Source organism: Granulicatella sp. zg-84 (genome assembly GCF_010892375.1).
In the GTDB taxonomy this organism is placed as follows: domain Bacteria; phylum Bacillota; class Bacilli; order Lactobacillales; family Aerococcaceae; genus WM01.
The window spans coordinates 1-57671 of the sequence record NZ_WNJX01000002.1 but is presented as its reverse complement, the minus strand read 5'-3'; the positions used below and the strand labels follow the sequence as shown (position 1 = coordinate 57671).

The 57671-nt window shown below is 34.0% G+C and carries 50 protein-coding genes, 1 pseudogene and 2 other annotated features (1 of these 53 running past the window's edge); of the genes and pseudogenes, 8 read left to right on the top strand and 43 right to left on the bottom strand.

Annotated features, from left to right (window positions below; all coding sequences use genetic code 11):
* The 15 genes from mfd to rplJ all read right to left on the bottom strand — a co-directional run.
* Nucleotides 1-2444: the 5' portion of a transcription-repair coupling factor gene (gene mfd, locus GMA06_RS00840; RefSeq protein WP_163561383.1), read on the bottom strand. Its footprint begins 1012 nt before the window's first position; only the first 2444 of its 3456 coding nucleotides appear in the window; it begins with the start codon at nucleotides 2442-2444; its stop codon lies beyond the left edge, outside the window.
* 11 nt (nucleotides 2445-2455) lie between these two features.
* Nucleotides 2456-3019: an aminoacyl-tRNA hydrolase gene (gene pth, locus GMA06_RS00835; RefSeq protein ID WP_163561382.1), complete on the bottom strand. Its 564-nt coding sequence runs from the start codon at nucleotides 3017-3019 to the stop codon at nucleotides 2456-2458.
* A 103-nt stretch (nucleotides 3020-3122) separates the two neighbouring features.
* A complete protein-coding gene (ung, locus tag GMA06_RS00830; protein WP_163561381.1) occupies nucleotides 3123-3779 on the bottom strand; it encodes a uracil-DNA glycosylase in 657 nt (218 codons plus the stop codon).
* Nucleotides 3780-3877: 98 nt separating this feature from the next.
* A complete protein-coding gene (gene rfbB / locus GMA06_RS00825; protein ID WP_163561380.1) occupies nucleotides 3878-4906 on the bottom strand; it encodes a dTDP-glucose 4,6-dehydratase in 1029 nt (342 codons plus the stop codon).
* A gap of 16 nt (nucleotides 4907-4922) precedes the next feature.
* Nucleotides 4923-5489: a dTDP-4-dehydrorhamnose 3,5-epimerase gene (gene rfbC, locus GMA06_RS00820; RefSeq protein WP_163561379.1), complete on the bottom strand. Its 567-nt coding sequence runs from the start codon at nucleotides 5487-5489 to the stop codon at nucleotides 4923-4925.
* Nucleotides 5490-5500: 11 nt separating this feature from the next.
* A complete protein-coding gene (gene rfbA / locus GMA06_RS00815; protein ID WP_163561378.1) occupies nucleotides 5501-6370 on the bottom strand; it encodes a glucose-1-phosphate thymidylyltransferase RfbA in 870 nt (289 codons plus the stop codon).
* A gap of 3 nt (nucleotides 6371-6373) precedes the next feature.
* A complete protein-coding gene (locus GMA06_RS00810) occupies nucleotides 6374-7333 on the bottom strand; it encodes a glycosyltransferase (RefSeq protein WP_163561377.1) in 960 nt (319 codons plus the stop codon).
* The gene (locus tag GMA06_RS00805; RefSeq protein WP_163561376.1) at nucleotides 7330-8454 is read right to left on the bottom strand and encodes a glycosyltransferase family 4 protein; all 1125 of its coding nucleotides are present in this window, start codon (nucleotides 8452-8454) and stop codon (nucleotides 7330-7332) included. Before GMA06_RS00805 ends, GMA06_RS00810 begins: the two co-directional genes overlap by 4 nt.
* Nucleotides 8455-8964: 510 nt before the next feature.
* Nucleotides 8965-9942: a glycosyltransferase family 2 protein gene (locus tag GMA06_RS00800; protein WP_163546147.1), complete on the bottom strand. Its 978-nt coding sequence runs from the start codon at nucleotides 9940-9942 to the stop codon at nucleotides 8965-8967.
* A gap of 490 nt (nucleotides 9943-10432) precedes the next feature.
* A complete protein-coding gene (gene rseP, locus GMA06_RS00795) occupies nucleotides 10433-11683 on the bottom strand; it encodes an RIP metalloprotease RseP (RefSeq protein WP_163561375.1) in 1251 nt (416 codons plus the stop codon).
* 18 nt (nucleotides 11684-11701) lie between these two features.
* On the bottom strand, nucleotides 11702-12499 hold the full coding sequence (locus GMA06_RS00790; protein ID WP_163561374.1) for a phosphatidate cytidylyltransferase: 798 nt from the start codon (nucleotides 12497-12499) through the stop codon (nucleotides 11702-11704).
* Nucleotides 12500-12510: 11 nt separating this feature from the next.
* Nucleotides 12511-13266: an isoprenyl transferase gene (locus tag GMA06_RS00785; protein WP_163546139.1), complete on the bottom strand. Its 756-nt coding sequence runs from the start codon at nucleotides 13264-13266 to the stop codon at nucleotides 12511-12513.
* Between the two features lie 100 nt (nucleotides 13267-13366).
* Complete coding sequence (locus GMA06_RS00780; RefSeq protein ID WP_163546775.1) at nucleotides 13367-14206, bottom strand: HAD family hydrolase; 840 nt, start codon at nucleotides 14204-14206, stop codon at nucleotides 13367-13369.
* A 222-nt stretch (nucleotides 14207-14428) separates the two neighbouring features.
* Complete coding sequence (gene rplL, locus GMA06_RS00775) at nucleotides 14429-14794, bottom strand: 50S ribosomal protein L7/L12 (protein WP_163545707.1); 366 nt, start codon at nucleotides 14792-14794, stop codon at nucleotides 14429-14431.
* Nucleotides 14795-14865: 71 nt separating this feature from the next.
* Nucleotides 14866-15366, bottom strand: a complete 501-nt coding sequence (gene rplJ / locus GMA06_RS00770; RefSeq protein WP_163561373.1) for a 50S ribosomal protein L10 — start codon at nucleotides 15364-15366, stop codon at nucleotides 14866-14868.
* A gap of 32 nt (nucleotides 15367-15398) precedes the next feature.
* Nucleotides 15399-15530: a sequence feature (ribosomal protein L10 leader region), on the bottom strand.
* A 144-nt stretch (nucleotides 15531-15674) separates the two neighbouring features.
* Between rplJ and GMA06_RS00765 the strand changes: the two are divergent.
* The 3 genes and pseudogenes from GMA06_RS00765 to rnhC all read left to right on the top strand — a co-directional run bounded on the left by GMA06_RS00765 (nucleotide 15675) and on the right by rnhC (nucleotide 18634).
* A pseudogene (locus tag GMA06_RS00765) lies at nucleotides 15675-16635 on the top strand (IS30 family transposase).
* 105 nt (nucleotides 16636-16740) lie between these two features.
* Nucleotides 16741-17679: a mevalonate kinase gene (mvk, locus tag GMA06_RS00760; RefSeq protein WP_163561372.1), complete on the top strand. Its 939-nt coding sequence runs from the start codon at nucleotides 16741-16743 to the stop codon at nucleotides 17677-17679.
* Nucleotides 17680-17740: 61 nt separating this feature from the next.
* Nucleotides 17741-18634, top strand: coding sequence for a ribonuclease HIII (gene rnhC, locus GMA06_RS00755; RefSeq protein ID WP_205426140.1), 894 nt, complete (start codon nucleotides 17741-17743; stop codon nucleotides 18632-18634).
* Between the two features lie 80 nt (nucleotides 18635-18714).
* Here the strand turns inward: rnhC and GMA06_RS00750 are convergent, their stop codons facing one another.
* Entirely contained in the window at nucleotides 18715-19431 is a 717-nt protein-coding gene (locus GMA06_RS00750; RefSeq protein WP_163545771.1) for an MIP/aquaporin family protein, read from the bottom strand.
* 213 nt (nucleotides 19432-19644) lie between these two features.
* On the opposite strand from GMA06_RS00750, the gene dhaS reads away from it, so the two are divergent.
* On the top strand, nucleotides 19645-20199 hold the full coding sequence (dhaS, locus tag GMA06_RS00745; RefSeq protein ID WP_163545711.1) for a dihydroxyacetone kinase transcriptional activator DhaS: 555 nt from the start codon (nucleotides 19645-19647) through the stop codon (nucleotides 20197-20199).
* Here dhaS and GMA06_RS00740 read toward each other — a convergent pair.
* The gene (locus tag GMA06_RS00740) at nucleotides 20196-21380 is read right to left on the bottom strand and encodes a glycosyltransferase (RefSeq protein WP_163561371.1); all 1185 of its coding nucleotides are present in this window, start codon (nucleotides 21378-21380) and stop codon (nucleotides 20196-20198) included. The genes dhaS and GMA06_RS00740 overlap by 4 nt on opposite strands.
* 310 nt (nucleotides 21381-21690) lie before the next feature.
* On the opposite strand from GMA06_RS00740, the gene efp reads away from it, so the two are divergent.
* A complete protein-coding gene (gene efp / locus GMA06_RS00735) occupies nucleotides 21691-22254 on the top strand; it encodes an elongation factor P (protein WP_163545713.1) in 564 nt (187 codons plus the stop codon).
* Nucleotides 22255-22411: 157 nt separating this feature from the next.
* On the opposite strand, the gene GMA06_RS00730 is transcribed toward efp, so the two are convergent.
* The 12 genes from GMA06_RS00730 to GMA06_RS00675 all read right to left on the bottom strand — a co-directional run bounded on the left by GMA06_RS00730 (nucleotide 22412) and on the right by GMA06_RS00675 (nucleotide 33642).
* Nucleotides 22412-22705, bottom strand: a complete 294-nt coding sequence (locus GMA06_RS00730; protein ID WP_163561370.1) for a DUF1292 domain-containing protein — start codon at nucleotides 22703-22705, stop codon at nucleotides 22412-22414.
* Nucleotides 22706-22717: 12 nt separating this feature from the next.
* Entirely contained in the window at nucleotides 22718-23137 is a 420-nt protein-coding gene (ruvX, locus tag GMA06_RS00725) for a Holliday junction resolvase RuvX (RefSeq protein WP_163561369.1), read from the bottom strand.
* The gene (locus GMA06_RS00720) at nucleotides 23134-23403 is read right to left on the bottom strand and encodes an IreB family regulatory phosphoprotein (protein WP_163545716.1); all 270 of its coding nucleotides are present in this window, start codon (nucleotides 23401-23403) and stop codon (nucleotides 23134-23136) included. The genes ruvX and GMA06_RS00720 overlap by 4 nt, the downstream gene beginning before the upstream one ends.
* A 74-nt stretch (nucleotides 23404-23477) precedes the next feature.
* Entirely contained in the window at nucleotides 23478-24917 is a 1440-nt protein-coding gene (locus GMA06_RS00715) for a polysaccharide deacetylase family protein (RefSeq protein ID WP_205426138.1), read from the bottom strand.
* A gap of 4 nt (nucleotides 24918-24921) precedes the next feature.
* Entirely contained in the window at nucleotides 24922-25356 is a 435-nt protein-coding gene (locus tag GMA06_RS00710) for a Fur family transcriptional regulator (protein ID WP_163545718.1), read from the bottom strand.
* A gap of 64 nt (nucleotides 25357-25420) precedes the next feature.
* Nucleotides 25421-25957 carry a DUF402 domain-containing protein gene (locus GMA06_RS00705; RefSeq protein ID WP_163561367.1) on the bottom strand — a complete coding sequence of 179 codons (537 nt, stop codon included), beginning with the start codon at nucleotides 25955-25957 and terminating at the stop codon, nucleotides 25421-25423.
* Nucleotides 25958-26248: 291 nt separating this feature from the next.
* Nucleotides 26249-28312, bottom strand: a complete 2064-nt coding sequence (locus tag GMA06_RS00700) for an SHIRT domain-containing protein (protein WP_163561366.1) — start codon at nucleotides 28310-28312, stop codon at nucleotides 26249-26251.
* 336 nt (nucleotides 28313-28648) lie between these two features.
* On the bottom strand, nucleotides 28649-29686 hold the full coding sequence (locus tag GMA06_RS00695; protein ID WP_163561365.1) for an aldose epimerase family protein: 1038 nt from the start codon (nucleotides 29684-29686) through the stop codon (nucleotides 28649-28651).
* Complete coding sequence (galT, locus tag GMA06_RS00690) at nucleotides 29687-31135, bottom strand: UDP-glucose--hexose-1-phosphate uridylyltransferase (protein ID WP_163561364.1); 1449 nt, start codon at nucleotides 31133-31135, stop codon at nucleotides 29687-29689.
* A gap of 64 nt (nucleotides 31136-31199) precedes the next feature.
* Nucleotides 31200-32363: a galactokinase gene (locus GMA06_RS00685; protein WP_163561363.1), complete on the bottom strand. Its 1164-nt coding sequence runs from the start codon at nucleotides 32361-32363 to the stop codon at nucleotides 31200-31202.
* A gap of 101 nt (nucleotides 32364-32464) precedes the next feature.
* Nucleotides 32465-33037 carry a xanthine phosphoribosyltransferase gene (xpt, locus tag GMA06_RS00680; protein ID WP_163545724.1) on the bottom strand — a complete coding sequence of 191 codons (573 nt, stop codon included), beginning with the start codon at nucleotides 33035-33037 and terminating at the stop codon, nucleotides 32465-32467.
* Nucleotides 33038-33054: 17 nt separating this feature from the next.
* Nucleotides 33055-33642 (bottom strand): DNA-3-methyladenine glycosylase I, encoded by a 588-nt coding sequence (locus tag GMA06_RS00675; RefSeq protein WP_205426136.1) that lies wholly within the window; start codon nucleotides 33640-33642, stop codon nucleotides 33055-33057.
* Nucleotides 33643-33739: 97 nt separating this feature from the next.
* Between GMA06_RS00675 and upp the strand changes: the two genes are divergently transcribed.
* Nucleotides 33740-34375, top strand: a complete 636-nt coding sequence (gene upp / locus GMA06_RS00670) for a uracil phosphoribosyltransferase (protein ID WP_163545726.1) — start codon at nucleotides 33740-33742, stop codon at nucleotides 34373-34375.
* Nucleotides 34376-34420: 45 nt separating this feature from the next.
* Here the strand turns inward: upp and srtB are convergent, their stop codons facing one another.
* The 10 genes from srtB to GMA06_RS00620 all read right to left on the bottom strand — a co-directional run bounded on the left by srtB (nucleotide 34421) and on the right by GMA06_RS00620 (nucleotide 45935).
* Nucleotides 34421-35269 carry a class B sortase, LPKTxAVK-specific gene (srtB, locus tag GMA06_RS00665; RefSeq protein ID WP_240328813.1) on the bottom strand — a complete coding sequence of 283 codons (849 nt, stop codon included), beginning with the start codon at nucleotides 35267-35269 and terminating at the stop codon, nucleotides 34421-34423.
* 358 nt (nucleotides 35270-35627) lie between these two features.
* Nucleotides 35628-36044 (bottom strand): GNAT family N-acetyltransferase, encoded by a 417-nt coding sequence (locus GMA06_RS00660; RefSeq protein WP_163561361.1) that lies wholly within the window; start codon nucleotides 36042-36044, stop codon nucleotides 35628-35630.
* A gap of 191 nt (nucleotides 36045-36235) precedes the next feature.
* Complete coding sequence (gene thrS, locus GMA06_RS00655) at nucleotides 36236-38176, bottom strand: threonine--tRNA ligase (protein WP_163561360.1); 1941 nt, start codon at nucleotides 38174-38176, stop codon at nucleotides 36236-36238.
* Between the two features lie 59 nt (nucleotides 38177-38235).
* Nucleotides 38236-38433, bottom strand: a binding site (T-box leader).
* Between the two features lie 60 nt (nucleotides 38434-38493).
* A complete protein-coding gene (locus GMA06_RS00650; RefSeq protein ID WP_163561359.1) occupies nucleotides 38494-40083 on the bottom strand; it encodes an amidohydrolase family protein in 1590 nt (529 codons plus the stop codon).
* Nucleotides 40083-41174: a spermidine/putrescine ABC transporter substrate-binding protein gene (locus GMA06_RS00645; protein ID WP_163545730.1), complete on the bottom strand. Its 1092-nt coding sequence runs from the start codon at nucleotides 41172-41174 to the stop codon at nucleotides 40083-40085. Before GMA06_RS00645 ends, GMA06_RS00650 begins: the two co-directional genes overlap by 1 nt.
* 383 nt (nucleotides 41175-41557) lie before the next feature.
* A complete protein-coding gene (gene tadA / locus GMA06_RS00640) occupies nucleotides 41558-42031 on the bottom strand; it encodes a tRNA adenosine(34) deaminase TadA (RefSeq protein ID WP_163561358.1) in 474 nt (157 codons plus the stop codon).
* A complete protein-coding gene (locus tag GMA06_RS00635; RefSeq protein ID WP_205422874.1) occupies nucleotides 42031-42891 on the bottom strand; it encodes a YitT family protein in 861 nt (286 codons plus the stop codon). Before GMA06_RS00635 ends, tadA begins: the two co-directional genes overlap by 1 nt.
* Nucleotides 42878-44014 (bottom strand): nucleotidyltransferase family protein, encoded by a 1137-nt coding sequence (locus GMA06_RS00630; RefSeq protein ID WP_163561357.1) that lies wholly within the window; start codon nucleotides 44012-44014, stop codon nucleotides 42878-42880. Before GMA06_RS00630 ends, GMA06_RS00635 begins: the two co-directional genes overlap by 14 nt.
* 71 nt (nucleotides 44015-44085) lie before the next feature.
* Entirely contained in the window at nucleotides 44086-45114 is a 1029-nt protein-coding gene (gene ftsY / locus GMA06_RS00625; RefSeq protein ID WP_163561356.1) for a signal recognition particle-docking protein FtsY, read from the bottom strand.
* A gap of 2 nt (nucleotides 45115-45116) precedes the next feature.
* Nucleotides 45117-45935: a Cof-type HAD-IIB family hydrolase gene (locus GMA06_RS00620; protein WP_163561355.1), complete on the bottom strand. Its 819-nt coding sequence runs from the start codon at nucleotides 45933-45935 to the stop codon at nucleotides 45117-45119.
* Nucleotides 45936-46380: 445 nt separating this feature from the next.
* Between GMA06_RS00620 and GMA06_RS00615 the strand changes: the two genes are divergently transcribed.
* On the top strand, nucleotides 46381-47001 hold the full coding sequence (locus GMA06_RS00615) for a helix-turn-helix transcriptional regulator (protein ID WP_163561354.1): 621 nt from the start codon (nucleotides 46381-46383) through the stop codon (nucleotides 46999-47001).
* Between the two features lie 110 nt (nucleotides 47002-47111).
* Here the strand turns inward: GMA06_RS00615 and GMA06_RS00610 are convergent, their stop codons facing one another.
* Nucleotides 47112-47282: a hypothetical protein gene (locus GMA06_RS00610; protein ID WP_163561353.1), complete on the bottom strand. Its 171-nt coding sequence runs from the start codon at nucleotides 47280-47282 to the stop codon at nucleotides 47112-47114.
* 674 nt (nucleotides 47283-47956) lie between these two features.
* Here GMA06_RS00610 and GMA06_RS00605 point away from each other — a divergent pair.
* Nucleotides 47957-50599, top strand: a complete 2643-nt coding sequence (locus GMA06_RS00605; RefSeq protein ID WP_163561352.1) for a cation-translocating P-type ATPase — start codon at nucleotides 47957-47959, stop codon at nucleotides 50597-50599.
* A gap of 158 nt (nucleotides 50600-50757) precedes the next feature.
* Here the strand turns inward: GMA06_RS00605 and GMA06_RS00600 are convergent, their stop codons facing one another.
* From GMA06_RS00600 to GMA06_RS00590, 3 genes are all read right to left on the bottom strand, one after another.
* The gene (locus GMA06_RS00600) at nucleotides 50758-52041 is read right to left on the bottom strand and encodes a serine hydrolase (RefSeq protein WP_163561351.1); all 1284 of its coding nucleotides are present in this window, start codon (nucleotides 52039-52041) and stop codon (nucleotides 50758-50760) included.
* A gap of 33 nt (nucleotides 52042-52074) precedes the next feature.
* The gene (locus tag GMA06_RS00595) at nucleotides 52075-53145 is read right to left on the bottom strand and encodes an iron-containing alcohol dehydrogenase family protein (protein ID WP_163561350.1); all 1071 of its coding nucleotides are present in this window, start codon (nucleotides 53143-53145) and stop codon (nucleotides 52075-52077) included.
* 67 nt (nucleotides 53146-53212) lie between these two features.
* A complete protein-coding gene (locus GMA06_RS00590; RefSeq protein WP_163561349.1) occupies nucleotides 53213-57613 on the bottom strand; it encodes a SpaA isopeptide-forming pilin-related protein in 4401 nt (1466 codons plus the stop codon).
* Nucleotides 57614-57671: the final 58 nt, after the last annotated feature.

Below are 57671 nucleotides of genomic sequence, written 5' to 3'. Positions count from 1 at the left end.
TCACGTTCTATAGCATCTCTAACAAGAGCATCATCTTGTTCCATGACATACGTTTGAACGGGATAACGATTTGCCGGTGGTGTTTCAATAACCGACAAATCACGCACACCTAACATAGACATGTGTAATGTTCTAGGAATTGGTGTAGCTGTTAAGGTCAGTACATCTACTTGTGATTTTAATTGTTTTAATCTTTCTTTATGTCGAACACCAAAACGTTGTTCTTCATCAATCACCAATAAGCCCAAGTCAGAAAAATCAACATCTTTAGAAACAAGTCGATGCGTTCCAACAACAATATCAACCGTCCCTTTTTTTATACCCGAAACAGTTTCTTCCTGTTGCATTTTCGTTCTAAAGCGACTTAACAAACCAATGGTAATAGGATAATCTTCAAAACGTTGTACAAGCGTCATATAATGTTGCTGTGCTAAAACGGTAGTTGGTACCAAAAAAGCAACTTGCTTGCCGTCTTGAACAGCTTTAAAAATAGCACGCATCGCAACTTCTGTTTTCCCATAACCAACATCTCCAACCAATAAACGATCCATTGGTTTCGCCTTCTCCATATCGTGTTTAATTTCTTTAACACTACGCAACTGATCGGGTGTTTCCGCATAAGGAAAGGCCTCTTCAAAGTCGTGCTGTTCTTTAGAATCTTTACTAAATGCAAAACCGACTTCACTTTCACGTTTTGCATATAACTCAATCAATTCATCTGCAATATCTTCTATTTTTCGAGCTACTTTTTTCTTTGTTTTCGCCCATTCTGTTCCACCTAATTTATTCACTTTAGGATCTTTACCGTCAGATGCAACATATTTTTGCACAAGATGAATTTGAGTAACCGGAATGAACAATTTGGCATCATCTTGATAAATAATTGACATGTAGTCTTGTTTAACGCCGCCAATATCCAAGGTTTCCATTCCTTGATACTTTCCGACACCGTGACTGACATGCACAACAAAATCACCCGCTGTTAATTCTGAATAACTTTTTAATCTTTCGGCATTCGTTAAGTTTTGACGTTTAGCAATCGTCTTTGTTACTTTATTGAATAATTCACGTTCATTTAAAAAGACGATTTTTTCAATGGGTAATTCAAAACCACTATGAATAGATCCCACAACGATATTGATTGCACTTAATTGAAGATCGGATAATGTTGTCACAACATTTTGAATATCAAAATCAGAAAATGTTTGACTCACTTTTTCAGCACGTTTCATATCCGATACACACACGACAACAGTCATCTGTTGTTTAGTAAATCGTTCCATTTCATTTTTAATCAACGGCATTTGACTAAAAAATTGTGGCATACTTCGATATTGGAATGAATAAATTTCAGAAAATGCAATACGACCTAATCCTTTTTGCAAATTAGAAAAATATAACTTTTTATGCGTATCTTTTTTGATAATTTCTTTAAAATCTAATTTCAACTCTTGCGTAGGCAGTAACACGGCTTGTTCTACTTTGTGCAACAACCAATCTTGTTCTTCTGATAAACTCGTTTTTTCTTGCTCGATTAGTCGAGCGTACTCATCTAAAACAACCAAGCCTTTTTCATCTAAATAATCTAAAATACTAATATTTGGATAGATTAAGTCCATGTACAGCGCAGGATGCTCCGGTAGTTCATGATGCTCTATCCTTTGAACCAACCCGTCAAAAAACACATGTATACTATCAGCAAGTGTTTCATCTGTTATTTTTTTAATTGCTTTTTGTTTACTTTTTCCAATCGTTGAAACTGCATTTTCTAACACTTCTTCATCAAATAAAATATCTGACGCAGGTAAAATTGTGACATTGTCCAACACCTCGATAGATTTTTGTGTTTCCGCATCAAATTGTCGAATAGAATCAATTTCCGTATCAAAAAACTCAAGTCGTAATGGTTGGTCATGTGTTAAAGGGAAAATATCTAGTATACCTCCACGTACACTAAATTGACCCGGAGATTCTACTAATTTTTCACGTATATATCCCATTGTATGCAATATTTTAATAATCGCATCAAGATGCCACTCTTCTCCAACAGAAATAGATAGCACACTTTCTTTAAATAAAGTTTTAGGCGATAAACGATGTCTTAATGCAGATAATGGTAATACGACAACACCACTTTTTTGTTTTGTTAAAAAGTCTAAAACTTCTACTCTTTGTGACACTAAATCTTTTGAAGCAGTTGCATATTCAGCGGCAATGGTTTCCTCAACTGGAAATAAATACACTGATTCATTGGGCAATAATGTTAATAAATCTTGATATACATACGTTGCTTGTAATAAATTATATGTAACATATAAAATAGGCACATTGTGTCGTTCCTTAATTTTAGAAATCACATAACTTTTAGCAGCACCAGATAATCCCAATACTAATTGATTATCCAATAATTCTGTTTGATTGACTAATTTCTCTAATAACTCCATCTTTTACTCCACTAATTAAAATCATTCATCGTCAACACAAAAGATTTTTTCTCTATCCAATGTCGCATAGCTTGAATGGTCTTGTCGATTGAGGTTTCAACCTCTGTTTGATAAATGCCTAAAAACTTAGACAATACATGTTGCGTAACCGTTTCAAAAGATAAAGGTCTTCCTATACCTACTTTAACACGGTTAAATTCTTGTGTTTGTAAACTGCTTATTAAACTTTTAATGCCATTGTGTCCACCAGCACTACCTTTTTGTCTTAATCGAATTTTTCCGATAGGTAAATCCATATCATCATAAATGACCACAATATCTTCCACATCAAGCTGAAAATAATCCATTAAAGGTTTCACAGCTTGACCAGATAAATTCATATATGTCTGTGGCTTAACCAGAATGACTTTTTCACCATTGATAAACAACTCTGTAAATAGCGCTTTATGTTTTGTTTTATGAAATGTCACTCGTTCTGTTTCTGCCCATTTATCTAAGACCATAAAACCGATATTATGCTTCGTACCTTCATATTCTCTTCCAGGATTTCCCAATCCAATAATCATTTTTGTCATCTTCAACCTCTATACATACACATAGACGCATAAAAAGATACACATGTATCTTTTTATGCGTGTTTATTTATTCTTCTTTAGGAAATATTATCATACTATGTTTTTACGACAATGTCCAGTCAATCGGCTCTATATGTAAAGCACGTAAATATTCATTGATTCGGCTAAATGGTCGGCTCCCAAAAAAGCCTCTATAGGCTGATAACGGACTAGGATGTGGTGCTGTTAGTATGATATGTTGCGGATTTGTAATGAGCGTTTGTTTAGATTGAGCAGGGCGTCCCCACAACACAAAAACGACTGGTTTTTGACGATCATTTAATACAGAAATTACTTTATCCGTAAATATTTCCCATCCTTTGTCTTTATGGCTGTGCGCTTGCCCTTTTTCGACAGTCAATACGGTATTTAACAACAAAACACCTTGCTGTGCCCATTTTGTTAAATTTCCTTGAGTAGGCATTAAACAACCAATATCGTCTACTAATTCTTTAAAAATATTTTGTAGCGACGGAGGAAAGTCGATATTTTCTTGAACGGAAAAACTTAATCCGTGCGCTTGATGTTCTCCATGATATGGATCTTGTCCTAAAATAACAACTTTCACATTATCATATTCAGTTAATTTTAACGCATGAAACATATTTTCTTTGGTCGGAAAAACCGTTGCTACTCTCCGTCTTTCTGAAACGTATGTCATTACTTGTTTAAAATACTCTTTTTCTTTTTCTTGCGCCAAAACATCATGCCAAGTCGTCATACACCCACTCCTTTTCTCTCATTACAGTAACAAAACAACCGTATATAGTCTTTTATTCGATAAAAATTGTGTTGAAAAATCTTCCAACACAATTTTACTTATTGCCCATTTTTCGCGTAATTTGTTTCGACACTTTCTTTATCAGCTTTCCACCAATCTTTATTTTCTTGATACCATTGAATCGTATCTGCTAATCCAGAGCGAAAATCTGTATATTGAGGTACCCAGCCTAATTCTTCACGTAATTTTGTAGCATCAATCGCATAGCGTAAATCATGGCCCGCACGATCATTTACATGTTCATAAGCATCTTTAGGTTGTCCCATTAACTCCAAAATCAATTCAACGACTGTTTTATTATCTTGTTCACCGTCTGCACCGATTAAATAGGTTTCTCCAAGACGACCTTTTGTTAAAATAGTCCACACGGCACTAGAGTGGTCATTGGTATGTATCCAATCACGTACATTTTTTCCTTCTCCATATAATTTAGGTTTAATACCACTTAATATATTGGTAATTTGACGTGGAATAAATTTTTCAATATGTTGATACGGTCCATAGTTATTTGAACAATTTGAAATAGTTGCTTTTAGCCCAAATGAGCGTACCCATGCTCTAACTAATAAGTCGGAACCTGCTTTTGTTGATGAATACGGACTAGACGGATTATAAGGTGTTTCAGATGTAAATTTTTCTCCAACACCGTCCCCATGTCCAGGTAAATCTTCACGTAAAGGCAAATCTCCATAAACTTCATCGGTAGAAACATGATGATAACGTACATCATATTTGCGACACGCTTCAATCAATGTATATGTTCCAATAATATTTGTTTGTACAAACGGAAATGGATCTTTCAAGGAATTGTCATTATGTGATTCTGCTGCATAATGTACGACAGCATCTACTTTTTGTACTAATGCATCCACAAGCGTTGCATCTGCAACATCTCCTACGATAAGTGTTACTCTATCTTCAGGTAATCCTTTTAAGTTTTCACGATTTCCGGCATAAGTCAATTTATCCAATACAGTTACATGAATATCTGGATGATTGTTTACAACATAATGCACGAAATTTGATCCTATAAATCCGGCACCACCTGTCACAATAATATGCTTCATCTTATTCTCCTTATATTTATCCATATACAAATGGATTTTCTGTTTCAAATTCTTTTAAAGTTGGGTGCTTTTTATCTTTTTCAGATAAAATAGCTTTTTCAATATTTACTGGCCAATCAATCGCTAAATCAGGATCATCAAACGCAATACCTGCATCAGCTTGTGCATCATAATAATTATCGCATTTATACAAGAAATTTACATTTGGTGTTAATGTGACAAAACCATGTGCAAATCCTCTTGGCACGTATAATTGACGATGATTATGTTCGGACAAAATATATCCTTCCCACTGCCCATAAGTAGGACTTCCTTTCCGAATATCAACAATAACATCTAATACAGCTCCTGTTACCACACGAACTAATTTTGCTTGAGCTGCCTCTCCTTTTTGAAAATGCAATCCTCTTAAAACACCTGCTTGTGCGGATAAAGAATGATTGTCTTGCACAAAATCCGTATTGATACCCGCTGCTTTAAAATCTTTTTCTGAAAAACTTTCTGTAAAAAATCCACGATGATCTCCAAAAACAGCTGGCTCAATAATTTTGACATCTTGTAATTTTGTTGTCGTTACTTTCATGATTTGTCCTCTTATTCATGCTCTACTAAACGTAGTAAATACTTTCCATACTCATTTTTTTTCAATGGTTCAGCCAATGCTAAAACTTGTTCTTTCGTAATATAACCCATACGGTAAGCAATTTCTTCTAAACATGCCACTTTTAAATTTTGACGTTTTTCAATCGTTTCAATAAACGTAGATGCTTCAAGTAATGATTCATGCGTTCCTGTATCTAACCACGCAAATCCACGCCCCATAATTTCAACAGATAATTGCCCTTTTTCTAAATAAGCTTTATTAACATCTGTAATTTCTAATTCGTCACGAGAAGATGGTTTGATGTTTTTAGCAATATCAACAACTTGATTGTCATAGAAATATAAGCCTGTTACTGCATAATTACTTTTTGGTTTTTCTGGTTTTTCTTCAATAGACACAGCTGTCATATTTTCATCAAATTCCACAACACCAAAACGTTCCGGATCATTTACATGGTAGCCAAAAACAGTTGCACCCTCTTTTTTAGAAGCTGCACGTTGAACCATTTTAGATAGCCCACCACCATAATAAATATTATCTCCTAAAATTAAACAAACAGAGTCATCACCAATAAAGTCCTCTCCCAAAATAAACGCTTGTGCTAAACCATCTGGACTTTCTTGTACTTTATATGAAATATCTAACCCAAGTTCGTGTCCATTTCCAAAAAGTTGTTCAAAACGTGGTGTATCTGTTGGTGTGGAAATAATTAAAATTTCACGAATACCCGCCAACATTAAAACAGATAGTGGGTAATAAATCATTGGTTTGTCATAAATAGGCATTAACTGTTTAGAAACAGCTCTTGTAATTGGATACAAACGTGTGCCACTACCTCCTGCTAAAATAATTCCTTTCATTTATTAACCTCCTGATTTTATACGTCGTATCATTTTATTACCAAGATATTTCGGTAATATCGTTAACGCTATTTCAAATAATACTAACGTTTTATCTTCTTTTAAATACTTTGTTAAAGACCAAATATCTTTGAATTTTCTCGTTTGAAATGCTTGTATTCGTTGACCGACAAACGATAATTCTTTATCAATCTCTTTTTGATACGTCTTACCAAATCGCAATGCTAAAGCGCGAAACTTATCTTGTTCGGGGACTAACTTTAAAGGAATATAATCATCAACAGTATCAATCCCTTTTAGAATAGCTTTACCAATTTGATTATGCTGATGTAAACGATAATCAATTAAAAGTTCTTTTATAAAAGCTATACGCCCCATGCTTGCAGCGACTAAAGCTAACCAATGATCATGCACATACTCTTCATAAAACGGCATCGCTTTTTTAGCAATCTCTGTTAACATTAGCATGGAACAGCCAGGCATACAATTTCTTCGAATAAAAAACGAGAACGTGTTATCTCCATATACATGGTAAATACGTTTATTCACAGTAGCAAAACTCGACGACACAAATTGTCCATTTTCATCAATAATCGCTAAGTCAGAGTAAACAAGTAATGCTTTTTCTTGTTCAAGTTTGTATACTAATTTTTCTATTTTTTGATGATGCCATCTATCATCTTGATCACAGTAAGCAATATACTCTTGTTGACAGTCACTTGTCAATAACTCAAAAGTCTTTGTACTTCCCATATTGACGTCATTTTGCACAATCGTAAATGGTCTTGTGAAAATAGTTGTCGCTAATGTGGCGATTTGTTTAAAATAATCATCATCTGCACTATCATCTCTAATATAAATGTGATAATTAGGATACGTCTGTTCTTCAAGACTTTTGAACTGTTCCTCTAAATAAGTCATATTTGGCTTATATGTCGCTACGACAATACCTACTGATTTCATCTATCGTTCTCCTTTGTGAACACATCGCCCAACAACTCATCTAATCGCTGATTATATTCACGCTGATTAAAATAATGCATAAACACATCTTTAGCTCGGTATTTCATTTGTAATATATCATCTGATGTTAAAGATTGAATATTATCAATGTTCTCTTTTTTTATGTTTTTTCCAATACTGTACTCAAACACTAAACGCTCGGTATCTCCAGATACAGTATTCAACAATGGCAATCCACCATTTAAATAATCCAATGTTTTTAATGTCAATCCGATAAAAACAGTGGGTTTTAATATATTGATACCAAAGGCACATTGATTAAAAATATCCTGTTTTTTCTTTGCATCATACACATTCCCATAGTCATAAATATGTTGACAAAATACCGATAACCTTTCAATAAATTGTTCTTTTTTCTCTCCATTACCAATCACATGAAGTGTGATTGGTTTATACTCACTCAATACTTTTATCATCTCTTCGATTTTATCAATATCAATAATATTATTGATAGAACCTAGATAACATAAAGGCAGTACATCTTCCTCTGGTGTATACGCAATATCCTCATCACAATTTTCTTTACAAGGATATAATGTTTGAACATTTAATGTTGGCTGTATTTCTTTTAATCTCTCTTTAAATAAATCACACTCACTAAAAACATAATCTGCTTTGCTTAAAGCTTTTGTCCGTAATGTTTGCCAACAATAAAAAGGAAGAGAAAGTAGCGTTTTTGAAGAACCTGACGGAAACGTTTCCGGCCACATATCAAACACATCAAAAATAACACGAACACTCGGATATTTTTTCTTGTATTTCGCAATAAAATGTGCCACAAAATTTGGAGGTACCATAGCATATATAACATCTGGTTGAATCATTTCTAATTGTTGATAGACTTTTTTAGCAAAAGCATAGTGCGAATGGATACGTTCAAACGAAATATTTTTTTTATATTGTATCAAAGGAATCTGCACTATATTAGAAATTGCCAACGTATATTTTTGGCGATTCATCGTATCATAATCTCCTGTCACATACGTGACATCATATCCCTTTTGTTCTAAATATGTTTGAATGTATTGAATCCGTAATCCATAATAATTAAAATTACTCACACAAACGGCTCTCATATCGTCACTTTTCCTTTATTTATATTATAAAATATTATAACATTGATCGTAATGATGTCAAAGTAAGGTTATAAAACAATGAAAATAATATTCAAATACTAATAAACAAAGAAACAAAAAAAGCTGTGACAGCAACCAAAATGATACTGTTCTATGTCAAATAGTGTTAGTAATCAAAATAAAGCAACCTGATCAGCTAATAGTGCAGATGTTTCTTTTCTATCAGTTTCCTTGTTTTTAAATAAACGATTTACAATTAGTATTCTTATACTTAAATTATAAAACCTCATTAAAATATCCGGATATCACTTGATTTATATGGATATAACAAAATTTGCAAATAAGATAAATTAATCTCATCATGAATTAATAGTTCTTCGTTAAATTGCATTATTTAGTTCTATTTAAACAGAACCTTTATCCTATAAAACAAACGGCGTCAATCATCCATTTAGTCACAAAAATACTATACCATCGATTTTTAAAACATTCTTGTTATTTTTCACATGACTCTTTTCTCATGCCTTTTGTTTTTCTATCAATCATATATCGAGGTCTTGCCTTCGTTTCTAAATAAATTTTCCCAATATATTCTCCAATAATACCAATGGAAATCAATTGGATACCGCCTAAAAAACTCATAATGGATATCATACTTGTCCATCCTACTAGAGTATAACCAAAAAAATAACTCACAATACTCCAAATCAAAAAGATGAAACTTATTATAGACGTTAACACACCTAAAACTGTAATAACACGAATTGGACGAACACTTAAACTTGTAATACCGTCAAAAGCTAATCCTAGCATCTTGCTTAAAGGATAATGACTTTCTCCAGCCATTCTTTCTTTACGGCTGTATTCAACAACCGCATGATTAAAACCAATTAAAGGAACTAATCCTCGTAAATAAATATTAACTTCCTTAAATTCAGAAAGAGCAAGTATCGCTTTTTTTGACATTAAACGATAATCCGCATGATTATATATAACTTCACCACCCATTTTGGATAAAAGTTTATAAAATTTTTCCGCTGTAAATCGTTTGAAGAACGTATCTGTTGATCGATCCTTACGAACACCATAAACAATTTCGGCTCCATTTTTATATGCTTGAACCATATCTGTCATACAACAAATATCATCTTGTCCGTCACAGTCAATCGTAATTACAATATCGGCAAAGTCAGCAGCCTCAATCATACCTGCCAAAACGGTAGACTGATGTCCCCTATTTCTATTTTGAGAAATCCCTTCTACCCATTCTTCCTGTGAGTACCGTCTTATTAAGTCCCATGTTTTATCTTTACTTCCATCATCAACAAACAAAATACGACTTAAAGGACTAACATATCCATTATCCATTAAATAGTGTAATTGCTGACTAAAAAGCGGAAATGTATGAGGTAAGACAGCTTCTTCGTTATAACAAGGAATAACAATATATAATATTGGATTTTCCACTACTATTTTCTCCTTTATTTTTATTATCTTCCAATACTAGAAAACAAAAAACGACCAAAATTTTTTAATAACAATATTGATAGTACTATTCAAATAATAGATTTTTTCTATTTAGACGAAAATCATTATATCATATTCAGCTTAAAAATTTAACCAAAAGTAATTATGGTTGTATAATTTTTAGGGTTAATGGCATAAGCCAGCAACCCTAATTTCATGTAGACAAAAAGGCAATTTTCTCTTAAATTAAAAGTACCACCAAATAATAAGGAGAAATTGCCTATGTCTAATATAACAGAAATCTTACTACAATTAAAGGATAAAAACATCACATTTGATCATAAGTAAATTATATAATTAAGTTAGTGTATAGTTGCCAAATATTTATAATATACTATCTTATAAAATATTTTAAAAAGTTTAACAACTATTTAACACAACTTATGATAGAACTCTTATGATTCAATAAATCTACTACTTACAATAACACTCACAATTATTTAAAAAACCAACGCTGTATATCATTAAACGTTACGGCAACCATGAGTAATACTAATAATCCTGCAAATACCAATGTAATCATGGTTTCTTTTTCTTTACTAATTGGTTTCCCACGCAATAATTCTAGTATATTCAATACGATTTTCCCACCGTCTAATGCTGGAATTGGCAATAAGTTCATCACACCTAAATTCACACTAATCGCAGCCATAAACATTAAAACAGACATTATACCACCTTGAGTGGCTTGCCCACTTGCTTGAGCAATTGCTACTGGTCCTCCAAATTGTTGAATATCAAATCCTGTTTTGAAAAATCCAGCTAGAGTTGACCAAATACCTGTAGCAATTTCCCATGTTCTTGTGAAACCATACGCCAAAATTGACGTTACAGAAGCATCTTTTTCTTGTTGGAATGTAACACCAATGACATTATTTTGAAACGGTACAGTGTATGTCACCATCTCATGATTTTCTTTTTCCACTATCAATTCAACTTGTGTTTGTGTTTTTTTCGCTTCAGATAGTCTTTGGTATAATTCTGCCCCATTTTTCGTTTCTTGATGATCTACCTGTGTGATACTGTCCCCTGTACGAATACCGGCTTGATACGCAGGTGTGTTTTCCATAACATTTACTTTATTCAATAAATGAGGAATACCACCATTCATAAATCCAACTAAAATAAATAGTAAAATACCTAATATAAAATTGTTTAATGGTCCACCAAAATTAACAAGAATACGGCGAAAAATACTTGCTTGTTCAAACTGTTTTTCTAGTGGTGCTACTTGTATTTCAGTTCCGTTTTCTTCGATATACGTTGCCTCTTTTGAAACAGAAAAAGTACTATCTGTATCTTGCCCTGCTAGACGACCTATTAAAAGCATTTCTTTTTCTAAATCGGCTTGACGCACTTCAAAAGGTACTGCTTTATCCAATCTTGTTTTAGCGCATGTATTAATGCATGTCACTATATTGTCTTGATTGAGTACAATACTAATCAACTGTCCTGCTTTTAAGGGTTCAACATCATCACCATATCCTGCTAAACGAACATATCCCCCAACAGGCAATGCGCGAATAGTATATGTTGTCCCATTTTTCTTTGTGGCAAAAATTTTAGGTCCCATACCAATCGCAAATTCTCGAACAAGAATACCTGAACGTTTTGCAAAATAAAAATGACCAAATTCATGAATGGTGACTATCACCCCAAAAACAAGTAAAAATACAATAATTTGCATGAAAAACCTCCTTTTATCTTATATTAAGCAAATTAAAATAATGTGACACGCTACCACCCCAAAAAGTGTGCTATCAAATCTATCTAACACACCACCATGACCGGGTAGTATATTTCCTGAATCTTTAACATGGTAAAATCGTTTTAAAGCAGACTCAACTAAATCTCCCATTTGTCCTGCTAACGAAACACCAAATGCCAATAAAATCGTCCCTAGAAAATCTAGTGAAAGTGTCGCAAATGGTTGATGTATCGCAACAAAAATGAGTGCATATAAAACAGCAAGTGCCGTTCCACCAACAGATCCTTCAATCGATTTATTAGGACTAATATGTGGGGCTAAACGGTGTTTCCCAAAACGTCTTCCTACAAAGTACGCACCTGAATCAGTTATCCAGCCAATAGAAAAAATGAACAAAATCGCAACAAATCCATACTCTCTAAGAATAAGTACATGGTGTGCACCTAATCCAATATATAAAGCTGCGAGCGAAACTATACCTACTTTTTCAAATGAAAATTCATTTTTAGAAAAAACGGTTAAAACGAGTAACGCAAAGGAGCATAGACATAGCCAAAGTAAAGGTGTCATACGGAAATAATTGTAGTAAGTAATTGGAATGGTTAAGCCAATCGTTGCCAACAATCCAATAATCACTTCCGGAGAAGGTATTTTTATTTTTGCCATATGCATAATTTCCATAAAACAAATAGTAGCTAGTCCTACAATAGAAAGCTGGAACGTTAATCCTCCAAAATATAATAATGGCAGACCTATCGCCAAAATGACAAGCGCTGTTATAATTCTTAACTTCAAGACATTTCCTCCTACAATCCTCCAAAACGTCGATGCCGTTTTTGATATATTGCGAACGCTTTTTCTAATTCTTGTTCTTTAAAATCAGGCCAAAATACATCTGTAAAATAAAATTCACTATAAGCGATTTGCCATAACATAAAATTACTAATGCGCTCTTCGCCACTGGTACGAATTAACAAATCCGGCTCTGCATACTCGCCTAATTGTTTGGACCATAAATAATCTGACACAATCTCTTCGTTAATTTCTTCTACTTTATCATGATATTCAATACTTATTTTTTTTATCGCAGCAATTATTTCCGCACGGGACCCATAATTTAATGCAAAATTTAAAATCATACCGTCATTCTGCTTTGTCTGCTCCACAGCATCCAAAACAGCTTTTTGCGTCTTTTCGGGTAATTGCTCAATAAATCCCGTTGTCATTACTCGAATATTATTTTCATTTAATTGTGGAATAAATGTACTAAAAAAATCAATCGGTAATTTCATTAAAAAAGATACCTCATCGTGAGGTCTTTTCCAATTTTCTGTTGAAAAAGCATATAAAGACAATACTTTAACACCTAATTTTTTCGCATGCAATGCAATCGTTTTAACTGTTTGCATACCTTCTTTATGCCCAGCTACACGAGGTAACATACGTTGTTGTGCCCAACGACCATTTCCATCCATAATAATGGCCACATGATTAGGAACACCTTGCTTTTCATCAAACGATATTTTTTCTTCATTATTTTGTTTCTTTTTGAAAAAAAACATATCCTCACCTATTTTCTCAAGATTTCACTACTTTTCTTATTGTAACATAAAACAAAAATAATCGTACACCTTTGGCATATTCTTAATAGATAATCTTTACTTAATTCTCTTTATTCTGTAAAAAAGAAATATCTCCATTTGCAACAAATTGTTCTAAAATATTTTGAACAGCTTGTTCTTCATTCGTTCCAATCTCATAACGACATACTTTTTTCAATTCATTATCGGCATTTTCCATGGCAACACTGTACTTAACTTCTTTCATCATTGGCAAATCATTTAAATTATCGCCAAATGCGATACACTCCTCTTTTTTTATACCGTATTTTTCTTGTATAAATCGAATGCCTGCTCCTTTTCCGCCGTCTTTATGATACACATCAATCCACATATCTCCACTTGTCGCTGAAGAAACATTATATTGTTCACGAATTGTTAAAGCAATTTGTTTATTTTCCTCTAAAGAACGTTTACTCATGATGGCAATTTTAACGACTTCTTCATCAGCTGGAATATCCGACAATGTTTTTATTTTAATAATTTCCATATTATATTTTAGAAAATGCATCAACGCTTCATCAGAAATCGTTTCGTAAGTGTATGCTGTTTTTGTCGTACTCAATAACGCATAACATCCTTCAAAACTTTCAGCTAATGTCACAACTTTTTCAACAATGTGTTGAGCAATCGCTAATACATGAATGGACTCCCCTTGTTTCACAATATGGTTCCCGTTATCTCCTGCAAAATATAGCCAATCTTGACATACATCATCAAAAGGTTTTGAAATATGGTCAAAACTATTTCCACTTGCAATGACACCAACGATATTTTTCTCACGCAACTGTTCAGCAATTTGGTTAAATCGCTCTTTATCATACGTTTTATCCTCTCTTAAAAAAGTACCATCCATATCTGTCGCAATTAGTTTTATCGTCATATTTGCACCTCATATCTTTCTATTATTTTTATTGTATAAAGATTATATGGAATAGTCAATGATACGCACCAATAAACACTTCTATCCTCATTTTTGTTAAATATAGTTTATTTTTAATTATCATAGTAAGGACAAATTGATATACTATGAACCCAAAAGATTCACACTAAAACAAAAAATTGGCATCCCGTACGGGATGCCAATTTTGATACGTCATTAAAATTATTTTAATGTTACAGTTGCGCCAACTTCTTCTAATTGAGCTTTTAACGCTTCTGCTTCTTCTTTAGATACGCCTTCTTTAACAACAGATGGAGCACCGTCAACTAATTCTTTAGCTTCTTTCAAGCCTAATCCAGTTGCTTCACGAACAACTTTGATTACTTTAATTTTGCCGTCGCCAGCGCTTGTTAATTCTACGTCAAATTCTGTTTTTTCTTCAGCTGCTGCTGCAGGTCCTGCTGCGATTGCTACTGGAGCTGCTGCTGTTACGCCAAATTCTTCTTCGATAGCTTTTACTAAGTCGTTTAATTCTAAAATTGTTGCTTCTTTAATATCTGCAATAATTTGTTCAATGTTTAATGCCATTATAATTTCCTCCGATTTATATATGTTTTTATTTTTGTTACACTAGGCAACTTTTTGTGTGGTTAATAAAATTAAGCCACTTCTTCTTTTTGTTCTGCAACAGCTTTGAAAGCCAATGCTGTATTGCGAACTGGTGCTTGTAATACTGATAAAAGCATTGAAAGCATTCCATCGCGGTTTGGTAAAGAAGCCAATGCTTCGATTTCTGCTTTTGAAGATACTTTACCTTCAACGATACCAGCTTTGATTTCTAACGCGTCTGCTTTTTTAGCAAACTCAGCAATAATTTTTGCTGGTGCTACTGCATCATCATTTGAGAATGCAACAGCTGTAGGTCCAACTAAAGCTTCGTCTAATCCTTCTAAGTTGTTTTGAGCAACTGCACGACGTACAATACCGTTTTTCAACACTTTAAATTCAACGTTTGCTTCACGTAATTGAACACGCAATCTTGTTACTTCATCAACAGTTAATCCTAAGTAGTCAACAATAACAACTGAAGATGCTTCTTCAATTTTTTTAGCAACTTCTTGAACTAACTCTGCTTTTTTAGCAATAGCTGCTTCGCTCATTCATTTCACCTCCATTAGATTTGGGGTAGCACTTTTTAAATAAAAAAGCCCTACATCACCCAAGACATAGAGAACCACAGAAATTTATATTAAATATCTATCTTCCTCGGTAGGATATTAAGGATTTCTCCACCCACTGTCTTTGGTAGCTTTTCACTTTCTTTATCTTACCCTTTTTACTTTTTTATGTCAACTATTTTATTAAAAAATCTTGATTTAGTAAATTATATAATTAAGTTAGCCAGTAGTACAAAAAAAGCATCTCATAGGATATACTTTTAGTAACAACAAAAAAAGGATACCAAGAGATGCAAGAATACTATAACACCAAAGGCAAACATATAACAGAAAAAGAACGTTACTTCATCGAAAAATGGAAAAAAGAAGGAAAAAGCAATAGAGAAATCGGTAGATTATTAGGAAAAAATCACCAAACCATCAATAATGAAATCAAACGTGGACTTATCGATTTATCTTTTCATGGCGGCACTAAAGAATACTCTGCTCAAAAGGCACAAAACGATTATCATCGTTTACGTTTAGCCGTAGGTAGAACAGATACGTGGACGGTAGAAAAAAGAAGCCCTCATCAGAGAAAAAATCATGGATAAATATTCCCCTGAAATGATTAGTCAACTACCTGATATGCCCTCTTGTACAACGATTTACTCATGGGTATACAAAGGATGGATTACAGGTATTTCGCGTAAACATTTGATTTATCCTAGAAAACATAAACCGATAAAATCCAATGAAAAACGACCACCAAGAAAGGCTAATGCCCTCTCTATCGAACAGCGACCACAAGAGATTAACGAGAGAAAAGAAGTTGGGCATTTTGAAATAGATTTAGTGATTTTAAACAAGAAACGTGGACAACAATTATTGACATTAACGGACAGAAAAACACGCTATGAAATTATTCGTCTAATTCCTGATAAAACGGCTCAAAGTGTGAACATCGCTTTGACGTCTATTCAACAAGACTATTTAATCCGCTCTTTAACAGCTGATAATGGTTCTGAATTTTTACGATTAGATGAGGCTGTCACCTGTCCTATTTATTATGCACATCCATTCTCTTCTTATGAACGAGGTAGTAACGAAAATGCAAATCGATTGATTAGACGATGGTTTCCAAAAGGCACAACAACCGTTACTCCTAACGAAGTAACGGCTGTTGAACAATGGATAAATCGTTATCCACGTAAATTATTTAACTATGTATGTCCTTATGATTTACCTGAGGTGGCTAACTTACTATTGTAATTTGTGAATCTTGATTTTCAAATATTAAAATTTTTTAAACGTTGTTTACTTTTGAAGTAATGTTTTATAGACTATATCATGAGTTTACTATCATAGGAGTTTATTATGAATATAACCAAAAAGAAAACAGCAACGGGAACAGCAAGTGGTAAAATTATTTTAATTGGTGAACACGCCGCTGTTTATGGACATCCTGCTATCGCCATTCCTTGTACAGCTGTCCAAACACATGTAAATATTTCTCCAGCAAAGAACGGCTTATATTTATATTGTGATTTATATGAAGGACTAATTGATGATATGCCAGAATTACTAACTGGTTTGAAAACAATTATTAACGCCACTTTATACTACTTAAACCAAGAACATACACCTCTACACATTCGTATAGAAAGCTCTATTCCATCAGAGCGAGGTATGGGGTCTAGTGCTGCTGTTTCTTGCGCAATTGTCCGTAGTTTATGTCAATATTTCAATAAATCGATTACAACAAAGGAACTAATACATCTTGTTCAAATTGCTGAAAAAGTCGTTCATGGTAATCCAAGCGGCTTAGATGCCACAATTATTTCAACGGAAACACCTTTATTTTTTGAAAAAGGCAAACCCTTTAAAAAAATCAGCATAAATACGACTGGTTATCTCGTCATTGCAGATACAGGATTAACAGGACAAACAAAACAAGCCATTGAAAAAGTAGCAACCTTAAAAAAAGTAGCGCCAAAAACACATACATCTATCATGACCACATTATCAAATATGACACATCGTGTCACACATTATTTGGCAACCAATCAATTACATGCTTTAGGACAGACCATGACACATGCTCATCACGCTTTACAAAAATTAGGCGTATCGCATCCGTTATTGGATCAACTTGTATCCTTATCCTTAGAGCACGGTGCACTTGGCGCTAAACTTACTGGTGGTGGTTTAGGTGGCTGTATGATTGCTTTAGCAAAAACAAAACAAGATGCAGATGCTTTAAGATGTATATTACTATCAAAAGGGGCTAAACAAGCCTTTGTTCAACCTCTATAACCATAGTTTTGACTATGGTTTTTCTTTTATTTTTGATACACTGTATATAAAGGAGATTAACATGACGACGATAAAAATGAACACAGTACAAATAGAACAATTAAAAAATTTTTACCAAGATTACTTAAAACCAACATGCCCACCATACAGTTTGTTTTCTGCTGTTAAAGACGGAACGACTATTACCGCTTATGAATCTGGCAAAGTACTTTTTCAAGGCTCTAATGCACAAGCAGAAGCACAACAGTGGGGGACTTTTGATACAAATGAAAAAAAACAGGATAATAACTTGCCACCCAATTTCCAAACATGGTCTGTTATTGGTAGTGACGAAACAGGTACCGGTAGTTATTTTGGATCAATTGTCGTATGTGCTACATATGTCAAAAAAGAACAATTAGCGTCTTTAAAGCAACTTGGTGTACAAGACTCAAAAAATTTATCCGATTCTCGCATTGCTATTTTAGCAACACAATTAAAAGAAATAGTACCTTATAGCTTGCTTGTCGTTGAACCACCAAAATACAATGACATTCAGCCAACCATGTCCCAAGGGAAAATGAAAGCTATTTTGCACAATTATGCACTCGGAAAATTATTAAAAAAAATATCTCCCGAGTATCCTGACGGTTTGCTTATTGACCAATTCGAATTACCTCAAACCTATTTTTCACACATAAAAGATGAACCCGTTCAAATTAAAAAAGATGTGTACTTCGCCACAAAAGGAGAAAGTCATCATTTAGCTGTTGCATGTGCAAGCATTATCGCAAGATATGAATTTATTGAAAATTTAAAAAAACTCTCAAAACAAGCGGGTATAAACTTGCCATCTGGTGCAGGTCATTCTGTTGATGTTGTGGCAAGTCAATTACTCAAAAAAGATAAAAACGCACTATCTTATTATGCTAAATTACATTTTGCCAATACAGAAAAAGCTAAAAAATTAAAATAACCATATTAAAACCGGGATAATCATTTATCCCGGTTTAGTTATATGTCGATTTGGAATCCATTTTAGAAATATCTCTACTATTACATTGTTAATTGAATAATCATATTATATAACACACTACCAACGATACCACCAAGGATTGGACCTACAATAGGAATCCAAGCGTATCCCCAGTCTGAATCACCTTTATGTTTTAAAGGTAAAATGGCATGCATCAATCTTGGTCCTAAGTCACGTGCTGGGTTAATCGCATAACCAGTTGTAGACCCTAATGAAAATCCTATAGTTAAAATAATTAAACCAACAATCATTGGTGACATACCATCACTTAATTTATTTTGTCCCATAGCTAAAATACCAACCATTAAAACAGCTGTTCCTAGCATTTCTCCAAAAACATTTGACCATGTGTGACGAATAGCTGGTGCTGTTGAAAAACAGCCTAAAACTGTGCCAGTGTCTTCTGTTTCTTGGAAGTGAGGATAAAAATGTAAATATAACAAAACAGATGCTGCCATGGCACCAATCATTTGTGCAATGATAAATGGTACCACTTGTGCCCAAGGAAAACTACCAATCACAGCAAGTGAAATTGTCACGGCAGGGTTTAAATGGGCAGGACATAAAAATCCAGATGCGTAAACAGCAATAGTTACTGCCACAGCCCAACCTAAAGTTACCATGAGCCAACCTGTATTCTGTGCTTTTGTTTTATTTAATGCAATACTGCATACAACACCGTTCCCTAATAATACTAAAATAAACGTTCCTAGCAATTCTCCAATGAATTGTGTCATTTCCGAACTCATACTATCTCTCCTTATTTCTCTATTTTTATGAATACCACATCGACAATATAACTTGGTTTATTCATTATTTTTCTATAAAAATCACTTTTTATATATCACTATTATACAGAATGCGTTTACAATTTTTAAGGGACAAAAACTATATTTTGTCACATTTTTTCTTTTTATCATGTATAATAGTTATAAAAGGAGAGATTGTCTATGAAAAAATCTATGGTCACTAAAAAGAAAATTGCAGATGCTTTTAAAGAACTGATGGTCAAAAATGATTTTGAAAAACTAACCACAACAGATATTACAACATACGCCAACATACGACGACAAACTTTTTACAATCACTTTAAAGATAAGTACGACTTAATTATTTGGATTTTTGAAAATGAATTAGAACAACAAATAACTCATCATTTGCATAACTACACTTGGAAAATCATACTCACACAACTACTCAAATATATTGACACACGTCAAGAGTTTTATAGTAAAGTTTTTCTCATTCTAGGACAAAATAATTTTGACGATTTTTTCACAGAACAATGCCATTATCTTCTTGAAATGGCTATTAAAGAAAAAAAGGTTGACATAACACCTTATTTAAAACAATCTTTTATTATGTACAATGCATCTGCATTAAGTAAATTTATTAAATCTTATTGTTTAATCAAAGAACCTTTAGCCTATCATGCAGATGAACTCATCATATTTATTAGTAGTCAATTAAATGACTTAAAACATACATATAACAAAAGCCATTAAACGCGTTTAATGGCTTCTATCATATCTTGTACATTTTGAATAGGAATAACTTTATCATAAATAGCATCATCACGGTGCTTTGTTTCATCAAAAGCAAAAATAATTTTATGCTTTTCTTTTGCTTTCTCGACAACATTATCTACTTCACCTAAATAATTGATATCTAAATAAATATCACATTCTTCTAATAGTCTATCTCTTGTTAAAGATAAAATATTAGGATATAAAAAGACGTTTCGATATTTACTTAAAGCAACTACTTTGGATGAAAAATAGGTTGGTGCCGCAATACAAAATTGACTATTGGGTAAAGCAATCACTAACTCTTCTATGTGAGCGATATCTTGTGTGTTTGTTAAAATAAATAGTTTTTTGTTCCCATAGTGTAGAAACATCTCTGTATTATAGTTGAAAATTTTCCATTTTCCAATGATGTCCGTCCAAGTTAACGCATAATAAAACCACCATATTTCTCGCAAACGAATGGAACTGAATTGCCCCCAAGGCTTTTTTGCTGTGACGTAATGCACAATAATTGGTAGCGGATGGATAGTTTCAATGAAATCCTGTTTGTTTTCTATTTCCAACAACTTATCAAACCCAATCATTGTATTATAGCGTCTAGGTAAAGATAACCAATTATCTTTAAATGCCATATTTAAAATACTTTGATCACCATTATTCACTGTATGAATAAATTCTTCTGTTAAACGCATCAGTTTTTCAGATATATTTTCTTCTTTCCAAAGAGCATTATTGATAAGCATGACACCCGCATTAAATTGATTGACATGATGCGGTTCATTTACAGCTCCAATATAATAATGTCCTAGGTCAATATCAAATAGATGTGTAATATCTCCTGTCACAACAATATCTGTATCCAAATACAATACTTTTTCTTCTTCAACTAAATCACCAATTAAATATCTAAAATAGGTTGCTTGACTAATATGTGCATGTTGTGATTGATAATGACAATCTTTATCAACCATGTTCATATTGACAATCGAACAATTTACTTGTGTCAACACACTTTCTATATAAATAAACCATTCTTTAGGAATATCTTCATGAAGAAGATAAAATTTAATATATTGGTTATTGGCACAAATGGATTTAATCAATACATCTACTTTATCCAAATATTGATTATCCGCCGCTAATACAACTGCGTACATATGTATGACACTCCTATTCATTTAATATGACTATCCCATAAAAATTATAACACGCTCTATCTTTCCGTCAAGAAAATCATTCCCTACTTTTCATCATAAAAAAGTAGTGTCTTGCATAAAAATATTTATAATACATCTTTTAAAATACCAGTATTTTATATAATCTTAAGCACTGTTTCATCACACCGTTTTCGTCAAAAACAAATACAAAACAAACAGAAATTGTACACTATGTTTTAATAAAAATGTTGTTGTTATGAGGAAAATATGGTATAACTAAATAGTATTTAATTAGTTAAGGAGAGAACAAATGATTAACGTAAGTGATTTAAAAGCCGGTATGACTTATGTGGCTGATGGAAAATTATGGAAAGTACTTGAAATCAGTCATCACAAACCAGGTAAAGGAAATACTGTCATGCGTATGAAAATCCGTGATGTAAGAAACGGTTCAACAGTCGACACAACAATGCGTCCAGATGAAAAAGTAGAAAAAGCACATATTGAGAAAAAAGAAGTGCAATACTTATACAACATGGACGGCACAGCCGTATTCATGGATTTAGAAACATACGAACAATATGAAATCCCTCAAGATAGCATTGAAGAAGAATTAAAATATATTTTAGAAAACATGAATGTAAAAATTGAATTCTTCGGTGATGAAGTGGTTGGCGTAACATTACCAACAACTGTTGTATTACAAGTTTCAGAAACACAACCATCTATCAAAGGTGCTACTGTTTCAGGTTCAGGTAAACCTGCTACAATGGAAACAGGTTTAGTTGTAAATGTACCTGACTTTATCGAAGCAGGTGAATACTTAGAAGTAAACACAGCAGAAGGTACATACGTAAGACGTGCTACAAAATAACACCTAAAAAGTAACTATAAGTTGAAATAACGTTTTTAGACGTTGTTTCAACTTTTTGTTTATATGCTCTTTATTATAAAAAAGTAGTGAATGGCACAGCCATTCACTACCAAAAAACTTTCTCATTCTCTTTACCAACATAATTGATGAAGAGTCTTTATTCTTCTTCTTCTGCTAAAAACGTGTTTAATACTTCTTCAACCATATCCCATTCTTCGTCTGTTTCGATTGGTAGCAAATCTCCTGCTCCACCTTCTTCATTTTCTTTAAATGCGTATGCTTGAATTTCTACTTCATCATCTTCACTTGTCCCTGCAGGATATAATAATACATAAGATTTTCCAAAATCGTCTGAGTCGAATGTAAATAAAATTTGATATAATTCTTCATTTCCATCTTCATCAACAATTGTGATAAATTCTTCATCGTGCTCGTGATTATGTTCAGTCATAAAACTTTCTCCTTACTTTTGTCTATCTAAATAATTTTGCAACAAAATAACTGCAGCTAATTTATCGATGACTTTTTTTCTTTTTTTTCTTGATACATTACCCTCATCAATTAACATACGCTCCGCTTGAACTGTCGTTAAGCGTTCATCTTGGAAATCAACTGGTAAATGTGTTAACTCTGCTAATAAAGCAGCATAATATCGAGAGGCTTCTGCTCTAAACCCTTCTGAGTTGTCCATATTTTTAGGTAAACCTATGACTATTTTTTCAACTTTGTATTCTTGAATAATTTTTTGAATATCATCTAATCCAAATTGTTGTTTTTCCTCATCAATTGATAAAATACCAATTCCTTGAGCTGTCCAACCAAAAGGATCGCTCACAGCCATACCAACTGTTTTTGAGCCAACGTCTAAACCTAAAATTCTCACTTGTCCTCTCTCCCATGCGATGCTAAGTAGGCTTTTAATAATTCTTCCAGAATTTCATCACGCTCGTAATGTCGAATGACATTACGTGCATTGTTATGTCTTGGAATATATGCCGGATCTCCTGACATTAAGTATCCAACAATTTGATTAACCGGTTGATACCCTTTTTCTTTTAAAGCATCATACACACATAAAATCGCACGTTCCAGTTCTTTTCCTTCAAAATCTTCTTTATTGAATAACATTGTTTCATCAACAAATTCCATACATAACACCTCTTTTCGCTTTGTTTCTATTCTACATCAAAACAATAAAAACAACAACTTATATTACTTTATGTTTAATCGGCTTTTCTTGCATCATTGTGACTGAAGTAAACAACATTTGGTAACACTTGTCCATCTTGATATAATTCTGAGAATGTTACAAATTCAAAGCCACGTTCTCTTAACCCCAAAATTAAACTCTCAACAGATTGTGCAGATTCTTCATGAATATCATGCACTAAAATAATAGAGCCTCCAATCGTTGTATCTAATACTTGATGTTGGATAGAATTTACATTACGTGACTTCCAGTCTTCACTATCAATATTCCATAAAGCAATTGGTAATTTAGCCAATTCTGCGACTTTTTGATTATACGCTCCATACGGAGGTCTTAATGATTTTGGTTTCACCCCTGTAATATCTTCAATCATTTTTTGTGTTTTACCAATTTCTTCTTTAACTTCATCGTCCGTTAAAGTTGGTAAACTTCTATGCGTAAATGTATGATTACCTAACTCATGACCTTCTTGTACTTCTCGTTTTAATAAGTTTTCATTTCCCGCAATATTTTGTCCTAAAATAAAGAATGTCGCTTTAACATCGTATTGTTTCAACACGTCTAAAATTCTTGGTGTTGTATCTGCTCTTGGACCATCATCAAATGTCAAAGCAACTTTGTTCGTTGCTCCATTATTTCTAATCGTCGCAATAATCTCATCAAGACGACTAGCAATTAGTTTTTCACGTTTTTCTTTAATTTCTGCGATACGTGATTGATAAATTGATTTATGTGCATCTGATAATAATAAGTGCTCTTTAAAATAAGGTACGAGAGCATCTATATTCAAAGCTACCGGACTCAACATACCGTCTTCTTGTTTCACAAGAACACTAAATCCATCTGGATTATAGATATAACCTAATGTTTTTAATGTATCTACAGAAAGAGAAGCTTGTAATAGTTGTTTTTCTTTTTCATTTGTTACTTGATTGATTGTAGACATTAAAGCAGATAAAATATCATCTTTTTCTAAAGAAAATGATTCAAATAATCCTTCAAATGTTAAATTTCTACCACCGTAATAATATTGTGTTGCTAATAAAGAGGATGTGTCTTTTTTGTAGTTACCAAACCCATATTTATAGACATCTTTATATAAGTCATAACTCATATACCCATTTCCTCTATCCGTTTTTTTATAGTAAAAAGATACTACATCATGATCGGATTGCTTCACAATTTGATTATCCATAAATGTATTCACTAAATCAGATAATCCTTCCACTTGTTTTCCTGTATTATCTACTGGAAAATAACCAAGAGCGGTTGTGTCATTTAATGTTTTATCTGCATACTCAACATTCCCCGCTTCATTTTGTGCGATTTGCCCTGCTTCATTCAACACTCTTTGATACGCACCTGGTAAAGCTTGTTCATTATAAAATATATAGCCAGCAAGTACCAATAAAAGCAACAACACCACTGTCATCATATATAGTGTTAGTTTCATAGTTTTAGATTTCATTATTCATAACTCCCTTACATTCTTTACAATAGCCAAATACTTCTAGTCTTGGAGATACAGGGTCAAAACCATATGTTTTTTCTAATTTTTGACACATATCTTCAAGTGCTGAATACTCAAAATCAATCACATTCCCACATTGCAAACAAATGGCATGATAATGCACTTCATCATCTTCTTTATAATCATATCTCGTTGCTGCATCACCATACGTTAGTTCCATAGCATAACCTAATTTAATTAAAGCATTCAAATTATTATATACAGTAGACAAACTCAACGTATCAAACTTATCCTTAATTTGCTGGTAAATATCCTGTGCCGTTGGATGCGTCTTGGATTCATAGATATACTCCAAAACAGCCATACGTTGAGGGGTTAGCCTCATTCCATTCTTTCTTAATCTTTCTTTTAATAAATCCATTTTTCTTTTCCATTCTATGATATAAAAAATCTTTAGTGCTTTAATCGACTAAAGATTTTTCCATTTATCGCCTACGAGATAATTGACGATATCGTTCATACCACAAGTTGACGTATGCAGGAGAAAAAGGACCTTTCTCATTGTTAATCCAATCAACAAGAATACGTACATTTTCTTTCAGAATATGATCTATCTCTTTTGGATAGTGCATTTTTCTTCGATGCAATTCATATTCATCTACATCTAACAAGCGTTTTTCTCCATCGGGAAAGACTTTGACATCTAAGTCATAATCAATATATTTTAATCCCTCTGAATCAATCACATACGGCGAGGCAATATTGCAATAATAAGAAATACCTTTTGGTCGTATCATTGTAACCACATTAAACCAATAATGTTTATGATAATACAATAACGCTGGTTCTCTTGTTACCCACCTTCTACCGTCTGATTCTGTGACAAGCGTGTGATCATTGCATCCAATGATTGATTGCTCACTTGTTTTTAATACCATTGTATCACGCCATGTTCGATGCAAACTGCCATCATGCTTGTAGCTCTTAATCGTAATGAACTCTCCTTCACGCGGATGTTGCATCTATGCGCCAACTTTCTATCTAAATTTTGATTATATAATCAACTACACTCTAAGTATATCACAACTCTAAAGAAAAAAACGTAAAAAAAGAAAAATCACTGTAAAAAATTTTTAAGACATTTTGCATGATAATAAAACGCTAAAAAAACAGAACAATTTAACTTCTTTGTTCGTCTTTGTACTGATTTCCAATCTAAAGACACTAATTTTAAAGATTTCATCTTTGATCACAATTCATCTAAAGTAAAAATGAGCGAGTCCACATGAACTCACTCATTTTCAAAAATATATTTAACGTTTACGAGCTGATTTTTTAGATAAGCCAATTGCACTTAAAATAGCACTTAACCCAAATAATATAGTAGACACGCCTGATACATCTCCTGTATGTGGTAGAGTTGATTGAGTTGGTTTTTCTTTTTCAGTCATTGTCATTGTCGTTGTACTTGTCGTTGTTTGTTTTGACGGAATAATAGGTTTTGGTTTTTGTGTGATAGTTGTCGTAGTGGTTGTTTCGTCTTTTATTGGTGTAAATACCCACTCTCCAACAAATACAAGATTCTCTTTGTTAAATGCCGCTTTCTCTTTATCCCAAGCAATAAATGTCCATGTGCCAGATTGATCTGTATAACTTGAGGTATCAATCGCTGATACATTCACCTCTTGTCCATCTACACCAAGCACATTTGTATTAGCCAAACGATCTTTCAATACTTGTGGTAAATCTTTTCCTGTTTTTTCTTTAAAGACATAGGTTGCCGTGCGTATTTCTAAAATCGGTTTATCTGGTGTTTCCGGATCCCCCAATTCATATTTATGTAATTTGAAGTCCCATGTACCCTTAAATACAACATCTGCATTCATCACTGTCGCTTTCTCTTTATCCCAAGATACAAATGTCCACACCCCTTTATTGTCTTTATCTTCATACTCACTTGTATCAATACCTTGTGTGTCTACTTCACTACCTATTAAGACATCTATTTTATTTTTATCAGCTAATCTATCTTGAATCGCTTGTGGCAACTCTAGAGTAACACCTTGTTGTTTTTCAAAGTTATATGTCACATTAAAACCTTGAGACCATATCGCGTAGACCGTTTTATTTTCTGTAATAACTGCTGTTTCAGGGTCAAAATCTGCTGTTTTAGAATCTTTATTCTCACTCCACCCAACAAATATATAACCATCTCGTGTTGGATTAGCAGGTACATTTTGGTCCGTCAACGTATCATTTGGAATCGTTTTGTTGTAATCCGCATACACACTAGCAATTTTATCTTTTGTTACATCTGTTTCAATATTTTTCATAAAGGTCACTTCTGGATTAGCAAAAGTAACGGCCACTCCGGCTGGCGGCAAAATATTGTTTACATCTGCTGAGAGTATAAGCCGTCCCACTCCCCCCCATACTTTCCCACCAATTTCTCCAGTTACGAAAATATTGTATTTTCTTAATGTTTCAATTTCAGTTGGCGTTAATTTATTAGCAGCCATATTTAAATCTTTTTCTACAATACGTTTTTCTTCTGTTTTTTCGTCATCGGTCATCATACGACGATTCGCAGCAATCGCATTGGCATCTTGTGCACTTACTTTAAAATTATTAGTGCCCTCTGTATCAAAACCAAATGACATCGGTGTATCTTGTTGTGCTGCCGAAAAAGTCTTATTAGCAATAGGGACAACACGAATAATAAATTCCTTAACATGATGTGTTGGAATATCAAATTCTTTACGTGCGACATTCTCAACATATGTATCCTTAACATCTGCTAATTGATTGTATTGTGAATCAAATATATATACTGGTCGCCATGTTTCTGATGTGAAATATGCTTTTTGAATTAAACCATTTGCATCTGTATAAGATAAACGATCATCCAGCGTTACTTTTAAGTCAACATAAGATGTTGCTCCTCCCGGTTGAGCTTTAGCTAGTTCAGCAAGCGTTGCTGCATCCGATAAATCTGGTTTAAGTAAAGCTCCCCAAAGAGTCGCAATAATAAGACTTTGCGATTGTTTCATTTGAAATGTCGAATTAAATTTAAACAAGCTATCTTCAGTAGTTGGTGACGTTACAAGTACTTGTTTTGTTTTATTCTCTGTTTCAAAATTATGGTGTTCTAAAATTGGTGAACCACTAATTGTGTCACTAGCAGATTTCTCTTGATTGATATTAATCGTTGCAGGTATGTCCAAACTCCCAATGAGTGGTATACCAGTAATTTTTAAGTTACCATTAACCGCATATGCATTTTGTGTTTGTAATACGGTTCCTGCCATCACAAAAGTAGCCATCAATGCCACCATACTTTTTGTACAAACGCGTTTATAAAATCTATTTTCTTTCAAAATATTTCTCCTTTCACTTTTATAATACCTCACATACACTAAAAAGAATGTAACCCTAGCCTCCCACATCATATATTGAACAATCTACTTAGGAGTTTTCTGAAAAAGAATTTATTTTTTCAAGAAACAAAAAGCTTTTATCCCTTCTAGAAAAGGATCTCTTATAAAAAATCTTATTTTTTATAAGAATTATACCATAACATAAAGAAAAATATAATTAGATTTAATGTTTTCTAACCAAAAAATTTTAAAATATTCGTGTTTTTAGATAAAAAAACAGAAAATAAAAACAACGTGTAAAAAAGTCATCTCTCATTACACGTTATTTATCTATTTTTAATACACACAAGGCGTATACGTCGTTTCTGATTCAAACGTATGCCCTAAACGTAAAATAGTATCTCCAAAAGACTTTTGATTGATAGCATCAGGTAATATTTGTGTTTCAATCGCAATACCTACATGCTCTACAGGTTTTTTACCTCCAAAGAACGTCTTATCATCATAGCCATTTGCTGTATATACAACCATTGCAGGTGAGGTTGTTTCAATTATAAGTTGTCTGCCTGTTTGTTCACAAGAAATAATACCAGCTACCCTTTCTAATGGATTTAATACAAACGCATGATCTAATCCTCCAGCAGCTTGAATTTGAGGGTGTTTACTTTTAAAAATGACGCTCAAATTTCCCCCTTTTTGTAACGCTTTTAAAAAATCTGCATCTCTATCTATTTTACCAGTTGGAATTTGTACATCATTTAGTTCTGTATATCCCGTAGCATTCACTGTCAAGTGATGATTGCTAACACCAATATCTAATCGTCCATTTAAATTAAAATAACTATGATTCGTTGGATTCACTAAAGTATCTGTATCTGTTTTTACAACATAGCGGATACGCCACTGCCCATCTTCAAATATGCGATAGTGAATCCATGTACGTAATTCTCCAGGATACCCACCCGTATTGCGTTGACGGTGTAAATAAAAAACAACTTCATCATCGCACACTTGAACGGCTTTAAACATGGCACTATCAAAACCTGTACTTCCTCCATGTAAATGGTTACCATTGTTATTTTTAGGTAAATGATACACCATACCATTCAGTTTAAACTCTCCATTGGCAATACGCCCTGCCACTGGACCTATTGCTGCACCAAGTTTCATAGCGTTGTCAATATATTCCTCAAATGTATCATAGCGTACAACAACATTTTCAAACACACCATTTCTATCCGGCATAGTATACTCTAAAACAGTTGCACCATACGACATCACACTAAGTCGATGCCCTTTTTTTGTTTCCAATGTATAGACATCTACTGGTTCACCATTTATTTCTCCAATAACTGCTTTTTTAAAAGGTTTCATTTATGACCTCCTTATTTCTTCTATAAATCGATAAAATGCCTCCTGCCCGACTACTGTTTGCTTAAAGACACCAGCATCTTCTAAAACACGTTCAAATACTTGTCCAACACCTTGCTCAACCGATATTCCTTTATCTTTCAATAACATTGCCCAGTCCGTATGAATTGGATTGACACATACATCTTTTCCATCCAAATAATCTTGTACCACTTTTAATTCTTCTTTTAATCTTGGTGGTAAAATGGCTAGACCCATTACTTCAATTAAGCCAATATTTTCTTTTTTTATGTGTTGTACATCGGGATGTGGATGGAAAATACCGTCTGGATATTCACTGCTTGTACGATTATTTCTAAGAACAATATCCAGCTCATACATGTTGTTTTTATACCGTGCGATTGGTGTGACGGTATTATGCGGTACACCATTTGTACTTGCTTTTATATCGACTGTTTCATCACTATATGCTTTCCAAACAGATAAAATATGCCCACCTGCATCAATCAATTTGTCGATTGATACATCTTTCAAACGAATAACAGATAAAGGCCAGTGCAATAGTGAGGCTTTTACACCTTTTATCTCCTCGATAGGTATTTCTCTAGCATTATCCATTGGAAACTCATGTCTACCTGCTTGATAATGGTCATGCGATAAAATTGAACCTCCCACAATTGGCAAACCTGCATTTGAACCCACAAAATAATGCGGAAATATTTCTACAATATGCAATAAATTCGCCAAACACGTCTTATTCACATTCATCGGACGTACCTCTTGACTTAAAAAAATACTGTGCTCATTAAAATAAGCATACGGAGAATACTGGAATCCCCATTTATCCTCTCCTAAACATAAGCGAATAATACGATGATTACTTCGTGCAGGATGATTTATTCGTCCATAGTATCCCTCATTTGTCATCGTTAATTGCGACTCGGGATAAGTCACTTGCGTCATCTGTCTGGCTTTTGCAATATCTTTAGGGTCTTTTTCTGGCTTAGATAAGTTAATCGTTATTTCCAATGTGCCGTATCGACTGTCATGAGAAAATGATATATTTTTTTGGATAGCCCTTGTTTTTATATAATCATTATCTTGACTTAACTGGAAAAAATAACGTGTTGCTAATTCTTTAGACTGCATATATTTATCCCAAAAAACATGATTGACAACAGACGGTAGCGGGGTTATGACTGACATAATCTCTGCTTCTAACTGTTCTTTTTGTGCTAATGATGTATCAATAACACCTCTTTTTATCGCATCTTCAACGAATTTATCCAAAAGCTCTTGATAAGACATGTCTAAAAGCACATCATGCATTGGCTCATAAGCATCTTTTTGCAATACATGTAATAAACGGTTCGTTTGAACCACTTCATCTAATCGGTCAATGTAATTGTCTTGAACAGCTTTTTTTATAAATTTATTGATATACACATCCATATTCATATCTCCTTTTACACAACTACAAGAACTCAAAAGACGACTATCTTTTGAGTTCGTACGATTATTGTTTTAGTGCAGCCCCATTACTAATTTCTGCAATGTAAAAGGAAGGTTTATATCCAATTTCTTTCACATATACGTCTTCAACAGCTTGTTGAAAAGCATCTACTTTATCTTTTTGAACAATGGCAATCGCACAACCTCCAAAACCTGCTCCAGTCATTCTTGCACCGATTACGCCTTCTTGTTCCCATGCTGTATGAACCAATGTATCCAACTCTTTACCCGTTACTTCATAATCTAATTCTGTGGATAAATGCGACTGTTTCATCAATTCTCCAAACCCAACTAAATCCCCTGCTCTTAATTTTTCAGTAGCTTCAATAGTTCGTTGATTTTCACTTACTGCGTGTCTTGCACGTTTTACTAATACTTCAGATGATAGAACATCTTTATTTGCTTCAAAAATATCTATCGTTAAATCTGCCAATGTTTGAATTGATACCCGTGTTTGCAATTCTTTTAACGCTTGTCTTGTTTCATTGAAACGTTCGTTGTATTTAGAATCTGCCAATTCACGACGTTTATTCGTATTCATGATGACAATGACATTATCTTTTAAGTCCACTGGTACTAATGTATACTCAAGTGTTTGGCAATCTAATCTTATTGCATGATTTTCTTTACCCATACCTACAGCAAATTGATCCATAATACCCGATTGAACACCGATAAAATCATTTTCTACTTTTTTGCCCAATTTCACTAAGTCAATCATCTCAATATCTAATTGATATAACCCTTTAAAAATAACACCAATCAACAATTCAAACGATGCTGATGACGATAACCCTGAACCATTTGGAATATTTCCATAAAAGACGATATTGGCACCTGTGCGAATAGTATATCCTGCTTCTTTTAAGTATAAAATCATACCTTTAACGTAGTTTGTCCATGTATATGTTGTCGAATGTGTTAAATCCGTCGAATCACATTCAACAACACCGTCTGCTGAAAAATTTTCGGAATACAACATTAACTTTGTGTCTTCTCTTTTACTCGCGACAGCGTATGTACCCAATGTAATCGCACAAGGAAAAACATATCCTCCATTATAATCGGTATGTTCACCAATCAGATTGATACGTCCCGGAGCAAAAAAATTATGATGCTCTTTTGTATGAAATAATGTTTCAAATTTACTTTCTAAAGTATTAAACATTCAGAAACCCCTCCTTAATATATTAAGTTACCTACATGTTAACGCTTCCTATAAAAATAATCAATAAAAAACTACGTATTTCTAAAGAAATACGTAGTTTTTTACAAAAATGTAATACTTTCATCTTCTAAAGAGGCAATACGGCATAAAGAATATACATCAAACCCTGCTTCTTCTAGTTTTTGACGACCATCTTGAAATGCTTTTTCAATCAAAATACCTACACCCACTGTTTCAGCACCTGCTTGCTTGACAATATCGTCTAATCCGAGAACAGCTCCACCATTTGCTAGAAAGTCATCAATAATTAACACCTTGTCGCCTTTACTTAAATACTCCTTCGATAAAATAACTTTACTCGTCATATTCTTTGTGTAACTATAAATTTCTGTACTATATAAAGTATCTTTCGTCAAAGTAGTTGGCAATGTTTTTTTAGCAAATACCATTGGGACACCAAATGATAGTGCAGTCATAATAGCAGGAGCAATACCACTTGCTTCAATCGTTAATACTTTTGTCACGCCTGTTTCTTTAAAATGTTCAAAAAAAGTATCGCCTGCTTGTTTCATCAATGGGGCATCAATTTGATGATTAACAAATGAATCTACTTTTAACACATTATTCGGATATACTTTTCCATACTTTAACACCATTTGCTTTAATAGTTCCATGTTGATATACTCCATTTTTATTGTTTTTTAAGGTTAATTCTATCATATTTTTTCAACGAATAACAAGGACAACTTGTTAGATGATCGTTAATCATTCCACTCGCTTGTAAAAAGGAATAAATGATTTTTGTCCCGATAAATTTAAATCCTCGTTTTTTCAACTCTTTACTAATTTTATCGGATAAAGATGAAAAGCAAGGAACTTGTTCAATAGTTGCCCATTTATTTTGGATAGGTTGATAATCGACAAATTTCCAAATATAGCGTGCGAATGAACCGTAATCTTTTTGTATTTGTAGAAAACATTGTGCATTTGTTCTAATTGCATAAATTTTTAGTTTATTTCGTATCAAACGTGTGTCTTGCAGAAGCATATCTAATTGTTCATCTGTATACATCGCCAATTTATGATAATCAAATTGCTCAAGTATTTGTCGCATATTTTCACGTCTTTTTAAAATTAAATGCCAACTCAACCCTGCCTGCATTCCCTCTAATATCAACAATTCAAACAATTCTTGATCATCTGTTTTCGGTATTCCCCACTCTGTGTCATGATAGACTTTTTCAAGTGTGCTGTGCAATGCCCAATCGCATATTGTCATGTTCATCTCTCCTTTTAACTATACTATAAAAAATACTGGAAAAAATCAAAAATTTCATATAGAATGGAACAAGTATAAGAAAAGAGAGGTCAGTACAATGGGTAAATTTATGGTATTGGATCATCCGTTAATTCAACACAAATTAACAATGATTCGTGAAAAAGATTGTGGAACAAAAGTGTTCAGAGAGGTTGTTAATGAAATTTCAATGTTAATGGCTTATGAAGTATCTCGTGAATTGCCATTAGAGGACATTGAAATTGAAACACCTTTAGTGAAAACTGTTCAAAAAACATTATCAGGTAAAAAAGTTGCTGTTGTGCCTATTTTACGTGCTGGGTTAGGTATGGTAGACGGTATTTTAGAACTTATCCCTGCTGCAAAAGTAGGACATGTTGGGATGTACCGTGATCATGATACTTTGGAGCCAGTTGAATACTTTGTAAAACTACCATCTGATATTGCGGAACGTCAATTATTCGTTGTAGACCCAATGTTAGCAACAGGGGGCTCTGCCGTAGCTGCGATTGATGCATTATTAAAACGTGGTGCTCAACCATCCTCTATTAAATTCGTTTGTTTAGTAGCTGCACCAGAAGGTGTTGCTGTATTAAGAAGTGCACATCCAGGTATTGATATTTATACAGCTTGTTTAGATGAACGTTTAAACGAAAATGGTTATATTTTACCAGGTTTAGGCGATGCTGGCGACAGATTATTTGGTACAAAATAACACAAATGCACCAAAGCATACACAGTGCTTTGGTGCATTTTTATATTATTCTCTTGTTTTCACATATTTTAATTTCTCTTTGTTTTTCATCAAGAAATCTTGTAATTCATCTTCGGGTATTTGTCGTACATATAAATTGGCACGTAATGTATCATCTTCTTCTCGGCATGTTGATAAAACCATGTATTTATCACTTGCTTTAATTTGAATAGATTCATTTTTTACTTGTGCATCTTTTTTAATTTGTTCTAATTGTGTTAAAAAATCATCATCGTCTTTAAATGTTGTACGATAAAATGCTGTTGTTTCTGGTACAATGACCATTGCCACTGCTTGATAATATAACTTTTTCTCTGGCGTTTCCACCACAACAAATGGATGTGCATCAAAAAATTCTTGCTTATCATAATAGTTAACATCATTAAACATACGGTTGTCCGGCACTTTACTTCCTCTTGCGTGTGCAAATAACCATGTTAAACGATCACTAAAATCTTTCTGATTATTCGTATCCATAAAAACAGCTCCCAGAAACGGTACTTGTTCTCCTTCGAATGTTTTTTCCAAATATGTAAAATTATCAGAGGTTTGAACAACTGGCTCATCTAATTTTGTTCCAGGCAAATAAAGATACGCAATCACTTCTTTATTCACATTCGCTAACTCTTCAAACTTTTTCTTTAGAAATGCTTTTTCTTCTTCTGTTTGTTTATATACTTGCTTCGTTGTCGTGGTCGTGGTTGTTGTTTCAGGTGCAGGTGCATGTACCGTAGATTGTGAAACAACATAAATCGTCATTGTTAAAATCGTTAATAAAAATACAATAAGAGCTATAATTTTTTTAGACCATTTTGGTTTTGTTTGAGTTTGTTCATCTGTTTCCATACTTTTCATAAAAATCCTCCTTTTGCATTTACAATAATATAGCTACCTAGCTATGAAGTCAACTTTTTCTATTAAAAAGGATTACAAAACAAAAACACCCGTTAAAACGGGTGTTAAAAAAGGGGGAAATATTTATGTTCAAGGCATCAAATAGGGAGAGTTGATGTCCTGACATATTTTTCTTTTCGATATTTATGAGAGATATTCTGAAAAGAAAGTGTTTATTAGGGAATAACAATTTTCATTGTTTTTATTCAAGGTTATCCTTGATTTAAGATAAGTATAAACATACTAGCTTAAAGTAACCTTAAATAAACTCTAAAAAATTATCTATTTCTAATCGTAAAGTACAGAGTAGCAACATATTTTATTTTAATATATGCTGTGTTTTGTAAAAACCAGTAATCGAAATGTCTGAAAATGCACTGAAATAAGGCTGCTTTGAATAAAACGATAAAGCTTTTTTATTTTCAGCACCACTTTCTGTTAATAAAAAGACTTGCTTTTTGTCTTCTGCTCCCTCACATGCTCTTGTTAATAAATATTTCCCTATTCCGTTTCCTTGATATTCTGGAAGCACCAACAAATCTTGTATCACTTCTACATATACGCCGTCGCCTATCGTACGTATTAGACCAACCAATTTATTATTGTCCCATGCTGTAATAACTTGTATTGCTTTGTCCAATAAAATAGATAAATCATCAAATGTATTGGTGTAGGCACACCACCCGACAGATGTATATAGCTGTCTTAATTGCTCATCTGTTATTTCTTTTGTCATACTATATGTAATCATTTTCGTACCCCTTTCATCTCAAATTATGAATGACAGACATTAACATTTACTTTTTCTTATATACTCTTTCGACACCCCCTAATCTAGTTTTTTCATCACGAAATAAATTTAGGTGAAAATAAAATATTTTTATCAAAAAGACCTTGCATACACAAAGTATACAAGGCTTTTCTTGATTATTCAACTGGACGACTAAATTGGCTAATTTCATGTTGTACTTTTGCAATAAAGTCATCAACACTCATGGTCACTGTATCTTTTGAACCATAGCGACGAACAGTGACGGAATGATTTTGCGCTTCTTGATCTCCCACTACTAATTGATATGGGATTTTTTGTGTTTGAGAAGCACGAATTTTATAACCCATTTTCTCATAGCGTAAATCTAGGTCAATACGCATACCAATACGTTGTAATTGTTCTGTTAATTGACGTGCATATTCAGCATGTAAATCAAAATTAACTGGAATAACTGTTGCTTGAACAGGAGCTAACCATGTAGGGAATGCACCTTTATATTCTTCAATTAAGTAGGCAACAAAGCGTTCCATTGTCGATACAACCCCACGGTGAATAACGACTGGACGATGTGTATTTTCTCCATCTTCACCAACATATGTTAAATCAAAACGCTCAGGTAATAAGAAGTCCAACTGAATAGTAGACATTGTTTCTTCTAAGCCCATAGCTGTTTTGAACTGAACGTCTAATTTTGGTCCATAGAAGGCAGCTTCACCAGTTGCTTCAAAATATGTTAATCCTAATTCATCCATTGCTTCTTTTAACATACTTTCTGCTTTGTTCCACATAGCATCATCATCAAAGTATTTTTCTTTATCTTCTGGATCACGATAACTTAGACGGAAACGATAGTCTTTAATGTTAAAATCTTCATATACAGCACGAATTAACTCTAATGTACGTTTAAATTCATCTTTAATTTGGTCTGGACGTACGAACACATGTGCATCGTTTAATGTCATCTCACGTACACGTTGTAAACCAGATAAAGCACCACTTTTCTCATAACGGTGCATCATACCCAATTCAGCAATACGAATTGGTAATTCACGGTAACTATGAATATCGTTTTTATAGACCATCATGTGATGCGGACAGTTCATCGGACGCAATACTAACATCTCTCCATCGCCCATGTCCATTGGAGGAAACATATCATCTTTATAATGTGCCCAGTGACCTGATGTTTTATATAGCTCAACATCAGCCATAACTGGTGTATACACATGTTGGTATCCTAAGCTAATTTCTTTATCCACAATATAACGCTCAACAGCACGACGGATAGTCGCACCTTTTGGTAACCAGAACGGTAGACCTGAACCTACTTTTTGAGACACCATAAACAAGTCTAATTCTTTTCCTAATTTACGGTGATCACGCTCTTTAGCTTCCTCACGCATTTTCAAAAACTCGGCCAAATCTTTTTTGTCAAAAAAGGCTGTTCCATAAACACGTTGCATCATCTTGTTATCAGAATTACCTCTCCAATAAGCACCCGCAAGTGACAATAATTTAAAGACTTGAATGCGACCAGTTGATGGCACATGAATACCACGACATAAATCAATGAAGTTTTCTTGTTGATAGACAGTGATTGTTTCATTGTCTGGTAATGCGTTAATAAGTTCTACTTTATAAGGGTCTTTGGCAAAAATCGTTAAAGCTTCCTCTTTTGTCACAACACGACGCTCGATAGGGAAATTAGCTTTCACAATATTCATCATCTCAGCTTCAACTTTTGGCAATTCATCTTCAGATAATTGCACTTCCATATCTGTGTCATAGTAAAATCCTGTTTCAATGGCAGGACCTACACCAAAATGGATATTTGGGTATAGACGTGTTAAGGCATGTGCTAATAAATGTGCTGTTGAATGACGCAAAATTCCTAATGCATCTTCATGCTCAGGTGTTACCAATTCAATACGACCGTCACTTTCTAAAGGACGATTATAATCAATCAATTCTCCGTTATATTTAGCAGCCAATATTTTTTTAGCTAAACCAGAACTAATTTCTTTGGCAATATTATGAGGTGTTGTGCCTTGCTCGTACTCACGAACAGCACCGTCTGGAAATGTTACTTTAATCATCTTATTCTCCTTTTTCTATTGATAAACACAAAAAATCCCATTTCTAAGCCGGGGCTTAGAAATGGGACGCTATGATACGTGGTTCCACCCATTTTATTCGTCAACAGACGAACACTCATTTGTTGTAACGCAACTAGCGGTTATTTTTCAAAATAACTTTTCAAAAGTGGTAATTCATTAGTTACATAAATCGTTTCACCTAGCCGATTCTCTCTAAAATGCTCACTAATCAATCGTGTCTTTATCAATAAATGTTAATATTATGTTGTTATTAAACCATTTCTTTTCAGAAATTGCAAGTTGTTTCAATCATTTTTTTATATTTTTTGATACACAATGTCACCATTAAGAATGGTTTTAAGAACTTGTACATTTAAAATATCTTGTGGATTTGATAGATGCAATATATTATCACTTAATACGGCTAAATCGGCTCGCTTACCGACGCAAATCGTACCTACATCATCTCGACTAATTGCCGCAGCTGCTCCACTTGTATGTGCTACTAATGCATCAGCAATACTCATTTTTTGATGACTCATTAAAGCCTCTCCCTCTGGTAAACCGTCTGTCGTTTTACGGGCAACAGCATAGTAAAGACTTTCCAATGGTGTCACATCAACAACCACCGGCACATCTGTTCCAAATCCTAATGTTGCCCCAACATCAAGAAAGGTCTGAAATGGGAACATATCCTTTGCTCTGATTGGACCGACTTCTTCATCGAGCGTGTCATATCCTACAAGCAAATGGCTTGGTTGAACAGATAATACTAAATTTGGCTGTGTCACCAATGGTAAATCGGCTAAGTCCATGACTTCTAGATGTTCAACCGTATTATTGCCTTTTAAAAGTGGATATTTTTCTTGTGCTTCTTTTAAATATGTTAATGTGAGCTGAATGGCTTTATCGCCAATGGCGTGAATACGGATTGGGAAACCCTTTTGATTTGCAAGATGAATTAGTCGACGCATCTTTTCAATAGGAATTAAGGGAATACCCACATCATGAGCATGGTAGGGATTGGCATAAGGTTCTTTTAATAACGCTGTATGTGAACTTGTCACACCGTCAAAAAATTGTTTCACACCTGACATTTGGAGCATAGGCGATGTATACTTAGAAGACAGTGTATCCAAGTGCTGTGTTTCCTCACGCATTGCTGGAAAGAAATTGATGCGTACAGTTGCTTGTTGATGTGCATATAAATGTGGATATACTAAATCATCTGGGCTTTCACCAGTTAAAGCAACATCTCCCACAGCCGTTATTCCCATTTGATTTAATTGTTTCATATACATCAAACAATCCTCTGTTGCTGTTTCGTGAAATATTTCCAACACTTTTGCTAAATAATAAATCGCAATCGCTTCTAAAAACACACCTGTTAACACATTGTTCTCATAAAAACGTTCCCCTGTAATCTCTTTCGGTAATGTTTCTGGTGTGATATTTAAAGCATTCATACCAGCTGAGTTTAGCCAAATCGTATGCGCATCTCCTGAAATCAATAAAGTCGGAACATCGTGTGTTGTTGCATCTAATTTCCATCTTGTTGGGTAAACTTGTTGTCCAAAATCACTCGCATACCACCCAATACCAATACGCCACCCATTTTGAATAGGTAATGTTTCTGCTTGTTTAGCAACTTCTTCGGGAGAACGACCAGATACAACTGTTAAGCGTTTGTTATAAACCAAACTTGCCAAGTAAAAATGAACATGTGCATCGATAAAAGACGGAATAATCATTTGGCTACCACAATCAATAATATCGCACCCTCTATCAGTTGGGATAGTTTGTTGATAAACAGCTGTAATATAACCATCTTTTATTTCAATACCACCAGAAAATGTTTCTTTCTTTTCGGTATCAAATATCGCTTTGCTTTTTAAAATATAATGCATTATGATAACTCCATTTTAAAGTTTAAAAATTGTTCATTATAAAATTCTATCCAATGCTTACCTAAATGTTCATAATGTTCCAATTCATTTAATACATCATCTGACGGATAGAACATCGTATCGCTTGTCATTTCCTCAGGTAATAATTCTCTAGCCGCTTGACTTGGTGTTGTATACCCAACATACTCAGCATTTTTAGCTGCATGCTCAGGCTCTAACATAAAGTTAATAAACGCATAAGCACCCTCAATATTTTTTGCTGTATGCGGAATAGCAAAATTATCTGTCCAAACAGCACTACCATCTTTTGGAATAATGTACGTAATGGCTGGATTAGATGCAATAACAGCAGCTGCATCTCCTGAGTAACCAATTCCAATCGCCGCTTCACCCGCAACTAACAAAGGTTTTATCTCATCTGTTAAAACCGCTCGTATATTCGGACTTAATGCAATCAATCGTTGTGTCGCTTCTTTTATTTTCTCTTCATCTTGCGTATTCAATGAATATCCCATACTTTGTAAAGTCAACCCTAACATTTCATGGAAATTGTCCAACACTAAAATATTATTTTTATATTCTGAATCCCATAAATCTTTCCAAGTCGTAATTTTTTCAGCATCGACCATTTCTGTATTGACCATAATACCAATCGTTCCCCAAAAATATGGGATTGTGTATTGATTATCTCTATCAAAATTTTGATTCATCAAGGCAGGAGAAAGTGTTTCTAACCCGATAATTTTAGACTTATCAAGTGGTTTTAATAAGTTTTCTTCTAATAGTTTTGGGACACGTGACTCACTTGGAAAAATAAGATCATACGGTGTACCACCTTGTTTTAATTTAGCTTCCATTGCATCATTAGAATCGAACGTTTCATAAACAACGGAATATCCTGTTTTTTCCTCAAATTCTTTTATTAACTCAGGGTCAATATAATCGCCCCAGTTAAAAATATACAGCGGTTTTTGTGCATCAACTTCTACACCAACAGAAGATGCACGCTCTTGCTCTAAAGCGAATTTCATAAAAAAAAGAATAGACACAGCAGCTAGAATACTACCAAAGAATAATCCTAATTTTTTCATACTAACCCTCTTTCCTATACTATTTTAACGTTCTAAGTATACCTATTTTTAAAAAAATATGCTATCAAAATATAAAGAAATTTTATTTCTTTATACAAAATAAAAAACCTAGTAGACGAAAAAGTAATAGCCACACTACTCATCTTACTAGGAATTGCTAGAGAAATAAGATTATTTCTTAAAATTATTCTACAATACAACATAAATATAAACAAGCAAAAAGAATAAAATGGTAGACAATTCTTTTAAACAAAAAATTAGAAGTAGTAGTATTTTTACTAGATGTACTTTGTACCGAATAGTACGCACTTCAATAAAACGTATCGGGAGAAAAAAATACTTTACCAAAAAATTGTGTTGGGACAAAAACTCCAACACAATTTTTATATATTTATCTGTTTTTTACGTTCTCGTAGTTCTTTAAAAAACCGCTGTAAAAGAGCCTTACACTCTTCTTCTAGTATGCCACTTTCCACCTCGGCTTGATGATTAAACCGACTATCTTGAACTAAATTCATAAAAGTACCGCATGTTCCTGCTTTTGGATCAAAAGCACCAAAGGTTACTTTTTTTAGTCTTGATAAAATAATGGCACCACTGCACATTGGACACGGTTCTAAAGTAACAAATAACTCACACTCTTCTAAACGCCAATTCCCTAAGTGCGCATTTGCTTGACGTATCGCTTTTATTTCTGCATGAAGTGTCGCATCTTGTTCCTTTTCTCGTAAGTTGTATCCTCTACCAATGACCTCACCTTTATACACAACAACAGCACCGATAGGTACTTCATCTAAATCATACGCTTTTTGAGCTTCTTTCAAGGCTTCTCTCATAAAATATTCTTTTTCGGTCATTAGTGTTTCTCCCGATAAAAGTTACCATAAAATTGTTCGGTACTCATCACATTGATAATCGCTTTTGGATCTGAATTTAAAATACCTTTTGTAATTTCTTTTAATTCGTAAGAAGAAATAACGGTATATAAAATATAAATTTTCCGATGCGTATAACCACCAACACCCTCTATACACGACATGCCATGCTTATAGTTCTCAAAATAATAATCCATAATTTTCTCGGGAGTTTCTGTTGTGATTTGTAATGTCAACTGTTCATAACGATGGTGGAAATTTTCCAATGTTTTCGTCGCAACAAATTGGAATAAAATAGAAAAGCCTGCTTGTTCCCAACTACTTGTTAAGGCAAAAACAATTAATAAAATGACATTCCCAACAAACACGTACTCCCAAATAGATTTTCCTTTTTTATTCGACACGTATAATGCGATAAAGTCGGTTCCTCCTGTGGAGCCGTCTGCATATAGTGCTAATGCAATATAAATACCATTCAATGCTCCACCTAATAATACAGCTAACATCACATCGTGCAAGATAGGTTGAAAATGAAAGATACTTAAAAAGAAACTAGATAATACGACTTGAAAAAGAGATAAAAATGCAAATCGTTTACTTAAACCTTTATAACACAAAAATGCAACGACAACATTCAGCACAAGAGAAGAAATATTTAGTGGAATAGGTGTCGGTAAAAACATTTTAGATATATTTTGAATAAGCACAGAAATACCTAAAAAACCACTCGGTAATAAATTAGCGGGTGTTAAAATCGCCTGTAATGTAAACACTTGTAGCAGCGTTGCCGCAGTTAATAAAACGATAGACCTTACATCTTGATAATATTTAAACTTTTTCATTTGCATCTCTTTCTATCCACCTAAAATTTTGTTCAGATTGTTCACATAATGTTTGATATATTTTATCACATGATATTTGTCTATGCCACTTTTCATCATGATTTTTTTTGAATTGTGTAATAAAATCTACGTGCTTTAATTGCTTCATATATCGCGTTCCTACGTTGTTTATCGCCAATACTCGCACACTATCTTGTCGCTCTTGACTTTGTATATTTAGCACAATGTATAAACACAAGCGCTGTACTCTGGCTCTTTTCCAACGCTTATTCATCACCAACTCTACAAAATGCTCATAACTTTCCGCATGATACACGCATTTTTTCAAACGATACTCTATCCCCTCCACCATTTGATACACGCAACGCAATTCCTCTAGTGACTTAGACATAATTATGGTTTGCAGAATAACCCAATATTTATCGTACGCTGTTTTGAGTTGTACTGCATGATTTTGTAACGTGCGATACGATAATTCTGGCACAACACTTATATAGTCCTCATGAGAAAGCACTTTTTGACGAATTGCTGTGCCACTTGCAAAACAAGAATTGCTTTCCACTTGAGTATCATAGTGCTGGGCAGACGTGCGTATAATTGGTAATAACTGCATCGAATAGTCATGCTTTATAATTGCTTTCATATAAGATAGTGCCAACTGATTATTAGGCGTTGATATAAGTGTTGCCATTTCAGTAGGAAATAGTTGCGATAAATACATCAGCACTTGCGTATGATAAGACTGTGTAAAATCCTTTTCTGGTAGATTCATTAATGCTTCAGCAATTTCTTGAAACGCTTGAGATGTTCCACTTTCTACTCCACATGATATAAACTGACACTGTAATTTATGAGCTATTCTCACAGCATTTTCAGCAAAAAAATCTGCAGATTGAACAGCCTCAACTGTTGGTAATTCAACAACCATATCAACCCCATGAGATAAGGCTAATTTTGCTCTATTCCACTTATTTAAAATCGCTAAATCGCCTCTTTGCGTAAAATTCCCACTCATAACAGCAATCATCACGTCAGCTTGACTATGCTCTCTTGCTTGTTGAATATGCCAAGCATGCCCATTATGAAAAGGATTATATTCTGCAATAATCGCACATGCTCTCACACAATTCCTCCTATTTATCAATACTGGCTGTGTGACAAAGGGACACACCCTTTGTCACACAGCCTCCTGATTTATTCATATTGTTTGTCAATCAAATCTTTAACTAAACCATACATATACTCATCGGGTGCAAATTCTCTTAAGTCCTCTACACCTTCTCCAAGACCAACAAATTTAACAGGAATATCTAACTCATGACGAATGGCTAGTACAACGCCACCTTTGGCTGTTCCGTCTAATTTTGTCAATACTAAACCTGTGATATTCGTTGTTTCATTGAACTGTTTCGCTTGAATTAAGGCATTTTGTCCTGTTGTCGCATCTAGGACGAGTAAAACCTCCTGTGCTCCACCTGGGATTTCACGAGAAATAATACGTTTGATTTTTTCCAACTCGTTCATTAAATTTACTTTATTTTGTAAACGTCCTGCCGTATCGACTAATAAATAATCGACATGCTCCTCTTTGGCTTTTTTGATTGCATCAAAAACAACAGACGCAGGATCTCCACCCATATCTCCTTCAACTACGGGAACACCAATACGCTCTCCCCACACACCGATTTGTTCAATCGCACCTGCACGGAACGTATCGCCAGCAGCTAATAGCACTTTATTCCCCTCTTTTTGTAATTTAGAAGCTAATTTACCAATTGTTGTTGTTTTCCCAACTCCATTAACACCCACAAATAAAATAACAGTTAAATCATCTGCACTTTTCGCCAATTTAGATGACACTTGTTCTCCTTTTTCATAAATGGCTACTAAATGTCTGACAATGGCTTTTTTGACAGCTTCTGGATTTTTTGCTTGCCATACAGCTTCGTCTTCACGTAATGCGTCCGTTAAAGCAATCGTCATATCAAAGCCTACGTCAGCCGTTATAAACACTTCTTCCAATTCATCAAAGAAATCTTCATCAACACCTTTAAAGCTAGAAAACAAGTCATTGATACGCTCTGAAAAACTGCGTCTTGTTTTCTCCATTCCCTTATCATATTGCTCAAAAATAATTTTCTTTTCTTCTTGTTGCGTATCTTGTTGAATGAGTGTTTCATCTTCTCCCGTAAACGCACGTTTTATTCGATCAAAAAATCCCATGATTATTCTCCTTTATGCAACACATACAATTCAATGGCTTTTGCCACACCGTCTGCGTCATTTGTATCTGTTATATATTTGGCAGCATTTTTAACATCTTGTGTCGCATTTCCCATTGCAACACCATATCCGGCATACGTCAACATTGCCAAATCATTTTCTTCATCACCACAAGCCAAAACTTCTTCAGCTTTTATATTTAAAAGCTCACATAAACATTTCAGCCCATATCCTTTATCAACGTCTTTAGGCAAAATTTCTAACAAAATTGGACGAGATTTCAATAATGTGTAGTCATTTTTAAAAGTTTCTGGCAATACAGCTATTTTACTATCTAATACATCTTGTGGACAGCAAGACACAACTTTATTAAACATGTGGTCTGCATCAAAACTGTCTATATCTCTATGCTCAAACAACAGATTATTGATAATATCTGGATAAAGCGAACGATTATGTGGTGGATAAATTGGTTCATACACTTTTTCTAAGTCAATAGCATTTATCGGTAATCCTACGGAAAAACACACATCATAAATATGCTCCACATCTGCTTTTGTGTGAGCTTTTTGTGCGAGTATTTCCTCCGTTTCCGTCACTTGCACTAAACCACCGTTAAACGTAATGCAATGGTCATGCTCTGATATCAAATCTAGTTCCTCTAAAAATGCTCGAATACCCATAATTGGTCGGCCTGTGCACAATACAATTTTTATGCCCTGTTCTTTTGCTTGTTTTATCACTTCTTTATTTCTTTGACTAATCGTTTTATCACTTGTTAATAAGGTGCCGTCTAAATCTATTGCTATTAGTTTTATCATTGTCTACCTCCATTTAGAAATCCCTTATATTATAGCAAAAAAAGAGCCTTTGTTCTACTTACTAATCATTTCTCTTATACAACACTGTAAAAACAAAAGCAGCTCGACACCGAGATGCCAACAATAATATGCTATCTACCGTTAGGGGCTTACTTTCTTATTTTATTTTTTGATAAATGATTTCGATGATAATCTAGACTTACTTTTTGCCCCAACAAATAAATCGGGTAGGGAATGCCTAAATCTCACGAAGGCTTATGTTACACGATATGGCATGTCAAAGGGACTATTCTTTCCTATTTCAAAATGATGCAATATAAACGAACAATATTTTTATCTATGTTTTATCTATGCAACGCCTCGTTGACAAAAAGAGAGGCACAAAATACAGCTATGCAACCATTTTGTATGTTACTATACATATAAACAAAAGGAGGGCATTATCATGACAATTCATGAACGCATTTATCGTTTAAGAAAAGAAAAAGGACTTTCACAAGAACAATTAGCCGAGGCATTACACATTTCTCGGCAGGCTGTCTCAAAATGGGAAAGCCAACAAAGTACGCCTGATATTGATAACATTATTTTATTAAGTGATTACTTTCATGTCACAACAGATTATTTATTAACTGGAAAAAATACCACCACACATGTATCCTTATTCAATGCAAAAACAAGCATAATACTGTCAACGATACTCAATACATTAGGTTTTTTCTTATCTATTATTATCTTTCATGCTACACACAGTATATTAAGCCTTATTGCTTTTATTATTTGTACGACTTTAAGTATTTTATTACATCAAATAAGTATCCAACTATTTCATATAACCAAACAGCAACAATATCATTTTTGGAAAATCAATATTTGGCTTGTTAGTTTCACTCCTTTTTCTATATACCTTAGCTCACTAACAGGCGTTGACTTATTTTTACCAATATTTTATGGATATGACTTTTCCCTCTTTGTTTTCTATATTCTATTATGGTTTATCTATATATTATGTTGCTATTGGATATTACGAAAAATCAAAAGAAAAATGGTACAAAATACCCTATAAAAATCTCTTTAATATAAAAAATGGTGAATTAACATTTTAAGTGTCAATCACCATTTTTATATTGATGTAAACATATTTAACAATCTATTGAAAAGCTCTTATTTTTCATCTTAAAACCTACCCCAACCACCAGCGATACCGACTGAACCATCATCAGTGTCTTGTATCTTTTGTAATAATGCCATTTGTTCTTCTGTCAAAATAATCCATTTATCGTATTTTTTCAATCGAATATCTTGCATCAATCGCTGGATAGCCAATCTATCTGCCCACCGCCACAATGCTTACCATTCAACTCGCAAATTGTGCTTTGAATAGCCAACAAAACACTTTGTAGCATTGGTGTTTTATCATTTTCTTTTAAGCTAAGAGATATATTGCAACATCTCTTTTTTCCAAATATCTTCTATATTTTTGAACATAGATTTTCTCCCCGTACTTATTGGTTTATTTTTTCTATGTTTCCAGAAAAAAGAAATTCCTAAAATTAAAAATATACATTCTAATACTTTATACACAACCATTAGAACAATTGATATTGAATAATATACATCAAACATATTCACTATCTTCTTACCTTAATATTTAACTTAAATCGTGCCTTACTCTACTAATAGTAGAGCATTATCTAAAGAAATGTAAACGATACCACTTTTTTCTAGATAATCTTTTTTATACTTATCAAATAATCGTAACTATTTTCCTATTTATAAACATTTTTCAGAAAATTTTTTCTCTTGCATTTCTTTTCAATTCTTGTATAATATGTTGCATGTGATATGTTTTTTATAAGGGAGTAACTGGTACAATTTAAAATTGTGCGATAGTATCAACAACGACAAGCAGGTTTCTGCTGGTGCTATCTTAAACAGTGAGACTTATAGATACAGCTAGCTGTATCTATAAGTCTTTTTCTTTTATCTAAAACAATCTATATGATTTTAGGAGGAAAAATATGACAAAGAAAGATTATTTCTTATTATCACAAGAAGAAGTCTTACAAGATGTAGATAGTTCATTAGCTGGTTTATCTAGCAAAGAGGCAAGCGATCGTCTTGCTAAATATGGCGAGAATATGTTACAAGAAGGAGAAAAACGTTCTTTACTTGCTAAATTTTTAGATCAATTCAAAGATTTCATGATTATTATTTTAATGGCAGCTGCTGTGTTGTCTGTTGTGGTATCTTATGCTGAAGGACATCCAGAGTATCATGATGCGATTATGATAATGATTGTGGTACTTATCAATGCGGTGTTGGGGATTGCTCAAGAAGCAAAAGCCGAAGAAGCTGTAAATGCCTTGAAAAAAATGGCATCTCCTCTTGCACGTGTGATGCGTGACGGGCATACATTATCACTAAAAAGTGAAGAAATTGTCGTTGGAGATATTGTTTTATTAGAAGCAGGTGATGTTGTCCCTGCCGATATGCGTTTATTAGAAGTCAACACATTAAAAATTGAAGAGTCTGCACTAACTGGAGAATCTGTTCCCGTTGAAAAATCATTAGCTATTCCAAATAGTGAGGAGTCTGGTATCGGTGACCGTACAAATATGGCATTTTCAAGTACAAACGTAACGTATGGACGTGGACTTGGTGTTGTTGTAGCAACAGGTATGGATACCGAAGTTGGTAAAATTGCCAATATGCTTGTTTCTGAAAAAGAAAGCAAAACACCACTACAAGAAAATCAAGATCAACTTGGAAAATGGTTGACTATTTTAATTTTAGTGATTGCTGCAATTATTTTTGGTATCGGGCTATCCCAAGGTAGACCTGCCACAGCTATGTTATTAACAGCTATCTCAATCGCTGTTGCTGCAATCCCTGAAGGGTTACCTGCTATTTCAACAATTATTTTAGCTTTAGGTACTCAATCTATGGCAAAACAAAATGCGTTAATTCGTAAATTACCTGCCGTTGAAACATTGGGTGGAACAGAAATTATTTGTTCCGATAAAACAGGAACATTGACACTGAACCAAATGACAGTTGAAAAAGTAGTTTATAACAATACCATTCATAATGCTAGCGAGCCGATTGACTTAGACTTATCTGTATTAAAAGTGATGACACTAGCAAACGACACAAAACTGTCAAAAGAAGGACAACTAATCGGCGATCCAACTGAAACAGCACTTGTACAATTCGCATTGGATAAACAATTAAACCTACAAGAATTTTTAAGTGCTTATCCACGTGTGGCAGAAGTACCATTTGAGTCTGACCGCAAAATGATGTCAACTATTCACCCAGTAAACAATGCATACCTTATCGCAACAAAAGGTGCTCCAGATATTTTATTAACGCGTTGCACACATATTTTAGATAACGGTGCCGTAAGACCAATTACTGACACTGACAAAGATACATTGGCAAGATTAAATCATGAAATGGCGACTCAAGCATTGCGTGTTTTAGCCATGGCATATAAAGAAGTGGACGCTGTGCCAAGTGAATTGACAACTGAATATGTAGAGCAAAACATGGTATTTGCGGGGCTAGTTGGTATGATTGACCCTGAACGTAAAGAAGCTGCTGATGCGATTGCTGTTGCCAAAAAAGCAGGTATTCGCACAATTATGATTACAGGTGACCATAAAGACACAGCTCAAGCTATTGCGAAACGTTTAGGTATTATTGAAGAAAATCAAGAACACGCCGTTTTAACAGGTGCTGAATTAGATGCAATGTCTGATGAAGCATTACGCCAACACGTCGAACAATATTCTGTTTATGCTCGTGTATCTCCAGAACATAAAGTAAGAATTGTGAAAGCATGGCAATCTCACAACAAAGTTGTTGCCATGACAGGTGATGGCGTTAACGATGCTCCGTCTTTAAAAGCTGCCGACATTGGTGTAGGTATGGGTATTACTGGTACGGAAGTATCCAAAGGTGCTTCTGATATGGTTTTAGCTGATGATAATTTCAAAACAATCGTTGCTGCCGTGAAAGAAGGACGGAAAGTCTTTGCAAATATTCAAAAAGCTATTCAATACTTATTGTCTGCAAACTTAGGTGAAGTGATGACATTATTCGTTGCAACAATGCTTGGTTGGACTATTTTAGAACCTATTCATATTTTATGGATTAACTTAGTCACAGACGTATTCCCTGCTATTGCACTAGGATTGGAAGAAACTGAAAAAGGCGTTATGACGATGAAACCTCGTGGAAAAAGCTCTAACTTCCTATCTAACGGTGTTGGACATAGTATTATTTACCAAGGTATTTTAGAATCATTATTTACACTAGGAATTTTCTGGTATGCAAAAGACCACTTTGGTGTTCCAGTTGCCGAAACAATGGCATTCGCAACACTCGGTTTAATCCAATTGTTCCACGCATATAATGTAAAATCTGTTTACCAATCTCTATTTAGTATGAACCCATTCGCAAACAAATGGTTAAACTATGCAACCATCGGTTCTGCAGCAATGTTACTGATTGTAATGATTGTACCAGGTGTAAACACATTCTTTAGTTCTTCAAGCTTAACACTTGCTCAATGGGGTATGGTCGTTGGCGTAGCCTTTGCGATTGTTCCTGTTGTTGAAATTTGTAAAATTGTTTTACGTATTGCACATAAAAAATAATAGATACACCAAAATAGGAGGAACTGCTAGAAGTTCCTTCTATTCTTTTATTTATATTAACAAAAATGCTTAACATCAATGTATCGATGTTAAGCATTTTACTATTTTAAGATAACTAGCTCTCTTACCTTTCACTTAGCAATAAACTTTATTATTTCCTATTTTTGATGCGTGATATGATACTGATTAATCACAAATGCAAGTTGTTCAAAAGTTTCAAGACCAACTCCTGTTGTGTATAGTGCTAAAAGATAAGGTGTTTTTTCATACACAATCGCAACATCATTATGTGCACCACCAAAATCTCCATATTTGTGTGCAATATCCGCATCCGTCACATATTTTTTCAGATATGCACCCGGCATTGCTTTTTTCATATAGGCAATAATATCTGCATACGTATTTTGGTTTTTATACAAATAATTTAGTACTTGTATAAAATAATCACTTGTCGTCAAACTATAATCACTGGAAGCAATGGTTTTAATATCTCCCTCAGCTTGACCATAAACAGCAATATCTTCATATACTTTCGTCACGCCACCTAGTGTATTAAATAAAACAAGTGATGCTACATTACTTGAATTTACAATACTTTCTTCTTGTAATAGTTTAACGTCTACGGATTGTCCATAATTATTGAGGAATCCTCTGTATTCGTCAATACTTTCATAGCATTCGCTACATACGGGCACTTTTTGGTCTAAAGATAAATTACCACTTTTCACTTTGTCGGACACTAACATATTTAATGGCAGTTTATATGTACTTGCTGATTTCATAGGTGCATTTTTGTTCATTGCAATCACATCATCTGAATCAACTGATTTATACGCAAACGACACAAGTTCTTCACTCACATTTTTATCGGCTAAAAATTCTCTAACAATGGTAACCAAATCTTTGTTGACATAATCATATTTAGAAACCAATCCCTCCAGTACTTCCGGTTTATCCGCCACCGTTAGCACTTGGCAACTTTCTTGTCCATACGCTGTCGCACACACACGTTCTTCGCCACTTGACAGTGATTGACTGTTCTTATTATACGTCACTTGAGAAGCATACTTTGGATTTACTTTAAAAATCGTTTGATAATTTTGTCCTTTATAAAATACTCGATTGGCTGCATCTAAGGCAACAATCGTTGATATATCAGGCTTATTGATATTAAATTTGACACGGTATGTTTTTCCCTCATAAACAACATTAACTGTCTGCAATCCCTCTTTTTCAAGCTGGCTCTTATCTATCTCCACTTGTGTGTCTGGTTTGGCATGATCCAAATAAAGTGATGCAGTTAAAGGTAGGTCATCTCCCCAAGTATATGCAAATACATCTTGTTTTGTTGCTGGTAGCAAAAACAACAAATAAATGAGCACAATACTAGTTAACACGATACTCAATGATAAAATTTGATATATTTTCTTCTTTTTAAGCATAAAGTCGCTCCCTTAGTTAAAAATACATTTTTATTATACATATTTTTCAACTAAATGCACAGCTTTTACTATATCGTCCGTTTGAACATTCGGAACAGCAAGACGAAATGTTTCCCTATCGCTCGCTGCAAATGATGCCATTTTTGGTACAGCTGTTTCCATAGTTTCTTCTATGCCTAATTGATGCCATGAATAAATAAAACCATTCTCTTTATAAAACAGAATTAATCGTTGTAATTCCTCTAATTCATTCATTGCTGCTAATTGAACGAGTAGCCCGTAAGACACTTTAACACCGTGCTGTATAGCATGTGTTTCTTTAAATAATGATAAAGCATTATGTACAGCATGTGCTCCAGACATACGCCCATATTCACAAGCAAAACAACCTACAGCAGCTGCCACATTAAAGACTGTATCCACAACACGTTTGAAAGCAGGTGTTACGTCATGATTCTCTAAATTTTTTAACGCTTCAGGTGTATCACGTAATAAAATTTCTTGTGTGACTTTTGCCGCAGCTAATCCTAACGCAACATTCGCCTCCAACGTATCCTCAACATGACGCACAATACTTTCTGCCTCATACCATTTCACAAGCGTGTCACAAACACCACCTTCAAAATACGCTTTTGGAGAATGTGCTAATAATGTTAAATCTACAATACAACAATACGCTGTTCTTGAAAAATAATCCACCATTTTAAACGTTTTATCTGGGTGATATACCGCCGCTACCGGTGTTGTAGGAGCACATGTTCCCACGACTGTTGGTACAGAAATAATGTCACAATTTAAACGTTCTGCAACAATTTTAGCCGTATCACAAACCTTTCCACCACCGATTGCCACAATCACATCAGCATCTTTTGCCAATGCCGCTAGACGCTCACCGTCCTCATGACTAGATGTTTTATCATATTTTAAAACAGGAATACCTTCTAACTTATCCGGTGTAAATGTTAAAAACGCTTCATAAGATTTTTCTCCAGTAACAATATAAGGCTTATCAAATGCTTTTAATTTTTCTGATAAATAAACTAAAGCACCTGCTTCACTAATATATTGTCCTGGGGTACTTCTTGTCACTTGTTCAAATCGCATAATGTCCTCCTATAATTAAAAAAAGATGATAGAATATCGTTATTCTATCATCTTTTCCGATTTTTTTCTATTGCTTTTTACGATAATATAAAACAGAAATAAGCATTATACTTATACCACATATCATAAAGATTTCTACACCGATACCACCCGTTTTTGGAAATTCTCCCGGTTTGAAGTTTTTCACACGAATACCTACAATATTTGAGTTACTCTCTTTTTCAATAAGAACAATATCTTTAAACGTATCTGATACTGTCACATCTCCATTTTGCCCAATCGTAATCATCACAGGCTCGGGTAATTTTTGATAATGTTCTGGTGCTGTTTCTTCGACTAAATAATACACACCCGGTACAAACCCTTTATCTCTATTTGTAAACGTAAATTCTCCCGTTGTCAATGTCGCTTGTTGCCCATTATATGCCGGTGCATTCGCATCTTTACTTTGTTTAATAATAAATCGTGCATTCGCCAATGTCTGATTTGTTTTCGCATCAACTTTTATCACTTTCAACATATAACGTATTGGTGTATTTTTCATCATTAAAGACAGTATATTTTCTTGTTGCTGAACAGTCAATGTATCAGTAACATCTGTCAACACTTCTCTGTTTTGTTCAATCGTAGCAACTTTAACCGTCATGATGCCATTTTGAGCAATACTAATTTTGTATTTAGTATCATCCCTTTGATAACCGATTGGCGCTTGTTTTTCTTGTAAATAATAACTCGTTCCAAGTGCCAACTCTTTAAATGACACCATACCTTGACTATCCGTTTCTTTCGTCGCCACTTCTGTCACGCCGTCTTGTTGATACAGTGTAAATTGAGCATGCTCTAAAAGAACAGATGTATCATCTTTGGATACTTTTGTTAATCGAATTTCTGGCTTATAGTTTTTTACTTTAATAGATACTAAATCATCATGCTCAGAACTATTTCCAAGTACAACAAGATGTGCTTTATTTTCTGGAACACTCAATACACCGTCTGGAGATAGTGTAAACGGAATACTTTCTGATAAAGGCACATATCCATTTGGTGCGAGTAACTCTTTAATATAGTACGTTCCCGAAGACAATTTTCTAATTTGCCCCTCACCAAAGATAAACCCATCTCTTGATAAAGTAGCCACATAATCATTTACACGTTGTCCGTTTTCATCTACAATTTCAAATCTCGAGCCATCAAGACCCGTACCTTCTTCCGTAATCTTTTGCAATTTCACACGATACTCTTTTTTTCTATTTTTCGCTACAATATTTAACACCCGATTATCCATATTCTTCAACACGAATACATCATCGGCATTGTGACTTCCAGCTGTGCCGTCTTCATGTAAAATAACTTCATATTTTTTCGTATTCAATTCATACCCATCTGGAGATGTTATTTCTTGAATGTAATATGTCCCTGGAGATAAATTCTCAAATTGTAGATTACCACGTTCATCTGTTACTTTATCATAGCCAATTTGAGTGGTTTGATCAGATGAAAACAGTCTAAAAATTGCATCTTTTAATACATGCTGTTCATCTGCTACATCATGTTTCATCAGTCGAATATCGAAATGGTCTTTATGATTTTTCATTTTTAATTTTATCGTTTTATTTTCATTGACTAATTCTGATGTAAAGTAAGAATCATCTTGCGATGTATTGCTAATATTTCCTTGACTATCGACATCAAATTCAAATGCTTGTGTATATGGTATATATCCATTTGGTGCACTTTCTTCGGTTAAACGATAATGCCCTTCTTGTAACGCATGAAATATGACTCTTGAGGCGTTGACATCATTTCGTGAAACAACATTATAACCCGTATTTGATTGTAGTCTAAAGATAGCTCCTGTAAGTGCATTTCCCGTTTGACTATCTAGTTTTTCTAACTCAACAGACGTAGATGTTGTATGTGCCTTCACGTTGATAATCTCTTTTAAGTGATTTGCATCATAGGGTTCTCCGTCAACACGAATACTACCATCTTGAGCAACAACCAAGGTATGCATGGTGTCATCAAGCGTATATCCCTCTGGTGCTTCTATTTCTTTAAAATAGTATGTTTTATTTGCTTCTAGTCGATCAAACGTAACCGTCCCTGTATCGTCAGATTCTTCATTTGATAAAATAATTTTTTGATTTGTATGTTGTTCGATTCCATATAAAGCAAACCGTGCAGGTTCTCTAATTGGAACAGTAGTCCCATTTATATTCTCTACTTTTTTAAATTTATATTGATACACATGTATTGGTTCCGCACTCACACGAGTATCATAAAAAAATGGTCTACCTAATACATTATGCACTTCTCCAAAAATACCACCTGAACGTGCATGTGCTAAGTTTACTTGACGGCCTGATGCTTTTTTCTTTGTTTTGACACGAATAACCATTACTTTTCTACTGATTGTACGATGATTAAAAGAAAAATCTAGACGATATAAACTTCTAAATTTATCTGTTCCTCGATAATTATAGTCAACATCTGGGCCATAATAATATTTGTCTTGGGGACTACCTGTAATCGTATATTCTGATTTAGGTACTCTCAAAATAGTATTTGCCATATAGTTTTGCCCATTGCCCGGGTCTGCCATAAATACGTCAATATCTTTATCAAAAGAGCTAGGATTATTCCCATGATATAGTTCAATCCCGTCCCCTAAATGATCTTCTAAATATCTATCTTTAGGAAAATTTCTATTGTCTCCTCTAGCATTAAACAAAACTTCCCACGTAATATAATCTTCCCCTATATCAATAGTATTTTTCCGAATAGTCGGTGCTGTTTCTGAAATTGGATTTGGTTCATAATGCGCTGTCACAATATTGGTTAAATTTTTACTACATGAATCAGTTGCCCCAAAGTGATTTTCAGCTGTGTAGTCAACCTCTTTTGAAATAATAGTTGATTTAGGATGGTCTGGGTCGTAGAAGAACCCTGCTCTAGGCTCTATCCCTGAGAAAACACGCATTCTTCGTTTTTCTTCCAAACTCATTCGTCTACCATTCACATAATAGACACTATTTAACTCAGCATCTGTTTTCTTTTCAGAACCAGATAATTCAAAAAATCCTGTATAATCTTGTGAGGATACACCATTTTCCGTAACCACAAATTTCAACTTATCTTTTGCCACATGATATACATCAACTGCACCGTGTTTACCTTCCGGATCCAATGTCTGCCATCGCTTATTCGAATTAGGCACGTGCTGGATAACGTAGTCATCCGGTAAAGACACCGTGAAATAGTCTCCCGGTTTCGCATTAGCAGGTATTTTGAAATGGAATTGATAAATACCTCCCCAACCTGCTGAATCAGCCGTTGAAAATGAGTTTAATGTTAAATCTGTAATTCTTGTGACACCGTATTCACTACATTGAATATTCGCAACAGGATGTTGTTTTCTTTGTTTATTCACAAAATAATAATCTAACGCTTTATCATCTGAACCACTATATAACAAATAATATCCTGAAGGTGCAAGTTCTTCTACAGAATAATCAATACGCTTTCTTTCTCCATAATTATCTAATTTAAATTTTTGAATATTTTCGACCACTTTTTCTGTTTGATTCGCATTTAACACCTCTGTGCGAATAAGTGTATTGTCAGCACGTATTTCATAACGTGTATCAACTGGTGTAGCACCGTCTTCCCAAGATTTTCTAATTTTCAAATCGACTTTTAGTGCCTCTAAACCGGCTTGTGGAATAGTATGATTTACTTTTTCATTTGTAATATTGGTTAACACTTCTGTTTGAACAATATAACCAGTAGGTATATCGGAAACTGTAAATTGAGTGTCATGAACAGATTTTGTTTCTGTTCTTTCTAAAACATATCCATTATTTGACGGTTTATAATAAAAGACTTTAACACTCGTTACATTTTGTGAAGCATCTGGTGTCATATCAAATGTTTTCGTTTTAGGTGTATTACCATTATTTACAACTGATGATGTCCAACGAATAGATGTATCGGTTATATAATCTCCAGCTGTTACCGTATCTTCAGTTCCACTCGTATTGATAACAGGGCTACTGTCATCATGATGAAATGCTCCAGGTAATAATAGTCTTGCTGTTGACGGTACCTCTAAAACCGTATCTCTATCTAAAACGGTTGTAGTACCTCCATACGTTAAGTCTGCTCCTTTTTTTAATTCAGCAGTTAAAGTCGTATGAAAATCTAAAGCGTAAAAATCTCGAACATCTGTAACTGGTGTTTCAATCGTATAAATATATTCACCATTTTCGATAGTACCCATCCGATGCTCTGTAGAGCACATTAAATCTGCCTGAGTTGTTCCTATTTCATGCTCGTTTAATATCTCTGTATCATCCCTTTTAATAGAGGTAATCACTGGTGCACCTAAACCGGAATCTTTTGGCTCTTCGTCAAATTGTGTTGGTGGAGAGAAATAGTGAGTATGTTGGTAGTGAATGGCATTAACCATTCACTACCTTTTTCACATTCTTTTTCTGCCACTGAGAATGGTGTTGTATGATTAAAAT

What these genes read in the sequence shown, in the direction of transcription:
- efp (WP_163545713.1), top strand. Translation starts at nt 21,691, where the DNA reads ATGATTAACGTAAGTGATTTAAAAGCCGGTATGACTTATGTGGCTGAT.
- rfbA (WP_163561378.1), bottom strand. Translation starts at nt 6,370, where the DNA reads ATGAAAGGAATTATTTTAGCAGGAGGTAGTGGCACACGTTTGTATCCA.
- xpt (WP_163545724.1), bottom strand. Translation starts at nt 33,037, where the DNA reads ATGGAACTATTAAAGCAAATGGTGTTAAAGTATGGAAAAGTATATCCG.
- upp (WP_163545726.1), top strand. Translation starts at nt 33,740, where the DNA reads ATGGGTAAATTTATGGTATTGGATCATCCGTTAATTCAACACAAATTA.
- rplJ (WP_163561373.1), bottom strand. Translation starts at nt 15,366, where the DNA reads ATGAGCGAAGCAGCTATTGCTAAAAAAGCAGAGTTAGTTCAAGAAGTT.
- GMA06_RS00720 (WP_163545716.1), bottom strand. Translation starts at nt 23,403, where the DNA reads ATGGAATTTGTTGATGAAACAATGTTATTCAATAAAGAAGATTTTGAA.
- srtB (WP_240328813.1), bottom strand. Translation starts at nt 35,269, where the DNA reads ATGAAAAGTATGGAAACAGATGAACAAACTCAAACAAAACCAAAATGG.
- GMA06_RS00750 (WP_163545771.1), bottom strand. Translation starts at nt 19,431, where the DNA reads ATGACACAATTCATTGGAGAATTGCTAGGAACGTTTATTTTAGTATTA.
- dhaS (WP_163545711.1), top strand. Translation starts at nt 19,645, where the DNA reads ATGAAAAAATCTATGGTCACTAAAAAGAAAATTGCAGATGCTTTTAAA.
- GMA06_RS00595 (WP_163561350.1), bottom strand. Translation starts at nt 53,145, where the DNA reads ATGCGATTTGAACAAGTGACAAGAAGTACCCCAGGACAATATATTAGT.
- GMA06_RS00600 (WP_163561351.1), bottom strand. Translation starts at nt 52,041, where the DNA reads ATGCTTAAAAAGAAGAAAATATATCAAATTTTATCATTGAGTATCGTG.
- rplL (WP_163545707.1), bottom strand. Translation starts at nt 14,794, where the DNA reads ATGGCATTAAACATTGAACAAATTATTGCAGATATTAAAGAAGCAACA.
- rseP (WP_163561375.1), bottom strand. Translation starts at nt 11,683, where the DNA reads ATGCAAATTATTGTATTTTTACTTGTTTTTGGGGTGATAGTCACCATT.
- mvk (WP_163561372.1), top strand. Translation starts at nt 16,741, where the DNA reads ATGAATATAACCAAAAAGAAAACAGCAACGGGAACAGCAAGTGGTAAA.
- GMA06_RS00605 (WP_163561352.1), top strand. Translation starts at nt 47,957, where the DNA reads ATGACAAAGAAAGATTATTTCTTATTATCACAAGAAGAAGTCTTACAA.
- GMA06_RS00635 (WP_205422874.1), bottom strand. Translation starts at nt 42,891, where the DNA reads ATGAAAAAGTTTAAATATTATCAAGATGTAAGGTCTATCGTTTTATTA.
- ung (WP_163561381.1), bottom strand. Translation starts at nt 3,779, where the DNA reads ATGACGACTTGGCATGATGTTTTGGCGCAAGAAAAAGAAAAAGAGTAT.
- tadA (WP_163561358.1), bottom strand. Translation starts at nt 42,031, where the DNA reads ATGACCGAAAAAGAATATTTTATGAGAGAAGCCTTGAAAGAAGCTCAA.
- GMA06_RS00810 (WP_163561377.1), bottom strand. Translation starts at nt 7,333, where the DNA reads ATGAAATCAGTAGGTATTGTCGTAGCGACATATAAGCCAAATATGACT.
- GMA06_RS00590 (WP_163561349.1), bottom strand. Translation starts at nt 57,613, where the DNA reads ATGGTTAATGCCATTCACTACCAACATACTCACTATTTCTCTCCACCA.
- GMA06_RS00710 (WP_163545718.1), bottom strand. Translation starts at nt 25,356, where the DNA reads ATGGATTTATTAAAAGAAAGATTAAGAAAGAATGGAATGAGGCTAACC.
- pth (WP_163561382.1), bottom strand. Translation starts at nt 3,019, where the DNA reads ATGACAAAAATGATTATTGGATTGGGAAATCCTGGAAGAGAATATGAA.
- GMA06_RS00685 (WP_163561363.1), bottom strand. Translation starts at nt 32,363, where the DNA reads ATGTTTAATACTTTAGAAAGTAAATTTGAAACATTATTTCATACAAAA.
- GMA06_RS00730 (WP_163561370.1), bottom strand. Translation starts at nt 22,705, where the DNA reads ATGACTGAACATAATCACGAGCACGATGAAGAATTTATCACAATTGTT.
- GMA06_RS00620 (WP_163561355.1), bottom strand. Translation starts at nt 45,935, where the DNA reads ATGATAAAACTAATAGCAATAGATTTAGACGGCACCTTATTAACAAGT.
- GMA06_RS00740 (WP_163561371.1), bottom strand. Translation starts at nt 21,380, where the DNA reads ATGTACGCAGTTGTATTAGCGGCGGATAATCAATATTTGGATAAAGTA.
- GMA06_RS00615 (WP_163561354.1), top strand. Translation starts at nt 46,381, where the DNA reads ATGACAATTCATGAACGCATTTATCGTTTAAGAAAAGAAAAAGGACTT.
- GMA06_RS00715 (WP_205426138.1), bottom strand. Translation starts at nt 24,917, where the DNA reads ATGAAACTAACACTATATATGATGACAGTGGTGTTGTTGCTTTTATTG.
- GMA06_RS00660 (WP_163561361.1), bottom strand. Translation starts at nt 36,044, where the DNA reads ATGACAAAAGAAATAACAGATGAGCAATTAAGACAGCTATATACATCT.
- GMA06_RS00785 (WP_163546139.1), bottom strand. Translation starts at nt 13,266, where the DNA reads ATGTTTTTTTTCAAAAAGAAACAAAATAATGAAGAAAAAATATCGTTT.
- thrS (WP_163561360.1), bottom strand. Translation starts at nt 38,176, where the DNA reads ATGATTAAAGTAACATTTCCAGACGGTGCTGTTCGTGAGTACGAGCAA.
- GMA06_RS00780 (WP_163546775.1), bottom strand. Translation starts at nt 14,206, where the DNA reads ATGACGATAAAACTAATTGCGACAGATATGGATGGTACTTTTTTAAGA.
- GMA06_RS00675 (WP_205426136.1), bottom strand. Translation starts at nt 33,642, where the DNA reads ATGACAATATGCGATTGGGCATTGCACAGCACACTTGAAAAAGTCTAT.
- rfbB (WP_163561380.1), bottom strand. Translation starts at nt 4,906, where the DNA reads ATGAAGCATATTATTGTGACAGGTGGTGCCGGATTTATAGGATCAAAT.
- GMA06_RS00705 (WP_163561367.1), bottom strand. Translation starts at nt 25,957, where the DNA reads ATGCAACATCCGCGTGAAGGAGAGTTCATTACGATTAAGAGCTACAAG.
- rnhC (WP_205426140.1), top strand. Translation starts at nt 17,741, where the DNA reads ATGACGACGATAAAAATGAACACAGTACAAATAGAACAATTAAAAAAT.
- rfbC (WP_163561379.1), bottom strand. Translation starts at nt 5,489, where the DNA reads ATGAAAGTAACGACAACAAAATTACAAGATGTCAAAATTATTGAGCCA.
- GMA06_RS00695 (WP_163561365.1), bottom strand. Translation starts at nt 29,686, where the DNA reads ATGAAACCTTTTAAAAAAGCAGTTATTGGAGAAATAAATGGTGAACCA.
- GMA06_RS00650 (WP_163561359.1), bottom strand. Translation starts at nt 40,083, where the DNA reads ATGCATTATATTTTAAAAAGCAAAGCGATATTTGATACCGAAAAGAAA.
- ftsY (WP_163561356.1), bottom strand. Translation starts at nt 45,114, where the DNA reads ATGGGATTTTTTGATCGAATAAAACGTGCGTTTACGGGAGAAGATGAA.
- GMA06_RS00645 (WP_163545730.1), bottom strand. Translation starts at nt 41,174, where the DNA reads ATGAAAAAATTAGGATTATTCTTTGGTAGTATTCTAGCTGCTGTGTCT.
- galT (WP_163561364.1), bottom strand. Translation starts at nt 31,135, where the DNA reads ATGGATGTGTATATCAATAAATTTATAAAAAAAGCTGTTCAAGACAAT.